Origin of the sequence: Arthrobacter gallicola, from assembly GCF_014836775.1 — a bacterium.
GTDB classification, from domain to species: Bacteria; Actinomycetota; Actinomycetes; order Actinomycetales; family Micrococcaceae; genus Arthrobacter_B; species Arthrobacter_B gallicola.
The window spans coordinates 226,014-282,413 of record NZ_JACSQD010000003.1; the positions used below are offsets into that span (position 1 = coordinate 226,014).

The 56,400-nt window shown below is 66.0% G+C and carries 52 protein-coding genes and 2 pseudogenes (1 of these 54 cut by a window edge); 28 read left to right on the top strand and 26 right to left on the bottom strand.

Annotated elements, in window-relative coordinates:
- Window positions 1-53 precede the first annotated feature (53 nt).
- The 3 genes from galE to dapD are packed head-to-tail and all read right to left on the bottom strand — an operon-like array spanning window position 54 to window position 2,981.
- Entirely contained in the window at window positions 54-1,073 is a 1,020-nt protein-coding gene (galE, locus tag H9639_RS08270) for a UDP-glucose 4-epimerase GalE (protein ID WP_191807612.1), read from the bottom strand.
- 40 nt (window positions 1,074-1,113) lie between these two features.
- Window positions 1,114-1,986, bottom strand: coding sequence for a hypothetical protein (locus tag H9639_RS08275; protein ID WP_318242028.1), 873 nt, complete (start codon window positions 1,984-1,986; stop codon window positions 1,114-1,116).
- A 23-nt stretch (window positions 1,987-2,009) separates the two neighbouring features.
- Entirely contained in the window at window positions 2,010-2,981 is a 972-nt protein-coding gene (gene dapD / locus H9639_RS08280) for a 2,3,4,5-tetrahydropyridine-2,6-dicarboxylate N-succinyltransferase (RefSeq protein WP_191807613.1), read from the bottom strand.
- A 33-nt stretch (window positions 2,982-3,014) separates the two neighbouring features.
- Between dapD and dapE the strand changes: the two genes are divergently transcribed.
- Window positions 3,015-4,106 carry a succinyl-diaminopimelate desuccinylase gene (gene dapE, locus H9639_RS08285; RefSeq protein ID WP_191807614.1) on the top strand — a complete coding sequence of 364 codons (1,092 nt, stop codon included), beginning with the start codon at window positions 3,015-3,017 and terminating at the stop codon, window positions 4,104-4,106.
- A 79-nt stretch (window positions 4,107-4,185) separates the two neighbouring features.
- Here dapE and H9639_RS08290 read toward each other — a convergent pair whose 3' ends face one another.
- From H9639_RS08290 to H9639_RS08305, 4 genes are all read right to left on the bottom strand, one after another.
- A complete protein-coding gene (locus H9639_RS08290) occupies window positions 4,186-5,058 on the bottom strand; it encodes an amino acid ABC transporter permease (protein WP_191807615.1) in 873 nt (290 codons plus the stop codon).
- Window positions 5,055-5,729 (bottom strand): amino acid ABC transporter permease, encoded by a 675-nt coding sequence (locus H9639_RS08295; protein ID WP_191807616.1) that lies wholly within the window; start codon window positions 5,727-5,729, stop codon window positions 5,055-5,057. Before H9639_RS08295 ends, H9639_RS08290 begins: the two co-directional genes overlap by 4 nt.
- 99 nt (window positions 5,730-5,828) lie before the next feature.
- Window positions 5,829-6,668, bottom strand: coding sequence for a glutamate ABC transporter substrate-binding protein (locus H9639_RS08300; RefSeq protein WP_191807617.1), 840 nt, complete (start codon window positions 6,666-6,668; stop codon window positions 5,829-5,831).
- An 88-nt stretch (window positions 6,669-6,756) separates the two neighbouring features.
- A complete protein-coding gene (locus tag H9639_RS08305) occupies window positions 6,757-7,539 on the bottom strand; it encodes an amino acid ABC transporter ATP-binding protein (RefSeq protein WP_191807618.1) in 783 nt (260 codons plus the stop codon).
- Between the two features lie 168 nt (window positions 7,540-7,707).
- On the opposite strand from H9639_RS08305, the gene H9639_RS08310 reads away from it, so the two are divergent.
- From H9639_RS08310 to H9639_RS08330, 5 genes are all read left to right on the top strand, one after another.
- On the top strand, window positions 7,708-8,478 hold the full coding sequence (locus tag H9639_RS08310) for an LOG family protein (RefSeq protein ID WP_191807619.1): 771 nt from the start codon (window positions 7,708-7,710) through the stop codon (window positions 8,476-8,478).
- Between the two features lie 33 nt (window positions 8,479-8,511).
- A complete protein-coding gene (locus H9639_RS08315) occupies window positions 8,512-8,901 on the top strand; it encodes a DivIVA domain-containing protein (protein ID WP_191807620.1) in 390 nt (129 codons plus the stop codon).
- Complete coding sequence (locus H9639_RS08320) at window positions 8,898-9,473, top strand: DNA-3-methyladenine glycosylase I (protein WP_191807621.1); 576 nt, start codon at window positions 8,898-8,900, stop codon at window positions 9,471-9,473. Before H9639_RS08315 ends, H9639_RS08320 begins: the two co-directional genes overlap by 4 nt.
- A 185-nt stretch (window positions 9,474-9,658) precedes the next feature.
- A complete protein-coding gene (locus tag H9639_RS08325; protein ID WP_083521353.1) occupies window positions 9,659-9,826 on the top strand; it encodes a DUF3117 domain-containing protein in 168 nt (55 codons plus the stop codon).
- A 66-nt stretch (window positions 9,827-9,892) separates the two neighbouring features.
- Window positions 9,893-11,491: a leucyl aminopeptidase family protein gene (locus H9639_RS08330; protein ID WP_191807622.1), complete on the top strand. Its 1,599-nt coding sequence runs from the start codon at window positions 9,893-9,895 to the stop codon at window positions 11,489-11,491.
- 37 nt (window positions 11,492-11,528) lie between these two features.
- Here H9639_RS08330 and H9639_RS08335 read toward each other — a convergent pair whose 3' ends face one another.
- Window positions 11,529-12,176, bottom strand: coding sequence for an O-methyltransferase (locus H9639_RS08335; protein ID WP_191807623.1), 648 nt, complete (start codon window positions 12,174-12,176; stop codon window positions 11,529-11,531).
- Window positions 12,177-12,520: 344 nt separating this feature from the next.
- Between H9639_RS08335 and sigE the strand changes: the two genes are divergently transcribed.
- From sigE to H9639_RS08350, 4 genes and pseudogenes are all read left to right on the top strand, one after another.
- Window positions 12,521-13,126: an RNA polymerase sigma factor SigE gene (sigE, locus tag H9639_RS08340; RefSeq protein WP_191807624.1), complete on the top strand. Its 606-nt coding sequence runs from the start codon at window positions 12,521-12,523 to the stop codon at window positions 13,124-13,126.
- Between the two features lie 5 nt (window positions 13,127-13,131).
- Window positions 13,132-13,224 (top strand): annotated as a pseudogene (locus tag H9639_RS17265) (zf-HC2 domain-containing protein); the annotation flags it as partial.
- A gap of 57 nt (window positions 13,225-13,281) precedes the next feature.
- Complete coding sequence (locus H9639_RS08345; protein ID WP_225219444.1) at window positions 13,282-14,055, top strand: hypothetical protein; 774 nt, start codon at window positions 13,282-13,284, stop codon at window positions 14,053-14,055.
- Between the two features lie 50 nt (window positions 14,056-14,105).
- Window positions 14,106-14,555: a Sec-independent protein translocase family protein gene (locus tag H9639_RS08350; protein ID WP_191807626.1), complete on the top strand. Its 450-nt coding sequence runs from the start codon at window positions 14,106-14,108 to the stop codon at window positions 14,553-14,555.
- A 64-nt stretch (window positions 14,556-14,619) separates the two neighbouring features.
- Here H9639_RS08350 and H9639_RS08355 read toward each other — a convergent pair whose 3' ends face one another.
- Genes H9639_RS08355 through H9639_RS08365 form a run of 3 tightly spaced genes read right to left on the bottom strand, consistent with a single transcriptional unit; the run spans window position 14,620 to window position 17,650 of the window.
- On the bottom strand, window positions 14,620-15,774 hold the full coding sequence (locus tag H9639_RS08355; RefSeq protein WP_318242029.1) for a P-loop NTPase: 1,155 nt from the start codon (window positions 15,772-15,774) through the stop codon (window positions 14,620-14,622).
- A gap of 3 nt (window positions 15,775-15,777) precedes the next feature.
- Entirely contained in the window at window positions 15,778-16,371 is a 594-nt protein-coding gene (locus tag H9639_RS08360; RefSeq protein ID WP_191807627.1) for a DUF1003 domain-containing protein, read from the bottom strand.
- Window positions 16,364-17,650 (bottom strand): magnesium transporter MgtE N-terminal domain-containing protein, encoded by a 1,287-nt coding sequence (locus H9639_RS08365; RefSeq protein WP_191807628.1) that lies wholly within the window; start codon window positions 17,648-17,650, stop codon window positions 16,364-16,366. Before H9639_RS08365 ends, H9639_RS08360 begins: the two co-directional genes overlap by 8 nt.
- 119 nt (window positions 17,651-17,769) lie before the next feature.
- Between H9639_RS08365 and H9639_RS08370 the strand changes: the two genes are divergently transcribed.
- On the top strand, window positions 17,770-18,702 hold the full coding sequence (locus H9639_RS08370) for a general stress protein (protein ID WP_191807629.1): 933 nt from the start codon (window positions 17,770-17,772) through the stop codon (window positions 18,700-18,702).
- Between the two features lie 978 nt (window positions 18,703-19,680).
- Here the strand turns inward: H9639_RS08370 and yedF are convergent.
- The 3 genes from yedF to H9639_RS08385 all read right to left on the bottom strand — a co-directional run bounded on the left by yedF (window position 19,681) and on the right by H9639_RS08385 (window position 22,997).
- Complete coding sequence (yedF, locus tag H9639_RS08375) at window positions 19,681-19,992, bottom strand: sulfurtransferase-like selenium metabolism protein YedF (protein ID WP_191807630.1); 312 nt, start codon at window positions 19,990-19,992, stop codon at window positions 19,681-19,683.
- Window positions 19,989-21,224, bottom strand: coding sequence for a selenium metabolism membrane protein YedE/FdhT (gene yedE / locus H9639_RS08380; RefSeq protein WP_191807631.1), 1,236 nt, complete (start codon window positions 21,222-21,224; stop codon window positions 19,989-19,991). The genes yedF and yedE overlap by 4 nt, the downstream gene beginning before the upstream one ends.
- Before the next feature lie 180 nt (window positions 21,225-21,404).
- The gene (locus H9639_RS08385; protein ID WP_404799739.1) at window positions 21,405-22,997 is read right to left on the bottom strand and encodes an aminopeptidase P family protein; all 1,593 of its coding nucleotides are present in this window, start codon (window positions 22,995-22,997) and stop codon (window positions 21,405-21,407) included.
- 101 nt (window positions 22,998-23,098) lie between these two features.
- On the opposite strand from H9639_RS08385, the gene H9639_RS08390 reads away from it, so the two are divergent.
- From H9639_RS08390 to H9639_RS16825, 3 genes are all read left to right on the top strand, one after another.
- Window positions 23,099-23,947, top strand: coding sequence for a PHP domain-containing protein (locus tag H9639_RS08390; RefSeq protein WP_191807632.1), 849 nt, complete (start codon window positions 23,099-23,101; stop codon window positions 23,945-23,947).
- A gap of 583 nt (window positions 23,948-24,530) precedes the next feature.
- On the top strand, window positions 24,531-26,126 hold the full coding sequence (locus H9639_RS08395; protein WP_225219363.1) for a sodium:solute symporter family protein: 1,596 nt from the start codon (window positions 24,531-24,533) through the stop codon (window positions 26,124-26,126).
- 55 nt (window positions 26,127-26,181) lie between these two features.
- Window positions 26,182-26,313 (top strand): putative transporter small subunit, encoded by a 132-nt coding sequence (locus H9639_RS16825; protein ID WP_225217257.1) that lies wholly within the window; start codon window positions 26,182-26,184, stop codon window positions 26,311-26,313.
- Window positions 26,314-26,421: 108 nt separating this feature from the next.
- Here the strand turns inward: H9639_RS16825 and H9639_RS08400 are convergent, their stop codons facing one another.
- Window positions 26,422-27,438, bottom strand: coding sequence for a DNA-methyltransferase (locus H9639_RS08400; RefSeq protein ID WP_191807634.1), 1,017 nt, complete (start codon window positions 27,436-27,438; stop codon window positions 26,422-26,424).
- A gap of 21 nt (window positions 27,439-27,459) precedes the next feature.
- Window positions 27,460-29,127 carry a DEAD/DEAH box helicase gene (locus H9639_RS08405; protein WP_225219364.1) on the bottom strand — a complete coding sequence of 556 codons (1,668 nt, stop codon included), beginning with the start codon at window positions 29,125-29,127 and terminating at the stop codon, window positions 27,460-27,462.
- A gap of 451 nt (window positions 29,128-29,578) precedes the next feature.
- Between H9639_RS08405 and H9639_RS08410 the strand changes: the two genes are divergently transcribed.
- Both H9639_RS08410 and H9639_RS08415 read left to right on the top strand, forming a co-directional pair.
- Window positions 29,579-30,289 carry a ferritin-like fold-containing protein gene (locus H9639_RS08410; RefSeq protein WP_225219365.1) on the top strand — a complete coding sequence of 237 codons (711 nt, stop codon included), beginning with the start codon at window positions 29,579-29,581 and terminating at the stop codon, window positions 30,287-30,289.
- Between the two features lie 20 nt (window positions 30,290-30,309).
- Complete coding sequence (locus H9639_RS08415) at window positions 30,310-31,440, top strand: SGNH/GDSL hydrolase family protein (RefSeq protein ID WP_191807635.1); 1,131 nt, start codon at window positions 30,310-30,312, stop codon at window positions 31,438-31,440.
- 39 nt (window positions 31,441-31,479) lie between these two features.
- On the opposite strand, the gene H9639_RS08420 is transcribed toward H9639_RS08415, so the two are convergent.
- From H9639_RS08420 to H9639_RS08430, 3 genes are read right to left on the bottom strand one after another with little or no spacing between them, the layout of a single operon-like run.
- Complete coding sequence (locus H9639_RS08420; RefSeq protein ID WP_191807636.1) at window positions 31,480-31,782, bottom strand: hypothetical protein; 303 nt, start codon at window positions 31,780-31,782, stop codon at window positions 31,480-31,482.
- Between the two features lie 8 nt (window positions 31,783-31,790).
- The gene (locus tag H9639_RS08425) at window positions 31,791-32,015 is read right to left on the bottom strand and encodes a DUF3107 domain-containing protein (protein ID WP_191807637.1); all 225 of its coding nucleotides are present in this window, start codon (window positions 32,013-32,015) and stop codon (window positions 31,791-31,793) included.
- Window positions 32,016-32,060: 45 nt separating this feature from the next.
- Window positions 32,061-32,675 carry a TetR/AcrR family transcriptional regulator gene (locus H9639_RS08430; protein WP_318242030.1) on the bottom strand — a complete coding sequence of 205 codons (615 nt, stop codon included), beginning with the start codon at window positions 32,673-32,675 and terminating at the stop codon, window positions 32,061-32,063.
- 150 nt (window positions 32,676-32,825) lie between these two features.
- Here H9639_RS08430 and moeB point away from each other — a divergent pair, with 150 nt between their 5' ends.
- Window positions 32,826-33,995 carry a molybdopterin-synthase adenylyltransferase MoeB gene (gene moeB / locus H9639_RS08435; protein ID WP_191807639.1) on the top strand — a complete coding sequence of 390 codons (1,170 nt, stop codon included), beginning with the start codon at window positions 32,826-32,828 and terminating at the stop codon, window positions 33,993-33,995.
- A gap of 67 nt (window positions 33,996-34,062) precedes the next feature.
- Here moeB and H9639_RS08440 read toward each other — a convergent pair whose 3' ends face one another.
- Window positions 34,063-35,466 carry a glutamyl-tRNA reductase gene (locus H9639_RS08440; protein ID WP_191807640.1) on the bottom strand — a complete coding sequence of 468 codons (1,404 nt, stop codon included), beginning with the start codon at window positions 35,464-35,466 and terminating at the stop codon, window positions 34,063-34,065.
- 157 nt (window positions 35,467-35,623) lie between these two features.
- Here H9639_RS08440 and hemE point away from each other — a divergent pair, with 157 nt between their 5' ends.
- From hemE to hemL, 8 genes are all read left to right on the top strand, one after another.
- A complete protein-coding gene (gene hemE / locus H9639_RS08445) occupies window positions 35,624-36,685 on the top strand; it encodes a uroporphyrinogen decarboxylase (protein WP_191807641.1) in 1,062 nt (353 codons plus the stop codon).
- Between the two features lie 2 nt (window positions 36,686-36,687).
- On the top strand, window positions 36,688-38,136 hold the full coding sequence (hemG, locus tag H9639_RS08450) for a protoporphyrinogen oxidase (protein ID WP_191807642.1): 1,449 nt from the start codon (window positions 36,688-36,690) through the stop codon (window positions 38,134-38,136).
- 71 nt (window positions 38,137-38,207) lie between these two features.
- Window positions 38,208-38,912: a hydrogen peroxide-dependent heme synthase gene (gene hemQ, locus H9639_RS08455; RefSeq protein ID WP_191807643.1), complete on the top strand. Its 705-nt coding sequence runs from the start codon at window positions 38,208-38,210 to the stop codon at window positions 38,910-38,912.
- The gene (locus tag H9639_RS08460; protein WP_191807644.1) at window positions 38,909-40,105 is read left to right on the top strand and encodes a ferrochelatase; all 1,197 of its coding nucleotides are present in this window, start codon (window positions 38,909-38,911) and stop codon (window positions 40,103-40,105) included. Before hemQ ends, H9639_RS08460 begins: the two co-directional genes overlap by 4 nt.
- Complete coding sequence (gene hemC / locus H9639_RS08465) at window positions 40,105-41,058, top strand: hydroxymethylbilane synthase (RefSeq protein ID WP_191807645.1); 954 nt, start codon at window positions 40,105-40,107, stop codon at window positions 41,056-41,058. The genes H9639_RS08460 and hemC overlap by 1 nt, the downstream gene beginning before the upstream one ends.
- 21 nt (window positions 41,059-41,079) lie before the next feature.
- On the top strand, window positions 41,080-42,048 hold the full coding sequence (locus H9639_RS08470; RefSeq protein WP_191807646.1) for a uroporphyrinogen-III synthase: 969 nt from the start codon (window positions 41,080-41,082) through the stop codon (window positions 42,046-42,048).
- Window positions 42,045-43,028 carry a porphobilinogen synthase gene (hemB, locus tag H9639_RS08475; RefSeq protein ID WP_191807647.1) on the top strand — a complete coding sequence of 328 codons (984 nt, stop codon included), beginning with the start codon at window positions 42,045-42,047 and terminating at the stop codon, window positions 43,026-43,028. Before H9639_RS08470 ends, hemB begins: the two co-directional genes overlap by 4 nt.
- Window positions 43,028-44,344, top strand: coding sequence for a glutamate-1-semialdehyde 2,1-aminomutase (gene hemL / locus H9639_RS08480; RefSeq protein ID WP_191807648.1), 1,317 nt, complete (start codon window positions 43,028-43,030; stop codon window positions 44,342-44,344). The genes hemB and hemL overlap by 1 nt, the downstream gene beginning before the upstream one ends.
- 118 nt (window positions 44,345-44,462) lie before the next feature.
- On the opposite strand, the gene H9639_RS08485 is transcribed toward hemL, so the two are convergent.
- The 6 genes and pseudogenes from H9639_RS08485 to H9639_RS08510 form a co-directional block, all read right to left on the bottom strand.
- Entirely contained in the window at window positions 44,463-45,227 is a 765-nt protein-coding gene (locus H9639_RS08485) for an ABC transporter permease subunit (protein WP_404799740.1), read from the bottom strand.
- A gap of 50 nt (window positions 45,228-45,277) precedes the next feature.
- Window positions 45,278-46,225 carry an ABC transporter ATP-binding protein gene (locus tag H9639_RS08490; RefSeq protein WP_191807649.1) on the bottom strand — a complete coding sequence of 316 codons (948 nt, stop codon included), beginning with the start codon at window positions 46,223-46,225 and terminating at the stop codon, window positions 45,278-45,280.
- Window positions 46,226-46,368: 143 nt separating this feature from the next.
- Entirely contained in the window at window positions 46,369-47,208 is an 840-nt protein-coding gene (locus tag H9639_RS08495) for a MetQ/NlpA family ABC transporter substrate-binding protein (protein WP_191807650.1), read from the bottom strand.
- 275 nt (window positions 47,209-47,483) lie between these two features.
- A pseudogene (locus H9639_RS08500) lies at window positions 47,484-48,161 on the bottom strand (methionine ABC transporter permease); the annotation flags it as partial.
- Window positions 48,158-49,138, bottom strand: a complete 981-nt coding sequence (locus H9639_RS08505; RefSeq protein WP_191807652.1) for a methionine ABC transporter ATP-binding protein — start codon at window positions 49,136-49,138, stop codon at window positions 48,158-48,160. The pseudogene H9639_RS08500 and the gene H9639_RS08505, both read right to left, overlap by 4 nt.
- Window positions 49,139-49,369: 231 nt before the next feature.
- Window positions 49,370-50,353: a 3'-5' exonuclease gene (locus H9639_RS08510; RefSeq protein WP_191807653.1), complete on the bottom strand. Its 984-nt coding sequence runs from the start codon at window positions 50,351-50,353 to the stop codon at window positions 49,370-49,372.
- 69 nt (window positions 50,354-50,422) lie between these two features.
- Here H9639_RS08510 and H9639_RS08515 point away from each other — a divergent pair, with 69 nt between their 5' ends.
- The 3 genes in view from H9639_RS08515 to H9639_RS08525 are tightly spaced (at most 9 nt apart) and all read left to right on the top strand, a layout consistent with a single transcriptional unit that may run on beyond the window.
- Window positions 50,423-50,914 carry an MGMT family protein gene (locus H9639_RS08515; protein WP_191807654.1) on the top strand — a complete coding sequence of 164 codons (492 nt, stop codon included), beginning with the start codon at window positions 50,423-50,425 and terminating at the stop codon, window positions 50,912-50,914.
- Between the two features lie 9 nt (window positions 50,915-50,923).
- A complete protein-coding gene (locus H9639_RS08520) occupies window positions 50,924-54,157 on the top strand; it encodes an ATP-dependent helicase (protein WP_191807655.1) in 3,234 nt (1,077 codons plus the stop codon).
- On the top strand, window positions 54,154-56,400 hold the 5' portion of the coding sequence (locus H9639_RS08525) for an ATP-dependent helicase (protein ID WP_191807656.1). The gene runs 1,248 nt beyond the window's last position; only the first 2,247 of its 3,495 coding nucleotides appear in the window; its start codon is at window positions 54,154-54,156; its stop codon lies off the right edge, out of view. The genes H9639_RS08520 and H9639_RS08525 overlap by 4 nt, the downstream gene beginning before the upstream one ends.

Here is a 56,400-nt window from a genome sequence, read left to right on the forward strand (position 1 = left end):
CTTCTTCGGAAGGCGGCCCGCCCTTTTTGCCGTGTTACCGGCGGACGGACGGGTCAGGAGCCGGCAGCGTAACCCTGCGGGTTCTGCTTCTGCCAGTTCCAGTGGTCCCGGCACATGTCCTCGAGGGACCGTCCGGCGGACCAGCCCAGCTCGGCGAGGGCGGCTGAAGGATCGGCGTAGCTGACGGCCGCGTCACCGGGCCGGCGCGGCGCGAACTCGTACGGGACGTCCTTGCCCGCTGCCTTCGAGAACGCTGCCAGCACCTCCAGGACGGAGGACCCGTTGCCGGTGCCCAGGTTCCATCGTTTGACGCCCTTGCGGGCTGCAATGTAATCCAGTGCGGCCAGATGACCGGCGGCGAGGTCCATCACATGGATGTAGTCGCGCACTCCGGTTCCGTCCGGGGTGGGGTAGTCGTTGCCGAAGACCAGAACCTTTTCCCGGCGGCCAACGGCAACCTGGGCCACGAACGGCAGCAGGTTGTTCGGCACACCCGTGGGGTCCTCGCCGATGCGGCCCGATTCGTGCGCGCCCACCGGGTTGAAGTAGCGCAGCAGGGCAATGCTCCAGCGCTCGTCGGAGGCACCCAGATCGGCCAGGATGTCCTCGATCTGCTCCTTGGTCCGGCCGTAGGGGTTCACGGCGTCCATGGGCATCTTCTCCACCAGCGGCACTTCTTCGGAGGCGCCGTAAACGGTGGCTGAGGAGCTGAACACAATGGTGCGCACATCATGCCGGTCCATAACATCCAGCAGGTTCAGGGTGCCGGCAACGTTGTTCCGGTAGTAGTACAGCGGTTTCGCAACCGACTCGCCGACGGCCTTCAGCCCGGCGAAATGGATGACAGCTTCCGGGGAGTACTTGGTGAAAACGTCCTCCAGCGCCTGCGGATCCAGCAGGTCAGCCTGCACAAACTCAGCGGTGCGCCCGGACAGTTCCTGGACCCGGGTAAGGGATTCGGTGCTGGAATTTGCCAGGTTGTCCAGCACCACGACGTCGTGGCCAGCCTGCAGCAGTTCCAGTGTGGTGTGGGATCCGATGTAGCCGGTTCCTCCGGTGACTAGTATTCGCATGCTCCCAGCCTACTGGGTGCAGCCTGCTGGTCCTGAAGGACTATCCGGCGCCCACGGGCGCAACATGCACGGCGACCTGGGAAGCAGAGGCATCAGAGCCGGCCCATTCGCCGGTTCCGCGGCTCCAGGTCCTGGAGTCATAAGAGACCTCATTGATGCCCAAAGCGCGGGCATTGGCCACCGCCCAGTGCGCCAGCGACCAGCCGTACTCGCCGGAGGCACCAACCAGGAGCACATCACCGAGCACCACGGCCTGCTGCGTGCCGTAGAGCGTGGAGAGTGCGGCGAGGACGCTTTCCGCATTGCCCGCGCTCGTGGCGGGATTCAGCACACAGGTCAGGGCGGCCGGCGACTGGCCGGTCAGGGCTGAGGCAAACGCCCGGCCCTCGGGTTCATGGTCTGCATAAGCATCCGGGTAGGCACTGCGCTGGACGGTCTGGGCAGCGGCCGTGATCGGCAGCTCCTGATATCCCGGCACCTTCACCAGGACGTCATAAAAGGCATTGGCGGCGTAGACCGGATCCATGATCTGTTCCTCGGTGCCCCACCCCTGGGAGGGACGCTGCTGGAACAATCCCCGGGAATCGGGACCGGCCTCGTCACCGTAATCGATATTGCGCAGACCCGACTCCTGGACGGCCGTTGCCAGCGCAATCGACGCCGCCCGCGGGGGGAGCCCGCGGGTGACGGCGACGGCGGCGATTGTGGCGGCGTTGGCGGTTTGTTCCGGGGTGAGCTGCCAGGAGCTGTCATTCACCGCTGCCGTGCAGTGTTCGCGCAGCGGGCGGTCCTCGCCGGAAGTACCGGCGAGGACCAGGAGATAGAGTGCCGTGGCGGCCGCAGCGGCCCCCGCCGTGAGGATCACCGTTACCCGCCGCCTGCGGGTAAGCAGCTGCGGGCTGCGGGGGTTCACTGCCAGTTCTCCGGTTGCGCGGCCTAGTTGGCGTGCAGTGCCGCGTTCAGTTCCACGGTGCGGGCCAGCCGGGGGAGGACCTCGACGGCGCCGGTCACGGAGTTGCGGCGGAACAGCAGGCCCGGAACGCCGGAGAGCTCGGCGGCCTTCAGCGTGCGTGCCTCACCGGATTCCGGTTCCACCACGCTGACCCGGGTTCCGGCCGTGATGTAGAGGCCGGCTTCGACGACGCTGTCGTCCCCGATGCTGATGCCAACTCCGGAGTTCGCCCCCAGGAGTACCCGTTCTCCGACGGTGATCCGTTCCTTGCCGCCGCCGGAGAGGGTGCCCATGATCGAGGCTCCGCCGCCGACGTCGCTGCCGTCGCCAACCACCACGCCTGCGGAGATGCGGCCCTCAACCATGGACGTGCCCAGGGTGCCGGCGTTGAAGTTTACGAAGCCCTCGTGCATCACCGTGGTGCCTTCGGCCAGGTGCGCGCCGAGGCGGACCCGGTCGGCGTCGGCAATGCGCACTCCGGAGGGCAGGACGTAGTCCACCATCCGCGGGAACTTGTCCACGCCGTACACGGTAACCGCTCCGCGGGCACGCAGGCCCACGCGGACCTGGTCGAAGCCGGCAACCTGGCAGGGACCGAAGTTGGTCCAGACGACGTTGGGGAGGACACCGAAGACGCCATCGAGGTTGATGGTGTTCGGTGCCGCGAGCCGGGCGGAAAGCACATGCAGGCGGAGGTAGGCATCGGCTGTGTTCTCCGGAGCCGCGTCCAGGTCGATCTGTGCCTCGATGACCTCGCCGCGGGTGCCGCGGACCTCGTCCGTCATGGCAGCGGCGGCCTTGGCCAGTTCGGCGGCCAGTGCGGTATCGGCTTCAAAAGGAGTCAGCTGCGGCTTCGGGTACCAGACGTCAAGAACGGTGCCGTCTGCGGCTACGGTAGCCAGTCCAAGGCCGGAGGCGGGGCGGGCGGTCAGGGCTGAAGGGGTGCTGGAAGTCATGGGATCCACTCTACCGAGCGGTAGTCTGGTCCGGTGACTGTATTACCTGTGAACCGCCTGGACCTGGAGGGCGACGTTGCTGCCCTCACCGCCGCCCTGCTGGACATCGAAAGTGTCTCCGGCAACGAGGCTTCCATCGCCGACGCGGTGGAGTCCGCCCTCCGTGCGCTGGGCCGGCTGGAGGTGGTGCGCGACGGCGATACGGTCATGGCGCGCACGAACCTGGGCCGGTCCGAGCGGGTCATCCTGGCCGGCCACCTCGACACCGTGCCCCTGCCCTCCGTGCCGGGGTCCCGCGGTACCGTGCCCTCGAGCTGGGAAGGGGAGGTGCTGTACGGCCGCGGAGCCACGGACATGAAGGGCGGCGTCGCGGTTCAGCTGGCGCTCGCAGCCCAGCTGGCCGAGCCCACCCGGGACGTCACCTATATCTTTTACGACCACGAGGAAGTTGACGCCGCCCTCAGCGGACTGGGCCGGGTGGCCAGGAGCTACCCGGAGTGGCTGAAGGCGGATTTTGCAATCCTGCTTGAACCCACCGACGGAACGGTCGAAGGCGGCTGCAACGGAACCATGCGCTTCCAGGCCCGGACCACCGGCAAAGCCGCGCACTCGGCCCGCGCCTGGATGGGGGAGAACGCCATCCACGGCGCCGCAGAGATCCTGGTCCGGCTGCGCGACCATGAACCGGCGACCGTCCGGGTCGAAGGCCTGGACTACCGCGAGTCGCTCAACGCCGTCCGCATCAGCGGAGGAACTGCTGGAAACGTCATCCCTGACGCGGCCATGGTGGAAATCAACTACCGGTTCGCTCCGGACAAGGATCTGGCCCAGGCCGAAGCCTATGTCCGGAACCTGCTGGAGGGCTTTGACCTGGTGGTTACGGACGCGTCCGCCGGGGCCCGGCCCGGGCTGGACCGGCCGGCTGCGGCCAGTTTTGTGGCAGCCGTGGGCGCGGAACCGAAACCCAAGTACGGATGGACCGACGTCGCCCGCTTCAGTGCCCTGGGCGTTCCGGCGGTGAACTTCGGGCCGGGCGATGCCCTGCTGGCGCACTCCGACAATGAGCATGTGGAGGCGGAGGCCATCCGCGGGTGCCTGCGGGCCCTGCGGACCTGGCTGGACTAGTTTCCAGCCGGCCCGCAACGTGAAAGGTTCCCTCCCGGTGATCCGGAAGGGAACCTTTCACGTTGGCGGGGTGTCCCGGCTAGCGTGCCGGGGCGGGAACCCCTTCAGGTTCCACATTGTCCTCGGTCCGCAGGAGCTGACCGGACCGTGCGCCGAGACGCCGGGAAAGGCGCTGCGCGGCGAACGTCAGGATCATGTTCAGGACAATGAAGATCGCGGCGGTGACCAGCAGGGCCGGAAGGATATTTCCCTCGCCGGAAGCCAGGCGGCGGGCGTAGGCCAGCAGCTCGGTGTAGCCGATGAAGGTACCCAGGGCGGAGTCCTTCAGGATCACGACAAACTGGCTCAGCAGCGCCGGGAGCATGGCAACCAGCGCCTGCGGAACCTCGATGGCGCGCAGTGACTGGCTCCGGGTCAGGCCGATTGCCAGCCCGGCTTCCCGCTGTCCCTTGGGAAGGCCGAACACACCGGAACGCACCAGCTCTGCAATGACCGAGCCGTTGTAGAGGGTCAGGGCCAGCACAACCGCCACAAACGGTACGTCGGCCGACGGCACCGGAGTTGACTTGGACAGGAACTGATAAAAGAAAATCATCATCAGCAGCACCGGGACGGCGCGGAAGAACTCCACGATCACGCCGGAGGTCCAGCTGATGGCCTTAATGGAGGAAAGGCGTCCGAGGCCGAAGATGAGGCCGAACAGGATCGAGGTGACGATCGCGACTCCGGCAGCGCGCAGGGTGGCAAGCAGGCCCGGCAGCATAAAGTACTGCCAGGTGCGTCCCTCGAGGAACGGAAGCCATTTTGCCGGTTCGAACTGGCCCTTCTCTGCCAGTCCGTTCACGATCAGGGCGATCAGGCCCAGGATCAAAAGGATCCCGAGGATGTTCCCGATCATGATCCGGCGCCGGGCCTTGGGGCCGGGCGCGTCGAAAAGGACACTCTGGCTCATCGGGCCACCGCCAGTTTCTTCGAGGCCCAGGTTGTCAGCAGGCCGATCGGGATCACGATGAGCACGAAGCCCAGTGCGAAGGTCAGGAAGATCTGAGTCATCAGGTCCGGCCGGAACTCAATCATGGTCTTCATCAGGCCGGACGCTTCCGCCACGGATGCCGTGGCGGCCACCGTGGTGTTCTTGGCCAGCGCGATCAGGACGTTGCCCAGCGGGGCAATGGCGCCGCGGAAAGCCTGCGGCAGGATGATCAGCCAGGCGGCGGGCAGGAAGGAAAGGCCGATGGAACGTGCTGCCTCGGCCTGGCCCAGGGGAACGGTGTTCACTCCACTGCGGATTGCCTCACAGACGAATGCTGCGTGGTAGACCGACAGGGACAGGATGGCGATCCGGAAGAAGTTGAGGTTGAAGTCGCTGGACAGGCTGACCTGGAGCTGGGACCACAGGGCCAGGGCACCGAAAACCATGATGATCGTCAGCGGAGTGTTCCTGAAAATGTTCACATACGCTGTGCCGAACCAGCGCAGGCTGGCTATGGGGGAGATGCGCATAATGGCCAGCACGGTGCCAATCACCAGAGACCAGATGCCGGCCCAGAACGTCAGTTGGATGTTGACCCAGAAGGCCCCGATGACGTCGTATTCGCCGAAGAGCTCGAGGAAACCTTCCATATGTCACCTCTTCCATAAAAAATAATGTGCGGAGTTCAGGGCAGGGCCGCAGCCCTGCCCTGAACTGTGCCGCCGAAAACCCGGCGGGGGTTGGTGAGGTTAGGCGCAGTCAGCCGGCGTGGGCGGGTTCAGCGAAGCATTGAAGGTGTAATCGGCACCCTCGGTGTTCGCCTTGATGGCCTCTTCCCAGGCGCCGTCGTCGATCATCTTCTGGATAGCGGCGTTGATGTCTTCACACTTGTCGCTGCCCTTCTGGATGCCGACGCCGTACTGCTCTTCGGAGAAGGTGTTGCCGACAACCTTGAACTGGCCCTTGTTCGCTTCGGTGGAGGCGAGGCCGGCAAGGATGATGTCATCGGTGGTAACTGCGTCAATCGAGCCGCCCTGCATGGCGGTGACGCACTCGGCGTAGCTCGGCTGTTCCATCAGGTTCACCTCGGACGCCAGGGTGTCCTTGATCTTCTGGGCGGAGGTGGAACCGGTGACGGAGCACAGGTTCTTGCCGTTGAGGTCCTCGGGGCCCTTGATATCGGTGTTGTCGGAGCGGACCAGCAGATCCTGGCCGGCCACGAAGTACGGGCCGGCGAAGCCGACCTTTTCCTTGCGGGTATCGGTGATGGAGTAGGTCGCGAAGATCATGTCGACCTGATCGTTCTCGAGCATGTTCTCGCGCTGGGCGGAGGGCGTCTCGATCCATTCGATCTGGTCTTCGCTGTAGCCGAGCTCGCCGGCGACGTACTTGGCCACATCGACGTCGAAGCCGCTGTAGGAGCCGCCTTCGTCAAAGCCGAGGCCCGGCTGGTCGAACTTGATGCCGACGCGGATCTGCTCGGCGTCGCCGGAGCCGGCGCTGTCGCTGCCGGAGTCCCCGCCGCAGGCGGAAAGGGTCAGTGCAGCTGCGGCAGCCATGGCGGCTGCGGCGTAGCGGGTCTTGCGCATTTTTTCTCCTTGCATTGCGGCAGGGTCCAGGCGGATCCTGCCTTGCCTCAAAGGGTTGGTGAAAAACTATTGCGGTGCGGTGGGAGCTCTAGTGGGCCAGGATCTTGCCGAGGAAGTCCTTGGCACGGTCGCTCTTCGGGTTGGTGAAGAATTCCTCGGGGGTTGCCTGCTCGACGATCTGGCCGTCGGCCATAAAGATCACGCGGTCCGCGGCCTTGCGGGCGAAGCCCATTTCGTGGGTCACCACGATCATGGTCATCCCCTCCTGGGCCAGCTCAACCATGGTGTCCAGGACCTCGTTGATCATTTCCGGGTCCAGAGCTGACGTCGGCTCGTCGAAGAGCATCACCTTCGGCTTCATGGCCAGCGCACGGGCGATTGCCACACGCTGCTGCTGCCCGCCGGAAAGCTGGGCCGGCAGCTTGTTTGCCTGGTTGTCGACGCCGACCCGCTTGAGCAGGGCCATGGCGTTCTCCTTGGCCTCAGCGGACTTGGTCTTCTTGACCTTGACCGGGCCCAGTGCCACGTTGTCCAGGATCGATTTGTGGGCAAAGAGGTTGAACGACTGAAAAACCATGCCGACATCGGCACGCAGCTTCGCCAGGGCCTTGCCCTCGGCGGGCAGGAGTTTTCCATCAATGGTGATCTCGCCGTCGTCAATGGTTTCCAGACGGTTAATCGCCCGGCAGAGCGTCGATTTCCCCGAACCGGACGGGCCAATCACCACAACCACTTCGCCGCGTGAAACGTCTAGGTTGATATCCCGCAGCACGTGGAGGTCCCCGAAATGCTTGTTAACGTTTTTCAGCGAAACGAGGGGTGCCGCGGCTTTTTCAGGTACAGGCTGCCCTGGTGTTGTGTCACTGGTCATACGTAGAAGATAGCGAACAAATCAAGGCGCTGTGCCCCGCATCACTCCGCGGCGCATAAATCGTGACTCAAGAGAAACAAACAACAACGGAGAAACCGGCCGGCGCCGGGGTGTTTGCGGAAGGGCCGGAGTGGGAGCCGGGACACACCTTGCCGTTAGCCTAGGAGGATGGCAATCAGCGACGAGCAAGACCTCTCCAGTCCGGTATCACCGAAACGCCGCGGACCGGTGGAACTCCGCAGGGGGCAGGCGCGGGTGCAGCAATCGGACCGGTTCCTCCTGGATACCCAGGATGGAACGCACTTCACCCACACTGATCCCTGGCGGGTACTGCGGATCCAGAGCGAGTTCGTCGAGGGGTTCGGAACGCTCTCCGAACTGGGGCCGGCGGTCAGCGTTTTCGGGTCCGCGCGGAGTGTGCCGGGCTCACGCTGGTACAAGACCGCGGAGCAGGTGGGCAGGCTGCTGTCCGAAGCTGGCCTGGCCGTTATCACCGGAGGCGGGCCCGGGTCGATGGAAGCAGCTAACAAGGGCGCTGTCGAAGCCAAGGGTGTATCCGTAGGGCTGGGAATCGAGCTGCCGTTCGAAACCGGGCTCAACGACTGGGTCGACCTCGGAATAAACTTCCGCTATTTCTTTGTCCGCAAGACCATGTTCGTCAAGTATGCGCAGGGCTTTATTGTCCTGCCCGGAGGCTTCGGCACCCTGGATGAACTGTTCGAAGCGATGACCCTGGTCCAGACCCAGAAGGTGACCTCGTTCCCGATTGTGCTGATCGGTACTGATTTCTGGAGCCCGCTCCTGGAATGGGTCCGCGGCAGCCTGCTGGAGGAAGGCATGATCTCGGAAAAGGATCTGAAACTGCTTCACCTGGTTGATGATCCCGCGGAGGCGGTCCGACTGGTTGTGGCAGACAGTGCCGGCCATGTTTCGCTCTAACTGCCGGGCAGGACAACCGGGGTCGATGAAGCAATGATGATCCTGCTCGCGTTCCTTGCCATCGCCGTGGTTGGCGCGGTGGCTGTGTTCGTGGCTGGCCGGAGTGGTCCCGGCGGGTGGCGGCGTGCTGCCGCCCCGGAGGCACCGGAGCGGCATGATGCCCGGCGTTTCCCGGCCACTGCCGGGCTCGCTGAACCCGACCCGCGGCTGCCTCCGGTACTTCTGCCGGAACGGCCGGTCGCTGCGGACGTTGCCGATCTGCGGTTCTCGGTCGCACTGCGCGGCTACCGGATGGACGAGGTGGATGAAGTCCTGGAACGCCTGGCCGCAGCCCTGCTGGAACGAGATGCCGCCCTTGCCGAACTGCGGGCAGCAGACCGCATGCAGGTTTCCGGCGAAGTCCGCCCGGAGCAGCCCGAATGACGCCGCAGCCGGGGCCGGACGGGCAGCTGCGCTGCCCGTGGGCACTCGCCAGCCCGGATTACCTTGTCTACCACGACGAGGAATGGGGCCGCCCGGTAGCCGGTGAGGCAGCACTGTTCGAGCGGCTCAGCCTGGAGGGTTTCCAGGCCGGCCTGAGCTGGATCACGATTCTGCGCAAGCGGGAGGCCTTCCGCGACGCGTTCCGCGGTTTCGACCCAGCCGTCGTCGCCCGGTTCGGCGACGCGGAAACGGAGGAACTCATGGCCACCCCGGGGATAGTGCGCAACCGCGCCAAAATCCAGGCCACGATTTCCAACGCCCGCGCCTTGCTGGCACTCCCGGCGGGAGAATCCCTGGAGATCCTGCTGGAGGCACACCGGCCGCAGCCCGGGCCGGCTCCCCGGACGACAGCGGATGTTCCGGCATCCACCCCCGAATCCATCAGCCTGTCCCGCGTACTCCGCGCCAGGGGATTTCGTTTTGTTGGCCCGGTCACCGCCTATGCCATGCTCCAGGCCACCGGGTATGTAAACGACCATTTGGCCGCCTGCAGTGCCCGCGGAAGCTGCTGATTTACCGCCCGCTAATCACCCGATTGTGGTGTCAGACACACCGGAATTTCGCCTGCTTAGCACTTGTACGGAATAATGATCAAAAATGCAGCTTGGTGCCCTAAGCAACGGCACTGATCGGCAGCAGTACAGGTGACTACTCGGGGAATAACCCCGCAGTGCACTTTTGAAAGGGGAACTTCAAGATGGCTGCGATGAAACCGCGTACGGGTGATGGACCCATGGAGGTCACCAAGGAAGGGCGCAGCCTGATCTTGCGGGTGCCGATCGACGGCGGCGGACGCCTGGTTGTGGAGTTGAACGCAGAGGAAGCCGGCAAGCTCAAGGAATGCCTCCTCGGCGTCACCGGCTAGGCTGGGTGCATGCGTCCTTCCAGGCAAGTTTCCAAGCCTGCGGGTTCCGTTCAGGCTCCCCGCAGGATGTCCCTCACTGCTGTTTCCGCGCTTCCGCCGTATCCGGGTGAGCCCGGCGCGGAGCGGGTTTTGGAACCTCAGCCCGGCGAAGGTGTGGACGTCCTGGTTGTGGGCATCGCCCCGGGGCCGGCGGCGGAATCTTCCCAGGAAGGCGCACCTGCAGGTGCCAAACCGGTTCCGGAACCGCGCAGCGGTGCTGTCGAGGCCGCTGTCCGCTACGGCGTCGACGTCGCCGCGCGTGCCGATGCTGCCGGAGTTACCGGCCGGGCAGGGGAGCGCCTGGTGGTGGAACCGCCGCGCGGGTCCACCGGCCTGCCTGGAAAACTGATCTGCCTGGGTGTCGGCGACGAGTCCCACCAGAGTCTTCGGCGGGCCGGCGCCGCATTGGCACGTGCCACCTTCGGAGCGCAGAAAATACGCACCAGCGTGGTGGACGGACTGACACCCCAGGCACAGCAGGCCTTCCTGGAGGGATACTTCCTGGGCGGCTACCGTGCCCCGAAAACCGGCCTCTCCGACTCAGCCAAACCCATGGCCGTGCAGATGGAGGTCACCGGCCTGAACCCCCAGGCGCTGGCCCTGGCTGAAATCAGTGCGCGGGCCGCCTGGCTTGCCCGTGACCTGACAAACACACCGCCGGACATTGCGACGCCGGAGTGGATGGCCGCGCAGAGCCGCTCGGTCGCCCAGGCTGCCGGACTTGAATTCGAAGAATGGGATCCTAAGCGGCTGGCTGCTGAAGGCTTCGGCGGTCTCACCGCTGTGGGATCCGGGTCCGCAAACGGCCCGCGGCTGGTGCGGGTCACGTACCGGCCAACCGGGTCAAAGGACACGGAATCCGGCGGCGTAGTCCTGGTGGGAAAGGGCATAACCTTCGATTCAGGCGGCATCTCACTGAAGCCGCGCGAATCCATGCCCGCCATGAAAATGGACATGGCCGGCGCAGCCGTTGTCCTCTCGGCCGTACAGGCCGCAGCAGAGCTTGAGCTTCCGTTCGAGGTGACCGCGCTGCTGGCCCTGGCGGAAAACGCGATCGGCGCGGCATCCTACCGGCCCGGGGATGTGGTCAGGACCTGGAACGGCACCACCGTGGAAATCGGCAACACCGACGCCGAGGGCCGGATGGTCCTCGCCGATGCCCTCGCGTATGCAGCAGGCCGGCTGAAGCCGGAGGCCTTGATCGATGTTGCCACCCTGACGGGCGCTGCGGCGCTGGGGCTGGGCAAGCGCCACGCAGCGCTGTTCGGCAACGATCCCGGGCTGCTGACCGCGTTCGAGGCTGCTGCCAGCAGTTCCGGCGAGCCGCTCTGGCAGCTGCCGCTGGTGCCGGACTACGACTACCTGCTGGAGTCCGATACAGCCGACCTGGCGCATGTGGCTCCGGTGGGCGCCAAAGCTGGAGCAGGCGCTATCCTCGGGGCGCTGTTCCTGGAGAAGTTCGTTGACGGCAGACCGTGGATCCACCTTGACATAGCCGGGCCCATGGAAGCCGCGGGCGACAGCCACGAGTACGCCAAGGGTGCCACCGGATTCGGTGCCCGGCTGCTCATCGCTTTCCTGCGCGCCCGTGCCGCCCGCACACTGGCGGGATTCAGCGCCTCCTAGGGCGCTGACCTGCCGCTGCCCATGGGGTGGGCTGCCGCTACCGGCGCGCGGGCTGAACCTTGACCGCGAGCAGGAGGCCGTCGCCGGTGGGCAGGAGTGCGGAGACCAGGGAATCGTTGTCCCGGATGGCTTTGCCCACCTGACGCATCGTGTTGGTCAGCGGTTCCCGCGCGGCCGGGTCCGCGACCCGGCCGTTGTCGAGGGCCCCGTTGACAATGAGCAGCCCTCCGGGCTTCAGCAGCCGGACGGCCTGTTCGGTATACACGGGGAAGGACGCTTTGTCCGCATCAATAAAAACCAGGTCATAGGCGTTGTCGGTGAGCCGCGGCAGCACTTCAGCAGCGCGCCCGGAAATGGTCCGGGTGCGGTTTCCCGGAATACCCGCTTCCGAATAGGCCAGCCGGGCAGCCCGCAGATGGTCGACGTCGGAATCAATGGTCGTCAGGACGGAGTGGGGTCCCAGTCCGCGAAGCAGGCAGACTCCTGAAACACCGGCACCCGTTCCAACCTCCACAACCGTCTGCGCCTTGGCGGAAGCAGCCAGAACTGTTAGGGCTGCACCCACCCCCGTGCTGACCGGATGGACACCGAGTTCGTGGGAACGCTCGCGTGCGCGGAGCAGCACTTCATCCTCGAAGGGCAGGGCCTCCGTATAGGACCAGTTGGTCTGCTTGTCGGCGCTCATCGGTGTACGTCACTTTCGATTGGGGGAGGCAGGGAGAAGCTGGGAACAGAGGTAGGAAAATCAGCAGGGATGCAGCAGTGGCAGCCGGGTGGGATGGACGGCACTGGACTGCTTTACCAGCTTAAGGCCAGCGGTGCTGCAAACCCTGCTGGCGCGGCCGTGCCGCGGATCCTGTCGTCGGGAATCACGGGTCAGGGAGCCGTCACTTGTGTGCCGAACCACGGCATGCTAACAGCGAACTCCCAGAATCATGCGCGAACATTGATGCTGAAGCTGGCGATCAGAGCCTGCCCGGACCGCTGACGGTTCCGGCAGCTGACTTGCGCTTTGAAGGGAGGAAGACCATGACCGGGACACTTGACGTTTCAGCGGACGCAGCCGCAGATTGGGTGCGTCCGACCTGGGAAGAAGTGGTGCAGGCGCACTCCGCGAAGGTCTACCGCCTGGCGTACCGCCTGACCGGCAACAAACACGATGCAGAGGATCTGACCCAGGAAGTGTTTGTCCGGGTCTTCCGGTCGCTGGCGAACTTCCAGCCCGGCACTCTGGACGGCTGGCTCCACCGGATCACCACCAACCTCTTCCTGGACCAGGCGCGGCGCAGAAGCCGGATCCGGTTCGACGGCATGAGCGAGGAAGCTGAAAGCCGGCTTCCCAGCCCGGGACCGGGGCCGGAGCGGAGCTTCGAATTTAACAACCTCGACGTCGACATCCAGCAGGCATTGGAAGAGCTTCCCCCGGATTTCCGCGCAGCCGTTGTGCTCTGTGACCTGGAGGGACTCTCCTACGACGAAGTGGCCCGTGCCCTGGGCGTCAAGCTTGGCACCGTCCGGTCACGGATCCACCGGGGCCGCACCATGCTGAAGGAAAAGCTGGCCCACCGGGATCCCACCCAGCGGCGAAGCCCCGCCGTCAGCCTGAAAATTCCCCGCGTGGTTGGAGCCGGATAGAACATATGCGCCATCCACGACGCCATATCCGTGAATTCCTTGATGCGGAACTGTCCCAGCGCAAAAGGGCAGCAGTCCAGGCCCACTTGGAGCGCTGTGCACCGTGCCGTTCACTGCTTGAAGAGGAACGGCGTTTGCGCAGCCGGCTGCGGTCCATGAGCATCCCCCGGCCGGAGGAGGACCTGGCGCGGCGCATCATGGCCGGCGGCGCGTCCCTGCCCGCCGCAGAGGAGACGAAACCGCCGCGGACCCGCGCCCGTTACGCCGTCGCCGTCGGCAGTATCCTGACCCTCGTCTCGGGCTTTGTCCTGGCCGGCGCCTATGTGCTGGGTACTTTGGCCGAGGAGCCCCTCTCCGCTCCGCAGCAGGCCCACCTGCTGGCCGGGTGGAGCCAGGTGGCGGAGAACGAGCCTGCCGAGCTTTCCAGGGAGCAGCTGCAGAAACTGCGTGAAGCCGGCTGGTCATGCCCGGAGCTCAAGGAACTCGGATTCACCCTCGAGGAAGCCACCGCCACGCATGTGGCGGGCCAGCCCGCGGTCGCCCTGGTGCTGGCCCGTAACGGGGAGAAGATTACGCTCTATGAGCAGCGCCCGGGTGACGGTGAAACGAATGCCGGTGTGGTCCTGCACGCCGTCACCGAGCGGCCAGTCACGGAGGAGGGCTTCACGCTGCAAACCGGCAATCCCACCACGTCACCGAGGGTCTGGCAGGATCCAGCGAAACCCGGCCAGGCCGTGCTGTCCACCGGAAACGTTACGTACACCCTGGCGTCATCTGCACCCAGGGAAGTGGTTGCCGGTGCGGTCAGCGAATTGTCGCTGACCGAGTCTGCCCGCCTGCTGGTGCCGTCCAAAGGCCGGGATTCCGGACCAATGGACACGGTGATGCGCGGGTTCTCCCTGCTGGCCGGCGCCGGACGTTCACTTTGAGTCCACTCTGGAAGTCGCTTGAACCGAGCAGGAAAAGGTAACCTTCAGAAGTGTTCGGAATTAATGGCTATGAGCTGATCGTCCTGGCAATCCTTGCCGTGGCCGTTCTCGGTCCCGAGCGGCTGCCCGAATACGCCTCCCAGCTTGCCCGGCTGGTCCGCGAACTTCGACGGATGGCCACCGGAGCACGTGAGCAGCTGCGCGAAGAAGTGGGACCGGAAATTGATGAGGTGGACTGGCGCAAGCTGGATCCACGCCAGTACGACCCGCGGCGGATCATCAAGGAAGCCCTGCTGGACGACATTGAAGAAGCCGTCCGCCCGGCTCCCCGGCAGGGGACCTCCGGGCATCCCGTGCGCACTCCCGCTGCGGCCGGACCAGCGGCCGCTGCCGTGGCTACGGGAGCGGCAGCAGCCGTACAAACTTCCCCGCCGCCCGTACAGCGCATCGAGCGGCTCGCCGCAGGGGAGACAGCTCCCTTTGATGTGGAAGCAACCTGACCGTCTTTCCGAACACAGAGCCCTGAACACAGAGCCCTGAACGCCTGGCCGAAACCGCGCGCGGTCAGCCGCGCGGGGTGACCCCGAGGCTCTTTCCGGCGAGTCCCCGCGGACGGCGGGCCAGGCCCTGGGCGATGCGCCGAAGCTCCCCGCCGGCTGTGCCGTCCTGCACTGCGGATTCCGTCAGCACAACCGGAAGTCCTGCGTCCCCGCCCTCGCGCAGGCGGACGTCGAGGGGGATGCTGCCGAGCAGCGGAACCTCGTAGCCGAGCACACTGCCCAGCCGCTCGGAGACGATCGCACCGCCGCCGGAACCGAAGAGCTCCATCCGTTCCCCGTTCGGCAGGCTCAGCCAGGACATGTTCTCGATGACTCCGGTGACTTTCTGTCCTGTCTGCGCGGCCACGGTGCCGGCGCGTTCGGCAACGTCTGCGGCCGCAGCCTGCGGGGTGGTGACCACCAGGATTTCGGCCGAGGGCAGCAGCTGTCCCACGGAGATGGCGATGTCCCCTGTGCCCGGGGGCAGGTCCAGCAGCAGCACGTCGAGGTCACCGAAGTACACATCGGTGAGGAACTGCTCCAGGGCCCGGTGCAGCATCGGCCCGCGCCAGGCCACCGGCTGGTTGCTGTCCAGGAACATACCGATGGAAATCGTCTTGATGCCGTGGGCCACCGGCGGCAGGATCATCTCATCCACCCGGGTGGGGGATGCGGTGATGCCCAGAAGGCCGGGGACGGAGAATCCGTGGACATCGGCGTCGACCACACCCACCCGCAGCCCGGAGACAGCCATTGCTGCCGCGAGGTTGACCGTGACGGTGGACTTGCCCACGCCGCCTTTGCCGCTGGCCACCGCATAGACGCGGGTCAGGGAATCCGGGCGGCTGAAGGGAATTCCGCGGGCTCCGCCCGGTCCGCGGAGCAGGGTCTTGAGCTCTTCGCGCTGCTCCGGGCTCATCACGTCCAGGTCAACGTCCACGGAGGTGATGCCGGGGACGGCGGCCAGCTCGCGTTCGACGTCGCCGGTGATGGTTCCGCGCAGCGGGCAGCCCGCGATGGTCAGGAGGACGGAGACGCGGGCGGCTCCGGCGTCGTCGACTTCCACACTGCGCAGCATGCCGAGTTCGGTAATGGGACGCCGGAGCTCCGGGTCGATCACCCGGTCAAGGGCGGTCCGGGCCTGCTGCTCCAGAGTTTTGCCCAGGTTGTTCACGGGCACTGCTTATTCCTCTTTCATGCCGGGCGTGATTCTGGGAAGCGACGCCGTTGCGTCCGGCCCCCGGCGTCGCTGGTTGCGGCGGCCGGAGTCATCCCGGCCGTCATTCGCCTCCAGGAGTTCCTCCAGGAGGCCGCGGATCTCGGAACGGACGTAGTCGCGGGTCGCTACCTCACGCAGCGCGATGCGCAGCTCGGCGATCTCCCGCGTGAGGTATTCGGTGTCCATGAGGTTGCGTTCGGCGCGTTCGCGGTCCTGGCGCATGGAAACCCGGTCCCGGTCGTCCTGCCGGTTCTGGGCCAGGAGCAGCAGGGGAGCGGCGTAGGAGGCCTGGAGGGAAAGCATCAGGGTCAGCAGCGTGAAGCCGAGTGCCACGCTGTCAAAGCGCAGGGAAACCGGCCCCCAGGTGTTCCAGCCCAGCCAAACCACGCAGAAGACGGTCATGTACAGCAGGAACTGCGGGGTACCCATAAACCGGGCAAAATTCTCGGTGGCGTGGCCAAACGCATCGGGGTTGGGAGACAGCCGCGGCAGCCACCGGGTGCGGGCGGTCCGCGGGGTGTCCAGGCCATCGGTACGGGGGCGGTTTTTCTCAGCCATTCTTCCTTCCCTGCCACATGATGGGGCCGGTGTCGTCGGAGGCACGCCAGTCGTCGGGGAGGAGGTGGTCCAGCACATCGTCCACCGTTACGGCTCCCACCAGCCGGCCGCCGTCGTTCACTACCGGCAATGAGTTCAGGTTGTACGTCGCGAGCATGCGGGAGATCTCGCTGATGTCCGCGTAGTCACGGACCGGTTCAAGGTCAGTGTCCAGGATGTTTCCCAGCGCCTCCGGGGGAGCGGCCCGCAGCAGCTTCTGGATGTGCACCACCCCGAGGTACCGTCCGGTGGGGGTTTCCAGCGGCGGACGGCAGACATAAATGGAAGAAGCCAGGGCGGGGGTGAGCTCTTCCTTACGGACGTGAGCCAGGGCCTCAGCGACGGTTGCCTCCGGCGGAAGGATGACGGGCACCGGAGTCATCACCGAGCCGGCGGTGTCCTCTTCGTACTCCATCAGTCGGCGCACATCGCGGGCGTCTTCGGGCTCCATGAGCTGCAGGAGTTCTTCTTTCTGTTCCTCCGGCAGCTCGTTCAGCAGGTCGGCGGCGTCGTCCGGATCCATTTCTTCCAGGACATCGGCTGCGCGCTCCAGGTCCAGGGACTGCAGGATCTGGACCTGATCGTCGTCGGGGAGTTCCTGCAGGACGTCGGCTAGGCGTTCATCCTGGAGTTCGCTGGCCACTTCGATGCGCCGCTTGCCGCTCATCTCATGGAGCGCCTCGGCGAAGTCGGCTGCCTTCAGGTCATCGTGCTGGGCAACGAACTGAGTGGCGGCCTGGGGGCCGGAGATGTCCCAGCGGTAGATCTCAGCCCAGTCCACGATCAGCAGTTCGCCGCGCCGGCGCAGTCCGCGAAGCCGTGAGGTCTGTCCGCCGCGGCGGACGAAGAGGCTCGAGACATGCCAGTCTCCGGCCCGGTTCTGCTCAATGGCAATGTCCTCGACAGTGGCTTCTCCGCCGCCGTCGGCCAGAATCACCTTGCTGTCGAAGAGCTCGGCGACAACCAGCATTTCCGCGCCGCGCTGCTGGAAGCGGCGCAGGTTGACCAGTCCGGTGCAGATGATCTGGCTCGGATCCATGGACGTGATCCTGGTGATCGGCACGAAAACCCGTTTCTTGCCCGGGACCTCCACCACGATTCCGACCGCCTGCGGGGGTCGGCCGGCGCCGCGGTCCAGGACGACGGCGTCTCGAAGGCGGCCCAGACGGTCCCCGAGCGGATCGAAGACATCCAGGCCGAGCAGCCGTGCGATGAAGACGCGGGTAGGATTTGTGCTCACCCTTCTTAGGCTACTTGGCAGCGGCAGGATCGGCGTATTGCGGCGCTGCCAACCGGGCAGACGTTCACTGCGAGCGATACATCGACCCACAACCGGCCCACGTGCGAAAGAATGGTGGAATGTCGAACCTATTTGGTGGATCACCGCAGCGGGACCCGGGACGCAACCTGCCCCGCGGGGAACTCGTGGGCCGTTACACCGCGTACCTGGATGCACAGAAGGCGGTGGACTATCTTGCTGATTCCAAGTTCCCCGTCCAGCTCGTCTCCATCGTCGGCAACGAACTGAAGTCTGTGGAGCGGGTGACCGGCCGGCTCTCCTATCCCCGGGTAGCGTTGTCCAGTGCGGCCACCGGCGCCTGGTTCGGCCTCTTTGTAGGGCTGGCCTTGATGCTGTTCGGCGGGGGAGACTCCTATATCTCGCTGATTCCGTCCATGGCGCTCGGCGCTGTGTTCTGGCTGCTGTTCGGAGTGCTGGCATATGCGTTCCAGCGTGGACGGCGGGATTTCACTTCCACCAGCCAGGTCATAGCGACCAGTTACGACGTCGTAGTGGCGCCTGAAGCGGCCAACGAAGCACGGCGTCTGCTGCAGCAGCTGCCCATGGTGGGGCAGAGCGGGCATCCCGCGTCTTCGGCGGGTCAGCCGCCGTACCAGCCGCCGCAGGATCAGCCGCCCCACCAGAACCCCCAGGGCCCTCAGCAGGGGCAGGCGCCGCAGCGCCCGTCCACGTGGGCGGATCCTTACGGCGCCCGCAGCGCGGGGAACCCCGGCGAAACAGTGTCCAGCGGGGCAGGTGCCCACGCTGCCGGAACTCAGGGGCAGCCCGCCGATCAGCAGCAGGCGGCTGCCGGGCAGGCACCGCCCCGGGGACAGTTCCCCGACCTGCCTGACGGCCGGCCACGGTACGGTGTCCGGCTTCCGGATGCTGTCCCCCCGGGCCAGAACGACACCGGAGCTGCTCCCGCCCCCGCTGTCCCGCAGGATGATGCTCAGCCACCCGCGGCCCCGTCGGATGGTGCGGAGCCGGACCAAAAGAACGAGAACCGCTGACCTTTCTGTTCTTGTGAACAGCTGGGGCAAGTGCCCGTGTGGGGGATCCCGGGTTGTGATGGCGGGCAGGTCCTAGCGTCGTCGGTGCAGACTTTTCGGCGGGATGTGCTCCGTTTTGGGACAAATCGACCGCGGCGGGACTTTCCTGCCGTGGCGCCGCGCAGGAAAGTCCCAAACTGGCGGGTATGTCCCTAACCGGAGGGTTTTCCTGGCGCGTGGTGTCCCGAACTGGCGGGTATGTCCCTAACCGGAGGGAATTCATGGGGCGTGGTGTCCCGAACTGGCGGGTATGTCCCTAACCGGAGGGTTTTCCTGTGGCGTGCTGTCCCAAACTGGCGGGTATGTCCCTAACCGGAGGGAAATCCTGGCTTGCTGACTGGTTCCGCCGGGGCATGTGCGGATGTGCTCCGTTTGGGGACAAATCGGCCGCGGCGGGCCTTTCCTGCCGTGGCGCCGCGCAGGAAAGTCCCAAACTGGCGGGGAAGTCCCTAACCGGAGGGTTTTCCTGCGGCGTGGTGTCCCAAACTGGCGGGCAAGTCCCTAACCGGAGGGTTTTCCTGTGGCGTGGTGTCCCAAACTGGCGGGCATGTCCCTAACCGGAGGGAAATCCTGGCTTGCTGACCGGTTCCGCCGGGGCACGTGCGGATGTGCTCCGTTTGGGGACAAATCGACCGCGGCGGGACTTTCCTGCCGTGGCGCGGCGCAGGAAAGTCCCAAACTGGCGGGTATGTCCCTAACAGGAGGGAAATCCTGTGGCGTGGTGTCCCGAACTGGCGGGTATGTCCCTCATCGGAGGGTTTTCCTGTGGCGTGCTGTCCCAAACTGGCGGGTATGTCCCTAACCGGAGGGTTTTCCTGCGGGGTGGTGTCCCAAAGTGGCAGGGAAGTCCGCAGCGTGGGGGGGGGGGTGAACGGGCGGTGACCGGTTCACCGTCTGGGTGTTTGGGGGATTTGCTCAGTTATCTCCGCGCAGACACGCTCAGCTGGTGGTTCCGAACCGGCGAAACCAGGGTCGGCGTGGTTTGTCCTGGGTGAGGTGTGTACCCAGGACTTTCTCGCCGCGGCGGAACAAGAACGTCATGACGGCGCCTTCGCGCGAGGGGTCTGCCATCAGCTCATGTCCGGCAGCGGTGGCATCATCAGGGATGTTCCGGTAGGCCTGGGGGCAGTCGGTTTGGACCTGCAGGATCTCTCCGGGCATGAGTCCGTGCAGCGCCTCCAAGGTGTGAATCACCGGGTAGGGGCATGATTCACCCCGTAGGTCCAGGGCGTAGTAATCCGGGGTGGTCATGGCACCAGCTCCGTTTCTGTGCTCGTGCGTACCCGCTCCTGCCGGCTTCGCCGCAGCGGCCGGACGGCCCCCGCCCAGATCCCGAGCAGCACGAGGGAGATGATCAGGGCCGGCCAGGGTCCCCACGCCTGGTAGAAGTTGAAGGACGGAGACGGGGCCACCAGCGTGGCATAAATGCCCCAGGTGTCCCAGCCGTAGGCCAGCACCGTGGCGCCGATGATATTGCCTACGAAGGCCACCACCGCGGCGGTCTGACCTTCCATCGCCCGGTACATCATGCCGGTTTCGCAGGCCCCGGCCATGATGATGCCGAGTCCGAACAGCAGGCCGCCGATGACGGTGCCGATGCCGGCCGGCTTGGTGAGCGGGTCCATGCCGCCGATCTGCAAGACCAGCCATGTCGTGATCACGGCCGCGGCCAAGCCCAGAATCAGTGCATCATTGAGCTTGGTCTTTCGCGTCACCCACAGATCGCGGAAGGCGGCTGTGAAGCAGATCTGCCCGCGCTGGATCAGGATCCCGAAAACCGCGCCGAACACGATCGCCACGGACAGCATGCCCCGGCCCGTGGCGGCATACGCCAATGCTGCGGCAACGAGGCCCAGGATCACGATGGACGCAACCGAGCGGTGTGCTGCCTTCTTTTTTGGGTTCCCGGCTGCCGAACCCGGCGCGCCCAGGTACACCGGTACCGGGCGAGTGGGCCCGCGCCACCACCGCTGTTTGATGAGCTTCACGCCCGCCAGCGTGCCCAGTGCGGTTGCGGCGGTGAAGATCCAGGCGTGCAGGGAGAACTGCGGAATGCCCGTGAACATGGCGGCCAGATTGCATCCGTAGGCCAGGCGGGCACCGAAACCGGCAATGATGCCACCCGCCAGCGCCTGGGCGAACCGGCGTTTCTGTGGGGGAAGCCGCAGCCGGAAGTCTCCCGCATACAGGGCCGCGATCAACGAACCGGCCAGCATCGCAATCACGATCCACCCATCCGTACGGTCGATGGGTGCACCGTTCAGAGTGGTGACCTCTTGGTAGTACTGCCACGCATGCACGTCCGCCCCGAGCCCCTCGACGACGTGCCCGCCCAAGCGGGTGAACTCACCGGTGACCGCCCACACCGTGCCCGTGATGGCAAAATAGACCGCAGACAGGACGCCCAACAGGGCGAATACCGGGCCGGGAGCCAGCCCAACCCGGGTCCGGTACATGGTGTCGTAGGACTGAAACTGGCTCACGCGTTCTGATGGTAGCACCGGGCACCCGGGGTCCCTCCTGCAGGACGCAGCCCTGAAGGGGCCCTTGCCAGCCCGGAAGATTTAGAACCCGTCGCCGCGGCAGCTCCAGGGGCGCCGACGGAAAACGCCCGGCGGGGAAATCCCCGCCGGGCGTTTTCTGGATCTAAAAGAGCTGGCCGGCTATGAGGCGTAGATGCCCGCCATCCAGTCCTCGACGTCGTCAGGGTTGCGGGGCAGCGCGTCGCTGAGGTTCACCGGTCCGTCGGCAGTGATCAGGACATCGTCCTCAATCCGCACGCCAATGCCCCGGTATTCCTCGGGAACCGTGAGGTCTTCCTTCTTGAAGTACAGGCCGGGCTCGATCGTGAAGACCATACCTTCTTCGATCACGCCGTCCAGGTACAGCTCGCGGCGGGCCTGGGCACAGTCGTGAACATCCAGGCCGAGGTGGTGGCTGGTGCCGTGCGGCATCCAGCGGCGGTGCTGCTGGCCGTCCTCGGACAGTGCTTCCTCCAGCGGTACCGGGAGCAGGCCCCAGTCCTGAAGGCGTTCGGCGAGGACCCGCACTGCGGCAGCATGGACATCGCGGAACTTGTTGCCGGGTTTGGCGGCGGCGAAACCCGCGTCCGCAGCATCCAGGACCGCCTGGTAAACGCGGCGCTGGACCTCGGTGAACGTCCCGTTCACCGGGAGCGTGCGGGTGACGTCGGCAGTGTAGAGGCTCTCTGCCTCGACGCCGGCGTCAAGGAGCAGCAGGTCCCCGGCCTGCACAGCACCGTTGTTGCGGATCCAGTGCAGCACGGTGGCGTTGTTGCCGGCGGCAGCAATGGTGTCATAGCCGAGCTCGTTGCCTTCTTCACGTGCCCGGGCAAAGAACGCGCCTTCCACGACGCGTTCACCCCGCGGGTGGGAGATGGCACGCGGAAGCGCCTTGACGACGTCGGTGAAACCGTTGACGGTAGCGGCCACGGCCTCGCGCATCTGGGCGATTTCCCAGTCGTCCTTGATCAGGCGCAGCTCGGAGAGCGCCTCGCTGACCTCGTCGTCCAGCGCATCCAAAGCCGAGAGGTCGACGTTGTCCGGGTCCTGGGCAGTGTTATAGCGAACGGTGTCGACCAGTGCATCGATCATTTCGTCGACCTTGCGAAGGAGGCGGACCTGCACGCCGCCGAACTGCGGGTCGCCCACATTGGCGGTGATCGCAGTTTCAGCTTCTGACAGGTCGCGGGTCGGCAGGCCAACCAGGGCACTCACCTGAGCCAGGTTCAGCCGTGAACCGATCCAGAACGCTCCGTACCGGGCGTTGGAGTAGAACTCTTCGCTGTCGGTTCCCGCCAGCGGACGGAAGTACAAGGTGGCGGTGTGGTGACCGCCGTCGTCGCCCGTTCCTTCTTCCACCGGCTCCAGGACCAGCACTGCATCGGGCTCATGGTCCAGGCCCAGTCCCGTGAGATGGGCAAAGCCGGAATGGGGCCGGAAACGGTAATCGGTGTCATTGGAGCGGACCTTCAGCGGGCCGGCCGGGATCACCAGACGCAGGCCCTTGAACCGCTCGGAGAGTGCCCGGCGCCGGGCTGCAGCATAGGGGGCTACCTCAGACTGTGCGGGCAGCTCGTCCGATTCAGCGGCCCAGCCGGAGGACATGAAGTCCTTGAACGCCTGTGACGTGGGGCGCTGAGAGCGGTTGTTCACCCGGTCATCAAGGGGCTGTCCTTCGGACAGCTCGTCGAGGCCGGCGTCGGCGGGGTCTGGGAAATTGGCTTCAGTACTCACCTGTCTATGCTCTCACCGCCTCAGAACTGGGCCAAACATTCCCGTGGAAAGCCGGGACGGTCCTGCAGGACCCGGTGCGGGTGAACGCGTAGATTGGTGGGGTGAGAATCGACCTGCACACCCACTCCAACGTTTCAGACGGCACGGAACCACCCGGTGCTGTTATGGCGGCGGCCAGTGCGGCCGGCCTGGACGCAGTTGCGCTGACGGACCACGACTCCACGGCCGGCTGGGCAGAAGCGGCGGAAGCTGCACGTGGACTGGGGCTGGTGTTCATTCCGGGCATGGAGGTTTCCTGCCGGACGGCAGACGGCATCAGCGTCCATCTGCTCTCCTACCTGCACGATCCGGCCCATCCCGGCCTGCTGGCGGAGATCGCCAAATCAAGATCAGCACGGCTGACCCGGGCCGAGCGGATGGTGGAACGGCTGGCGGAGGATTATCCGATCAGCTGGCAGGACGTCCAGGAGCAGGTGGCCCCCGGGGCAACCATTGGCCGGCCGCACATTGCCGACGCATTGGTCGCCGCCGGAGTGGTTCCCACCCGGTCGGCCGCCTTTGCGGGCATCCTGACGGCGCGCTCGCGCTACTTCGTGGCGCACTATGCCCCCGAACCGGCCCTGGCGGTGGAACTGATCCGCGCAGCCGGCGGAGTGCCGGTGTTTGCCCATCCCGAGGCGTCTTCACGGGGCAGGGTAGTGGGTGAAAAGACGTACCTCGAGATGATCGACGCCGGCCTGGCTGGACTCGAGATTGATCACCGGGACAATCCGGAGCCCGGACGGGAGTACCTGCGGAGTCTGGCACACAGGCATTCCCTGCTGATCACGGGGTCCAGCGACTATCACGGCACCGGCAAACCCAACCGGTTGGGAGAGAACACCACCGCCCCGGCCGCGTTGGAGAAGATCGCCGAGCTGGCCACGGGAACCGGTCTGGTCATGCCCTAGGACCGTGCGTGCAGCGCGCGTCCTGCCCGGGTTCCGGCCGGTGCCCAGGACTCCGCAGTGCCCACTTAGCGCATTCCTGTGATTTTGCCAAAAAATGCACCGGATCCTTCCGGGAAAGCGCATCTGCACACTTCGAAACAGAACTGTGACATTTCATTATTCATATCTGTGAATTGAAATATGTTAGGTTGTAGAAAGTCCGCGGATGCCATGGGGTGGCATTCGTGGAATGGAGACCTGTGCCCTGAAGCCACAGGGGCTCCTCGCGGCAGCGAACGGCTGCCGGTCGCGGTTTGAGTGAACTCACCGCTGTTTGGGCGGCGCCTGGAGTGCCGCTTCCCCGATGAGCAGGCGGCACCTTATGGGTTTATCTGCGGAGAAATACTTTTCCGCGCACTGTGCCTGCCATCTTTCGTAGGGCCCGCCGGAATGCGGTTCGTGGCCTTTTCGCATGGATGACCCGCGGCGCCTGACTGGCCGTGGAGGAGAGGAAAATGTGGTTGACGACGGAGTGGAGTTTTATCAACTGGGGGCGTGGACAGTAGTTGCGCTGTTTGTCCTGTTTTATGGCGGGACATTCTTAATGTCGGCGTTCATTGGTAAAAAGAATGAAAATGCTGATGGTTATATGACCGCTGGAAACAAAATTGGTTTCGGCGTGTCGGCTGCCAGCATGACAGCCACCTGGATCTGGGCGTCCTCCATGTACGCCTCGGCAACCTCCGGCTACACCTACGGCATCTCCGGCCCCATTCACTATGGTCTGTGGGGCGCCCTGATGATCCTGTTCATTTATCCGTTCGGGCGGCGTATCCGGAAAGTGGCGCCCAAGGCGCACACCTTGGCGGAGGTGATGCGGGCCAGGCACGGGAAGTCCAGCCAGCTGATGCTCGCTGGTTCCAACGTAGTGGGCAGCGTTATCTCACTGACCTCGAACTTCATTGCCGGTGGTGCATTGGTTGCCCTGCTGTCCCCGTTCAATTTCCAGCAGGGCATAGTCGCTGTGGCTGCCGGGGTGCTCCTTTATACGCTGTGGTCAGGTTTTAGAGCCTCCGTTCTGACCGATTTTGCCCAGGTCGTCGCGATGCTCGGAGCTGTGGTCATCATTATTCCCGTGGTGTTCTTTGCCGCCGGGGGACCGGGCATGTTTGAATCCGGTGCGGCCAACCTTTCGGCGGAACAGTCAAACTTTTTCTCTTCCGAGGCCTTCCTGAATCAGGGTGCGCCCTATATTGCCGCCGTCCTGGCTTATGCGATCGGGAACCAGACCATTGCCCAGCGGCTGTTCGCGGTCAGGGAAGACCTGATCAAAAAGACGTTCGTCACGGCCACCATCGGATACGGTGCCACGGTCATCGGGATCGGCATGCTGGGTGTGATGGCCCTGTACCTGGGCATCAACCCTGCCGAGGGTGACCTGAACAACCTCATCCCGCAGATGGCCTCCACCTATCTGGGGCCGATCCTCCTGGGCGTTTTCTTCATCATGATTCTGGGTTCACTCTCCTCCACCGCTGACTCGGACCTGTCTGCACTTTCGGCCATCATGATGGCCGATGTCTACGGCCAGAACGTCGCCCGGAAGGGCAAAGCCAGTCCCAAGACCATGCTGCTGATTGGCCGGATCTCCATGGTGGTGGCCACCGCCGCCGGGCTCTACTTCGCCAGCGGACGCATGAATATCCTGGACCTGCTGGTGTTCGTCGGGGCGCTCTGGGGAGCCCTGGTGTTCCCGGTGCTGGCCAGCTTCTACTGGAAGAAGGTCACCAACAAGGCCTTCACCGTTTCGGTCCTGGCCGCGCTGGCAGTTTTCATTCCGGTCCGGTTCGGCTGGATCTCCATGGACGGAGCTACCGGGTACGTCTTCGATGCCATTTCCGTGGTGGGAATCGGTGTGGTCCTGGGCCTGATGGCCTTCGGCTTCTTCGGCCTCCGGCCGGCGCTGGGCGTTGGGCTGGCCGGCGCAGTGCTTTCCGCTCCGTTCGTTATGGGTTTCCTGCATGACTACGAGGTTCTGACCGGATCCCTGGTGGCGTATGCAATCAGCACGGTGCTCTGCTACCTGATGTCGTTCCGCAATAAGGAAGAGTTCGATTTCGCGCTGATTCAGCAGCGGATCGGTGACTATGACCAGCGCTCCATGCAGCCGGCAGAAGCCGCTGCCGCAGCCCGGTCCTGACCGGTCAACCGACACCCGCACCGTTTACGCATCGTTTACAAGGAGTGAATCACCCATGACAGTCTTCTGGCTTACCGTTTATGTCCTGATTTGGCCGGTCATTGTGGCCGGCACCCTGGCCGTTATCTGCCGCGGATTCTTCCGGGACTGGGCCGAAGCCCGCCGGGAGGGACGCCGCATTATCTAAGCCGGTGCCGCCCCGGGGCGGAGGCTCGAACCGCGCGAAAAGGCGCCGCAGTGCCAGGACGACATCCTGGGGCTGCGGCGCCTTTGGCACTGAATTCGCCGGGTCAGGCTAGCCGGCGTCGACGCTGCCTACATCCATCACGTCCACATCCACCACGTCCACGTCCAGCGCGGCCGCGGGGCTTGCGGCAGCAGCTTTTGGCGGCGGAGCGGGTTTGACCCGGGCGCGGACGGGCCGGGGTTTCCTCACGGGCTTGGGCTTCGCCGGAACGACGACGGCGGCAGCGTGTCCCAGTCTCTGCTCCATCACCTCGATCGCCTGCGGGTTGGCGTCCACGCAGACGAATTTCCGGTTGAGCTTCGCGGCGACGGCGCCCAGGGTTCCGGAACCCGCGAAGAAGTCCAGGACCCAGTCACCCTCCCGGCTGCTGGCGGCGACGGCACGCCGCAGCAGGCCTTCCGGTTTCTGCGTGGGGTAGCCGGTTTTCTCCCGGCCTGTGGGGGAAACGATGGTGTGCCACCAAACGTCCGTGGGCAGTTTCCCCAGCGCCACCTTCTCCGGGGTCACCAGTCCAGGAGCCATGTACGGCTCCCGGTCCACTTCCGCGTTGTCAAAGTGGTACGTATTCGGGTTCTTGACATAGACAAGGATGTTGTCGTGTTTGGCCGGCCAGCGGCTCTTGGCGCGGCCACCGTAGTCGTAGGCCCAGATGATTTCGTTCAGGAAGCAGTCGCGGCCGAACAGGGCGTCCAGCATTACCTTCACATAGTGCACCTCACGGTAATCCAGGTGCACGTAGAGGGTCCCGTCGTCCGCGAGCAGGCGCCACGCTTCTGCCAGCCTGGGTTCCAGGAACGCCCAGTAGTCCTCGAACGCGTCGTCATAGCTGGAGAGCAGGCCTTTGACCGTGGTGTAGCTGCGGCCCTTGAACCCGGTCCTGTCGCCGCTGCCGTCAACGCTGCGGACCATGGTGGTCTGCTGACGGCGTTGTGCCCGGCCGGTGTTGAACGGCGGGTCAACGTAGATCATGGTGAAGGCGCCGTCCGGCAGGGTCGGCAGGTAGTCCGCATTGTCTGCGTGGACCACCAGCGACCCGCCGTCCGGCGTCCAGTTAGGTGTGCTCATCCGTGCCGCAAAAGTCCCGCCCTATTCGGCTGCGGGAGCCTTGCTGACCACTTCGCCGTTACGGCGGCGGGTGCGGCTGCGGTTACGGCGCGGCCGGTCAGCCTTGGGAGCCTCGCTGCCTGCTGCCGCTGCTGTCTCGCCGGTTGAGGCAGGCGCCTTGTCCGTGCTGCTGCTGCGGCGGGCTCCGTCACGGGGAGCACGGGTCCGCTCGCCCCCGCGGCCGGCGCTGGAGCTGCGTCCACCGCGCGACCGGGAATCGGATCCGGCGTCGGAGCGGGCGGGCCGGCGTCCGCCGGACTTGCCGGTTTCCCCCAGGTCTTCCAGCTGTTCCGCGTCGATACCGGCCAGCACGCGCTTGTTGCGCGGCAGGCGGCCCTTGGTGCCTTCAGGAATATCAAGGTCGGTGTACAGGTGCGGGGAGGAGGAGTAGGTTTCCACCGGTTCCGCCTGGTCCATGCCCAGGGCCTTGTTGATCAGGCCCCAGCGGGGGACATCGTCCCAGTCCACGAACGTGACCGCGGTGCCCTTGTTACCCGCACGGCCGGTACGGCCAACGCGGTGCAGGTAGGTCTTTTCATCCTCGGGGCACTGGTAGTTGATCACGTGGGTGACGTCGTCAACGTCGATGCCGCGGGCGGCGACATCGGTGGCAACCAGAACGTCCACCTTCTCATTGCGGAAGGCACGCATGGCCTGTTCGCGGGCACCCTGACCCAGGTCGCCGTGCATGGCGGCCACGGCGAACCCGCGGTCCACGAGTTCCTCAGAGAGCTTCGCGGCGGTCCGCTTGGTCTTGGTGAAAATGATGGTGCGGCCGCGGCCCTTGGCCTGCAGGATGCGGGCCACCACCTCACTCTTGTCGAGGTTGTGCGCGCGGTAGACAACCTGCCGGATGTCCTTCTTCGTCAAACCTTCATCATCCGGATCTGCTGCCCGGATGTGGGTGGGCTTGGTCATGTAGCGGCGGGCCATGGAAACGACGGCGCCGGGCATGGTGGCGGAGAAGAGCAGCGTCTGGCGTACGGCCGGGGTGGCAGCCATGAGGGTTTCGACGTCGGGGAGGAAGCCGAGGTCCAGCATCTCGTCGGCCTCGTCGAGGACAACAATCCGCACGTTCTTCAGCGAGAGCTGCTTCTTGTTGTAGAGGTCGATTAGGCGGCCGGGGGTTCCGACGACGATTTCGACGCCGGCGGCCAGGGCCTCAATCTGCGGTTCGTAGGCACGTCCGCCGTAGATGGTGACGATGCGCGCGCCGCGCCGGCGGGCAGCAGTGGTGAGGTCTCCCGCTACCTGTACTGCCAGCTCGCGGGTGGGAACCACGATCAGGGCCTGCGGGGCGCCGGGCACGGCGAGGTCCGCGTAGCCCTCATCCGCGGGGGCAATGACACGCTGCAGCGCGGGGATACCGAAGCCGAGGGTCTTGCCGGTGCCGGTTTTGGCCTGCCCGATGATGTCGTGCCCGCCGAGTGCGACCGGAAGGGTCATCGACTGGATGGGGAAGGGGTGGGTGATTCCGGCGTCGGCCAGGGACTCCACGATGTCGGAGCGCACGCCAAAATCTGCGAACGTCAGTTCACGGATTTCCGCCGCAGCTTCGGTGGTCGCGAGGCTCTCGGCTACATCGAGTTCTTCGTTGCTGTCATCGGCGGTCAAATGTGCATCGCCGACCTGTGAAAGTTCAGTGTTCAATTACATACCGTTCAGTTAGGCATCCCTGCCGGCCGCGCTCGACGAGAGGGCGTAAAGCCCGTCCCGGAGCGGACGGCGCGCAGGTGATGCGTCCAGCGGAAGCCGATCGCGGGCTAACAACTGCTGGCCACTCCGACTGCATTCGGCAAAGGCAGTGGCCGGGAAATATCAAGATCGCGTAGGTACTGCGGGTCTCACAACCAGAAAGGTGCGTTTATATACAACTGCATACAACTGGCTCTTCAAGATGATGGGAACGACCGGGCATCCATTTACTACCATTCCAGTCTACCCGGTGCAGCCATGGTGGGGCGCATTTAGGGATCCGGGGGTGTTACGCTCCCGCGGCTGCCGGCCGCGGAGTTTGAGGGATGGTCAGGCAGGCAGAGCGGGTATGACGGGCCGGGAGTGGCTGCGGACCCAGCGCAGACCACACCGGTAGGCTGGGTATATGAGCGAGAATATGCCGCCGGCCGTTAGCGGGCAGGATCCGGCCGCCGGGAGCGCACCGGTCTACCAGCAGTTCCTGACCGACCTGTTTGGTGTTATTGCCTACGGTGAGCTTTCGGCCTTCGAACGGATGTCCTCGGACGCGCGGTTCTCTCCCACCCTGCATGACCGGGCCACCCTGGGCCGGCTGGCCGTGCGGGAATATGCGCATTTTGAACGCGTGAGCCGGCATCTTGAAGAACTGGGCGCGGATCCGGAAACCGCGATGGCCCCGTTCCAGCAATCCGTGGATGCTTTCCATGACCGGACGCGGCCGGGGGATTGGTATGAGTCCCTCATGAAGTTCTATGTCACGGATGCCATTTCCGATGACTTTTATGCCGCTCTCGGTTCCCGGCTGGATCCGGAAAGCAGTGCTTTGATCTCCTCTCTCCATGGCAGCCGGGAAGCTCCGGGCGAAGTGCTTTTTGATCGGCTGCAGCGCTCCCTTAAGGACGATCCGCGCCTCGCGTCCCGGTTGGCTCTGTGGGGCCGGCGCCTGGTGGGTGAAGCCCTGACTCAGGCCCAGCGTGTGGTGATCGAGCGGGCCTTCCCCAAGGGCCTGGCAGACGCGCTGAGCGGAGAGGAGTACGATGCCCAGGTCCGGGATCTGTTCAGCCAGCTCACACGCAATCATTCGCGGCGCATGTCACTGCTGGGCCTGACCGCCTAAGCGCTTGCCGGGGGGCAAAGATGAGAACAAGATCGATCCGCACGTTCCACCGCGCCCTCTCGGCTGCGGTGGCTCTGGCGTTTGCTGCGAGTGTGGCCGGGTGCGGCATCGCTGGTCCGGCAGCGCCCGCCAACGCCGTCCGGCTCGATTCCCCGGCTGCTGAGCAACCCGCCGCAGAGGTGCCGGCCAGGGAAGCGGTACAACTGACGGCCAAGCCGGTGGAAACGGATGCCGGTCCGGTCCCGCCGCCAGCCGGCGTTCCTGCCCCCGCGTGGGGCGCCATGCTGCGCTTCGAGGAGCTGCGTCAGGACTCGGGACGTCCGCTGGCGGAGGCAACCTCCGACCCGGATTGTTCCCTGCCCGGTCCGGGCTGCATCTGGGCGCGCGGGGCGGAAACCATCGTGTGGTCAGCGGCTTCGGGCACACGTGCCCTGCGGACGGAAGTCTTCACCAGATGGCAGGCGCTGGGCCGCAGTCAGCTTGGCTGGCCCACTTCGTCCGAATACCGTTTCGGCGGTGATTACCGCACTGACTTCCAAAAAGGGTCGTTAATGTACGTTCCCCGCCTCGGCCGGGTCATGGCCTTTGACCCCGGCGTGGACACATCCGCCGTCGTCATCGGTGACTCACAGGCGGGCAAGGACACGTGGGTGGGCAAAGGGCTCGCCTCGCTTGGTTTCAAGCCGGTGATTCTTGGCGCCGGCGGAACAGGCTATACCCGGGGCAACGGGACGGTGGACAGCTACCCGGAGGCACTCGAGGGTGAGGAATGGCTGCTGCCGTGGGGCAAGCCCGCGCTGGTGATCCTTCAGGGCGGGGGCAACGATGCCTATGGTCCCAGCAACCAGGCAATCCGGCACAACGCCATCCAGTTAATCCGGGAGATCCGGCGCACGTACCCCGGGTCCCGGATCGTTGTTGTGGGCGTCATTGGCAGCGGCAACGGGCGCCGCGCCGAAATTGACGACCTTCTGGGCCGGGTAGCCGCTGAACAGCAGCTGGAATTCCTGAGCGTCAAAGACTGGTGGACCAGATACTCGCTCAGCTCGAAACTCGACGACGGAATGCACCTGGGGAAGGCCGGGCATGACGCCGCGGCACCGGTTTTCGCGCGTGAGCTGAAGGCGCTGTTGGAGCGCCCGCGGCCCTAGTCCAGCCTGAAGCATTGAGAGCTAGTCCAGCCTGAGGCTTCAGAGCTTGAGGATGCGCTCCAGCTCAGCGTTGTCCCGGGCACTGCGCGGGGGAACAATCAGCAGGGCGGCCGCAACCGCCGCCGCCGGACCCAGAATCACCGGGAGGGCCCATGTCAGCCAGGCATACTCCAAACTGGTGCTTACTCCGGAGAACTGCAGGATGATCCAGGCCAGGAGCCCTGCCGCCAGGGAAATCCCCGGCAGCAGGAGAATGCCGTACCGCCGCCGGCGGCGGTCAGCACCCCAGACAATAAAGCCGGCGGCAGCAGTGCCGGCGGCGGCAAGCAGCAGCTCCAGCATCAGTGGCCTTAGAGCGCACCGAATCCGACGCGGCGGACTTCCTCCGCGCCGATCTCGACGTAGCCGATAACACCCGCCGGAACGATAATGAGGCGTCCCTTTTCGTCTGTGAGGCGCAGTTCCTTCGGGCCGTTGATGGCCTCTGCGACGGTGTCGGCGACCTGGTCGGCGCTCTGCCCGGACTCGAACACGATCTCGCGTCCGACGTTCTGGATACCGATCTTAACTTCCACCGTGGTGCCTCCTGTTTAAATGAACTCAGTGGAATGAAATCTACTCTAAATCTCCTTGGGAAAACGGCTGATTCCGCGCCAAGCTAAACGGTAAACCAGCTCGCTGGCAGCATCGATGTCCAGATCGCCGCCGGTCTCCAGCCAGTAGCGGGCGCTGACCTGCGCCATTCCCGCCAGGGCCCGCCCCAGCAGAGTGGCCTCGATATGCGAGAGCTTGGTGTCCTCAGCGATCACATCGGCGATGTCGCTGGCGAACCGCGCATTGAATTCTTCAATCCGCGAACTGACTTCCTGGTCGCTGGTCAGATCGGACTCAAAGATGAGCCGGTGGGCCTGACTGTCCTGCGCCACAAAACGGAAGTAGGCCCGCATGGTTTCGCGGACCCGGAGCTTGTTATCGGTTGTGGAGGTCAGCGCGGTCTGCAGGAACCTGGTGAGCGTACCCAGGTGGTCCTCCAGCAGGGCCAGATAGAGTTCCCGTTTCCCGGGAAAATGCTGGTAGAGCACCGGCTTGCTGACCTGGGCCGTCTCCGCGATCTCATCCATGGCGGCGCCATGGAAACCGTGGCTGACAAAAACCTCCTGTGCGGCCTGCATCAGCTGCCGGCGGCGTTCTTCCCGGGGGAGGCGGGTGGACTTGCCGGCGGGCTGGTTGCTCACGTGTGTTGGGCCTTTCAGAATGGTTCCGGATTCCGCACCCGGTGTGACGGAACACAGTTTACCCGCGGGTAACCGTGTGGGTAGGAAACCAGGCGGCTCCTGTGGTGCACCTCTCGAATTCCCATCGCCGGGGGGCATAGATTGGAAGACATGAGCATTGCTGAACTGCCGCCGTTGGTGCACCCGGCCCAGGAATTGACCCGTGACGAGGCGGAACGCTATTCGCGGCACCTCATCCTCCCCGGCTTCGGTGTTACGGCGCAGCTCAGGTTGAAAAACGCCAGGGTGCTGGTGATCGGTGCCGGGGGACTGGGGTCACCGGCGCTGCTATATCTGGCCGCGGCAGGGATCGGGACACTGGGCATTGTGGACGAGGACACCGTTGAAGCCTCCAACCTCCAGCGCCAGGTAATCCATACGGCGGCGGACGTGGGAAAATCCAAGGCGGAGTCCGCCCGGGCCGCCGTACTGGCACTGAATCCGCTGGTTGAGGTGGTGCTGCATGAGGAGCACCTTGATGCTGAGAATGTCCTGGCGATTTTCTCCGGATATGACCTCATCCTCGACGGCACGGATAATTTTGCGACCCGCTATCTGGTTAACGACGCCGCGGAAATCCTGGGAAAGCCGTATGTCTGGGGGTCCATCCTCCGCTTCGACGGCCAGGTCAGCGTCTTTTGGGGAGCTTACGGCCCGACTTACCGGGACCTTTACCCCGAGCCGCCGGAACCCGGAGCGGTGCCTTCCTGCGCGGAGGGCGGTGTCCTGGGGGTGCTCTGTGCCCAGATCGGATCAGTGATGGTCAACGAAGCCATCAAGCTCATTACTGGAACAGGGTGCACCCTGCTGGGCCGCCTCCTGGTGTTCAACTCCTTGGATATGAGCTGGCGGGAGGTTGGACTACGGCCCGGCCCAGAGCGTGTGCCGGTGACGGAACTGATTGACTACCAGTCCTTTTGCGGGCTTACTCCGGCCGCGGAAACCACCGCTGTTCCCAGCATCGGTGTCGCGGAACTGGCGCGGCTGCTGGCCGACCGCCGGGCAGGGCGGGCCGACTTTGACCTGCTGGACGTCCGGGAACCCGGCGAGCACGACATCGTGAGCATCGACGGTGCGGACCTCGTACCGCGGGCAGGGATTCTCTCCGGATCCGTGGTTCCGGATCCGCTGCGCACCGTTTACGTGCACTGCAAGTCCGGAGGCCGGTCGGCGGAGGTTACGGCGTTCCTGCGGAGCAGGGGACACGAACACACCTATAACGTCAGCGGTGGGGTGCTGGACTGGGTACACGAGGTGGAACCGCACAAGCCTGTCTACTGACGGCGGCGGCCCGGGGAATGCGGGGAAAAGGGAACGCAGGGAAAAGGGAACGCGGGAAAAGCTGCAGTTAGGCGGACCGGCTGCGGCCGGACTCCCCGATACCCGTCTCCCCGGCACCGGCTTCACCGGGAGCCGCGCCGTGCGCTTTGAACGGTTCAGTGTTGTCATTAGTGTTGCCATCTGCGGTGTGCGCGCCGGCAGCGTGTCCGTCCGAGGCCTTGTCAACGGTGATCCCGTAGACGGCTTCGAGCCCGCGGACATACTCGTCCTGCTGCCCGCTGGCTGCCAGTTCGCGGGCGCGGACGGCCGGAACGTGGAGCAGTGCCTTGACCATCCGGCGCATGGCAAATTCGACTTCCGCCGCGGCACCGGTGCAGCCGTGCTGGGCGCGTACCTTTTCCAGTTCCTTGTCCAGCACGCCGAGGGTGTGGCGGCGCAGGGCGACGATGGCGGAATCGAGTTCGCGGCTCAGCTGGGCTTCGGAGAACGCCTGGGCTGCGTCGGTCACGATCCGGTTGGCCTGCTGCAGGGATTCGGCCTGTTCGGCCGGCGCCGCGAGCCGGACGGATTCCAGCGTGATGAGGTCAACGCCGTCGATTTCCCGGACGTCGGGATCGAAGTCGTGGGTCAGGGCAAGATCGATGATGATCAGCGGTTTCCCGGACTCTGCGCGGACCCGGCGGATGTCGTCGGCGCTGACCTGGTTTTCGGAGCCGGAACAGCCGATGACGACGTCGGCACGGGCCACGGCGGGGGCCAGGGAAGCGCTGTCCAGGGCGGTTCCGCCGCGTGAAGCGGTGAAGGACTCGGCGCGGCCGGAGGAAGAATAGACGGATATGTCGGTGCAGCCGCGCTCCTTGAGCAGGGCCATGGTGGCTCCGGCGTAGGCTCCGGTGCCGAAGACGACGACGGCCTTGTTCCGCCAGTCAACGTCCTCCGACAGATCGGTGGCGAGTTCCAAAGCCACCGAGACGATGGAGAGGCCCCGCTTGCCCAGTGCCGTCAGCGCCCCCACATCCTTGGCCGTGCGGGAAGCGGTCTGGAAGAGCCGGGTGAGGGTGCCGCTGGCGGTTCCCTTTTCCTGCGCCTCGATCAGGGCACGGCGGACCTGGCCTGCGATTTCCCGTTCTCCCACGACGGCGGAGTCCAGTCCGGCGCCCACGGCAAACAGGTGCTTGGCCACGTCCTGGCCTGTGTTGGTGGTGAAGGACCGGGACACAAGGTCCTCGTCCAGCCCGGAGTGCCGGCTGATTTCGGCGATGGCAGCCGAACGCGCTGCCTCCACATCCGCTTCGGAGCGGGCTTCGCAGTACACCTCGAACCGGTTGCAGGTGGCAAGGACCACCGCACCGGAAACCGCAGGGCCACTTTCCAGCAGGGAGGAAGGGACCTCGGGCGCGCCGGCACTTAGCCGGGCAACGGTTTCCAGGTCAACGTCAGAGTGTGTCGCAATAAGGGAAAGAAGTACCACAGTGGCTTAATAGTAGCCACCCAAACCTGAATCGGTGGCATCGGAGACCGCGGCGGCGGGTAAATGACAGGTGATTTAGGACGCACCCGGCAGGGCCGCGCGGGCTCTGGCCGTGCCCGGTTATCCTTCCGCGCGAAATTTGGGGAGAATCAAAAGCATGACTCTCAGCGCCACTCATCCGCTCATGGATGGCCGCACGGCCGATTCCCCGCTCATCACCGCCTACCGCGGCGGAACTCCGTCCCGGAGGCCGGTCTGGTTCATGCGCCAGGCCGGGCGGTCGCTTCCTGAATACCGGAAGCTGCGCGAAGGCACGGGCATGCTGGAATCCTGCCTGCTGCCGGAGATGGCCTCCGAAATCACGCTCCAGCCGGTGCGCCGGCACGACGTCGACGCCGGCATTTTCTTCTCCGACATCGTGATTCCGCTGAAACTGGCCGGGGTGGACGTGGACATCGTCCCCGGCGTCGGTCCCGTGCTGGGATCCCCGATCCGCAGCGCCGCCGATGTTGCCGCCCTGCCGGAGCTCACCGAGGCAGCCCTGGAACCGATCCGGGACGCGGTGCGCCTGACCGTGGACCAGCTCGGCACGACGCCGCTGATCGGCTTCGCGGGTGCGCCGTTCACCTTGGCCGCCTACATGGTGGAAGGCCGGCCGTCCCGGGATCATCTGGGCCCGCGCACCATGATGCACGGTGACCCGCAGACGTGGAAGGCGCTGACCGACTGGGCAGCGGATGCGTCCGGTCTGTTCCTGCGCGCACAGCTGGAAGCGGGCGCCAGCGCCGGCCAGCTGTTCGATTCCTGGGCCGGTTCGCTGAGCCTCGCCGACTACACCAACCACGTTGCGCCGGCCTCCGGCCGCGCCCTGGATCACGTCCGGGACCTCGGAGCCCCGCTGGTGCACTTTGGTACCGGAACCTCGGAGCTGCTGGCCGCCATGCGGGATGTCGGCGTCGACGTCGTGGGTGTGGACTACCGCCTGCCCCTGGATGAAGCCAACCGCCGTCTTGGCGGCACCGTCCCGCTGCAGGGGAACATCGATCCTGCACTGCTTTCCGCGCCGTGGGAGGTCCTGGAAGCGCATGTCAGGGACGTGCTCGCAGCCGGAGCCGCAGCGCCGGGCCACGTCGTGAACCTGGGACACGGCGTGCCGCCGGAAACCGACCCGGAGGTGCTGACCCGGGTCGTGGAACTCATTCATTCGGTGGAGCCGTAACCATGTCCGGTGACGCACCCACGCCTCGGTCCGCCGTCGTCATCGGCGGTGGAATCTCGGGACTCATCGCCGCCCGTGACCTCTCCCGCGAAGGGCTGGAGGTCACCGTGCTCGAAGCCGGGGACGGCTTCGGCGGCTGCGTCGGCAGCCACCAGGTGGCCGGGCTGACCCTGGACAGCGGCGCTGAGTCATACGCCACCCGCTCTACGGCAGTGCCCACCCTGATTGCGGAGTTGGGACTGGCGGGGAACATTGTCCAGCCGCACCCGGGCGGCGCCTGGCTGCAGCTGGGCGGAGCCGACCTGGCGCAGTCTGCACAGCGGATGCCCCAGTCGGGTCTGCTGGGCATCCCGGCCGATCCGCGCGCCGATGAAATCGTTCGGGCCATCGGGAAGGTGGGCGTGGCCCGTGCAGTAATGGACCGGGTGCTGCCCGTCGCGCCGCTGCTGCGCAGGGAGAAGATAAGCCTGGGCGAGGTGGTGCGGACCCGGATGGGCGAGGCTGTGCTGAAACGGCTGGTCGCGCCGGTGGTCGGCGGGGTCTACTCCGCGGACCCGGATGTGCTCGACGTCGACTCGGTGGCACCCGGGCTGCGGCAGGCCATGGCCGAGCACGGCTCGCTGTCCGCCGCCGTCGGAGCAATGCGTAAGGCTGCTCCGGCGGGATCCACTGTCGCCTCACTGCGCGGCGGCATGGGCACCCTGACCGAGGCGCTGACCGCCGATCTCGCCGCCCGCGGAGTCCAGCTGCTGACAGGCACACCCGCGGAAGGCCTCGAGCACGCGGGAACAGGTTTCCGGATCGCTGCCGGGGATCACTTCCTGCACGCGGACGCCGTGGTTGTTGCCACGGACGGGCCGGCGGCCGTTGATCTGCTGGCCAAGGTGGTACCTGACCTGGCGGCCTACCGCCCCGGCCCAGGACCGGGGGTGGCGCTGGTGACCCTGGTTGTCGACCAGCCGGAACTGGATGCGATGCCGCGCGGCACCGGTGTGCTCGTGGCACGCGACGCCGATTCGGTGCAGGCCAAGGCCCTGACCCATGCGACAGCCAAGTGGCAGTGGCTCGCGGATTCCACCGGGCCCGGCACCCATGTGCTGCGCCTGTCCTACGGGCGGGGCCTCGGTGCGGGCGAGGAAACCGACACCACGGCCCTGCGGCCCGATGCGGAACTCTTTGCGGCTGCCCTCGCGGACGCGTCTGCGCTTCTGCAGACGCCGGTGTCCGAAGCCGACGTCATCGGCTGGGACGTGGTCCGCTGGGTGGGTGCGCTGCCTTCCGCCGCCGTCGGGCACGCGGAGCGTGTAGCTGCCGTCCGCTCAGCCATTGCCGAAGTCGACGGGCTGGAAGTGGTCGGAGCCTGGCTCGCCGGAACGGGCCTGGCTGCTGTCACCGCCGATACCCGGGAGCGGTGCGTCCGGCTCGCGGAGGCCGTCCGGACCGTGGAATAATCGTTGTTGTTCTACGACATGTAGAAGTTCGTATTTCGCCTAAGTCTGCACTACGCGGCAGACTGTTAGACATGAGTGAGCCCATGGGTCAGACCGCATCTGTTACAGCCGAAACACAAGAACAGTTCTTTACTCTCTGGACCGTTTTCAAGCGGTCTGAACTTCCGCGCGAGACAACGGAGAATGCGCTCAGCGAATTCGAAGCCCTCGAACAGGGCCTGGCCGCGGAAAACGTCACCCTGCGCGGCATCTACGATGTCTCCGCGATGCGTGCCGACGCCGACGTGATGATCTGGCTGCACGGCAGCCAGCCCGAAGCGCTGCAGGCAGCGGTGCGCCGGATCCGCCGCACGGACCTGTTCTCCGGCACCGAAATCGCCTGGTCCGCCATGGGTGTGCACCGCGACGCGGAGTTCTCCAAGAACCACTGGCCCTCCTTCGCCCGCGGAATCGCTCCGGAAGCCTGGGTCTGCGTGTACCCGTTCGTCCGCTCCTACGAGTGGTACCTCCTGCCGGCCGAAGAGCGCGGCGCCATGCTGCGCGACCACGGCATGCTGGGCCGCGAATTCCCGCAGGTCCTGGCCAACACCGTTGCCTCCTTTGCCCTGGGCGACTGGGAGTGGCTCCTGGCGCTGGAAGCGCCGGAGCTGGTGGACCTCGTGGACATGATGCGCCGCCTGCGTTCGACCGAAGCCCGCAATCACGTGCGCGAAGAAGTTCCGTTCTACACCGGCCGGCGCATTGCTGCCGCTGAAGTTTCCGAGGTGCTCAAATGACGTCCCCTTCCCCCGAACCCCAGACCAGCGTCAACCCGTTTGAGGGTGTCGACGAGGAAGGCCGTATGGCCCCCGCCGCCTACGACGCCATCCTGCTCGCGTCCTTCGGCGGTCCCGAAGGCCAGGAAGACGTTATTCCGTTCCTGCGGAACGTCACCCGTGGCCGCGGTATCCCTGATGAGCGGCTTGAAGAGGTAGCAACCCACTACCGCGCCAACGGCGGCATCAGCCCGATCAATGAGCAGAACCGTGCGCTGAAGGCAGCGCTGGAAGCCGAGCTTGAGCGCCGCGGCATCAACCTGCCGGTGCTGTGGGGCAACCGGAACTGGGCTCCGTACATCAAGGACGTCCTGCAGGACGCCTATGACACCGGATACCGGCGCCTGCTGATGGTCACCACCAGCGTCTACTCGAGCTACTCCAGCTGCCGCCAGTACCGCGAAGACCTGGGTATGAACCTCCTTGCCACGGGGCTGGACAAGAAGCTGCAGGTGGATAAGGTCCGCCAGTACTTCGACCACCCCGGCTTCGTGGAACCCTTCGTTGAAGGACTGCAGGACTCGCTTGCCAAGGTCCGCGAACAGCTGGCCGCCGCGGACAAGGCAGACGGGAAGATCGAAGTCCTCTTCGCGACGCACTCAATCCCCACGGCCGATGCCGAGGCATCCGGCCCCCGTGACCGCGAATTTGAAGAGGGCAGCGCCTACGTTGCCCAGCACCTGGCCAACGCCCGGGCCATCATGGACCGTGTCCCCGAAGCAGCCGGGCTCGAGTGGCAGCTTGTCTACCAGTCCCGCTCCGGCTCTCCGCACACCCCGTGGCTGGAACCCGACATCAACGACGCAATCGCTGAACTGCCCGCCAAGGGTGTTGACGGCGTCGTCATCGTTCCGCTGGGCTTCGTCAGCGACCATATGGAAGTGATCTGGGACCTCGACACCGAGGCCATGGAGACCTGCTCCGAACTCGGCCTCGCCGCGCACCGCGCACCGACTCCGGGCATCCACGAGAAGTTCGTGGCCGGCCTCGTTGACCTGGTCTGCGAACGCACGGTGGAGAACACCATCACCGACCGGCCGGCCCTGACCAAGCTGGGCCCCTGGTACGACGTCTGCCGTCCGGGCTGCTGCGCAAACCTGCGCGGCGAAAAACCGACCATCGCAGGCGCTGATTCCACGGTGGGTGTGCAGTAGTGGCGCATTCGCCTGTCCTGATCGGCACGCGCGGTTCAGCGCTGGCCGTCACCCAGACGACCACGGTCGCCGAGACGCTGTCCGAACTGGGCGGCTTCGACGTCGAACTTGTCCGGGTAAAAACCGAAGGTGACATTAACCGGGCAGCTCTTTCGCAGATCGGCGGCACAGGCGTGTTCGTTGCAGCACTGCGCGAATCCCTGCTGTCCGGGGACTGCGACGTTGCCGTGCACTCGCTCAAGGATCTGCCCACGGCAGACGCCAGCGGCCTGACCATCGGCGCCGTTCCCACCCGTGTGGACGTCCGCGACGCGCTGTGCGCACGCGACGGACTGACGCTGGGGCAGCTGCCGTCCGGTGCCAGAATCGGCACCGGATCACCGCGCCGGGCGGCCCAGCTGCGCGCCGCACGGCCGGACCTGGACATCGTTGACATCCGCGGCAACGTGGACACCCGGCTGGCCCGCGTGGCCGGTCTGGTGGAAGGCGGTCCCGGAGACCTCGACGCCGTGGTGCTGGCTGCCGCCGGACTGTCCCGGCTGGGCCGCCTGGACATGGTCTCCGAGTTCCTGGACCCGTCCGTGATGCTTCCGGCACCGGGACAAGGTGCCCTGGCGGTTGAATGCCGTACCGCCGACGCCGCTGAGGGTCCCCTGAGCCGTGCACTGGCAGCGTACGACGACACCGCGAGCCGGCTGACGGTAACCGCCGAGCGCGCGCTCCTGGCACGGCTCGAAGCCGGCTGCACGGCGCCGATCGGGGCACTGGCACGCGTTACCGAACAGGGGCTCGCCCTCGAAGCCGTGGTGTGCAGCGACGACGGCAGCCAAACGCTGCGGCGTTATTCCTCCACCTCGCAGGCCGACGAGGACGGTGCCCGGGCCCTGGGCATCCGCATGGCCGAGGAACTGCTGGCCGCCGGCGCTGCGGAGCTGACGGAACTCGCGTCCTGATGCAGAGCTGAGCTGGCCCCGATGACCACCGACCGTGCCAGGCCGGCACCGACCCCCGCCGGAGGAACCCTCTCCGGCGCGGATGTGGTGCTGCTCCGGAGCCCTGACCGCGCGGGACCCATGGCGGCCGAACTGCGGGCCCGTGGCGCACAGGTCCAGCTGCTCCCGCTGATCGACTTCCAGCTGCCGGCAGACACCTCCCCGGTGTCTGCCGGACTGCAGGAGCTGGGGGAGGGGAGTTTTGACTGGATCATCTTTACCTCAGCAACAACTGTCCGGGCGCTGCACCGGTTCGCCGCAGGCTCCGGCCGCACGCTGTCCCAGCTGACATCCGGGACCCGGGTTGCCGCCGTCGGCGCGGGTACCAGGCAGGCGCTGTCCGCTCAGGGGATCAACGCGGACCTGGTACCGGAAGCAGACCAGTCCGCGCGCGGCCTCGCAGCTGCCTGGCCCGAACCCGGAACCGGCCGGAACCGGCTGCTGCTGCCGCAGGCGGACATCGCGGACCCCTTCCTGCGCACCGCACTGGCCGACACCGGCTGGGAGGTTTCCGCGGTTACCGCCTACCAAACCGTTGACTACCCGGCGCCGGCAGGCCTACGGCTGGAACCGGATCCTGCGGTCTCCGGGCCAGGCAGCAGCCCCGCTTCTGGTGAATCAGCCCAGCTGACCCCGGCCCAGCTGACACCGGCACAGTACCGGCGCTTCGCTGCGGCGTCCGGTGCTGGAGCGGACCGGGCGCCGCACGCCGTCGTCGTGACGTCGCCCAGTACCGCCCGGCGGTTCGTCCGGGACGCCCTGGTGCCGGGCGCGGCTGTACTGGTCGCCATCGGCGAGCCAACCGCCCATCAGCTCCGGGCGCTGGACCACGCGCCGGAGGCCACCGCGTCCGCGCCGACGCCGGCCGGAATAGCCGACGCCGTCGAAGCAGCGCTCGCCGCACACCGGATTTCCCACTACCCCCGACCGGAAGGCAATACGTCCTCATGAGCTTCCCCCAGCACCGCCCCCGCCGGCTGCGGACCACTGCGGCCATGCGCCGGATGACCGCCGAATACCGTCTTGACCCCGCTGAACTGGTACTGCCGGCGTTTATCCGTGAAGGCCTGACCGAGCCGAACCCCATCAGCTCCATGCCCGGCGTTCTCCAGCACACCACCGAAACGCTCAAGCGTGCCGCTGCGGAGGCGGTGGAGCTCGGCGTCGGCGGCATCATGCTCTTTGGCATTCCGGAATCCCGGGACGCCACGGGCAGCGCCGGAACCGATCCGGACGGCGTCCTGAACAAGGCGATCGCCGATGTCCGCGCCGAAGTGGGCGATGACCTGGTGATCATGAGCGACGTTTGCCTGGACGAATTCACCGACCACGGGCACTGCGGAGTCCTGGACGCCAACGGTGTGGTGGACAATGACACCACCCTGGAAATCTACGGACGCATGGCCGTTGAGCAGGCCCGCGCGGGCGCCCACGTCCTGGGCCCGTCCGGCATGATGGACGGCCAGGTCGCCGTCATCCGGCAGGCCCTGGACGACGCCGGATTCCAGGACGTCTCGATTGTCGCCTACGCCGCCAAGTACGCCTCGGCGTTCTACGGTCCGTTCCGCGAAGCCGTGGATTCCCAGCTCCAGGGTGACCGCCGCACCTACCAGATGGATGCAGCCAACCGCCGTGAGGCGCTGCTCGAGGTCGAGCTGGACCTTGAAGAGGGCGCTGACATGGTCATGGTGAAGCCTGCCATGAGCTACCTGGACATCCTGGCCGATGTGGCTGCGATGTCCCCGGTCCCGGTGGCGGCTTACCAGATCTCCGGTGAATACGCGATGATCGAAGCTGCGGCTGCCAACGACTGGATTGACCGGCGCCGTGCCATTGAAGAATCCGTCCTCGGCATTAAGCGTGCCGGCGCCAACATCATTCTCACGTACTGGGCCGCCGAACTGGCTGCCTGGCTGAAGGAAAGCAAGTAATGACCCAGACAGTCTCCTCCGAAGAGCTTTACGACCGCGCCCGTGCCCTGATGCCCGGCGGAGTTAACTCACCCGTGCGTGCCTTTGGATCCGTAGGCGGTACGCCGCGCTTCCTGGTCTCGGCCAAGGGCCCGTACGTCACGGACTCCGAGGGATGCGAATACGTTGACCTGGTCTGCTCCTGGGGACCGGCGCTGGTCGGCCACGCCCACCCAGAGGTTCTGGCCGCCGTCCATTCTGCCGTGGACCGGGGCCTGTCCTTCGGCGCCTCGACCCCCGCCGAAGCGGACCTGGCCGCCCTGGTCATGGACCGGGTAAAGCCGGTGGAACGGCTTCGTATGGTCTCCACCGGCACCGAAGCGACCATGACGGCCGTGCGCCTGGCCCGCGGCTTCACCGGCCGCAACCTGGTCATCAAGTTCGCTGGCTGCTACCACGGACACCTCGACGGCCTGCTGGCCTCGGCCGGGTCCGGCGTCGCCACCCTGGCCCTGCCCGGTTCTGCCGGCGTCACCGAAGCCACCGCCGCGGAAACCCTGGTCCTGCCGTATAACGACATCGCTGCGGTCGAAGCCGCCTTCGCCGAACACGGCGCAAACATCGCCGCCGTCATCACCGAGGCAGCCCCGGCCAACATGGGCGTCGTCACCCCCGCGGACGGCTTCAACGCCGCCCTTTCCCGGATCACCACAGCCCACGGCGCGCTGCTGATCCTGGACGAGGTCCTCACCGGCTTCCGCACCTCGCCGGCCGGGTACTGGGGCCTGACCGGTGCCAACGAAGGCTGGGCACCTGACCTGTACACCTTCGGCAAGGTCATCGGCGGCGGTATGCCGGTGGCAGCCCTGGGTGGCCGGGCCGAGGTCATGGACTATCTGGCGCCGCTCGGCCCGGTGTACCAGGCCGGCACCCTCTCCGGTAACCCGATCGCCATGGCCGCCGGCGTCGCCACGCTCAAGGCCGCGACCGCCGAGGTATACGCGAACATCGATGCCCGTTCGGCCCAGCTGTCCCAGGCCGTCTCCGATGCACTCGCTGCGGAAGGCGTGAACCACAGCATCCAGCGGGCAGGGAACCTGTTCAGCATCGCCTTCGGCACCGCAGAACACGGTGTGCACAATTACGCTGATGCCCTGGCGCAGGACACGTTCCGGTTCAAGCCGTTCTTCCATTCCATGCTCGATTCCGGGGTCTACCTGCCGCCGTCGGTCTTCGAGGCGTGGTTCCTTTCCGGCGCGCACGACGACGCCGCGATGGACCGGATCCTGGCCGCGCTGCCGGCAGCTGCCAAGGCTGCGGCTGCGGCGAAGCCCTAGGGGCCCCGGCGAAGCCCTAGGAGCCCGCACAGTTCGACACCACGGCCATGGCCAGGCACCTTCGCGTGCCTGGCCATGGCCGTATCTGCGCTGTACTGGTGCCCGCGGGAGCCACGGACTAGCCCAGGATGTCCCGCCGGCGCAGGGCGAGAGCAGCAACGGTTGTGAATACCGCACCTGCAGCGGCCACGAGAGCCAGACCCGGAACGTCGATTCCCTCCGTGAGGGGTGCATTCCGGTAGGCCCAGGAATAGGGAGAGATGTCCCGGAGCCAGGCAAGGTCGGTGTCCTGATTGGCCAGGGCATTGAGCACGTACCCATATGCCGCCCCTGCCGCTCCGGCGCCCACGGCCAGCGAACGGCGGCCCGTCAATGCGCCAACGGTCAGGGAGAGGCTGCCGCTGAGATAACCCAGACCCAGCCAGGCTGCTTCGCCTGCCATGAGTTTTCCCGGTTCCAGGCCGAGTTCGGAAGGCCTATTGAGGATCGTGATGAGCCCCGTGGTGAAGACCGCAAACCACAGCAGGCGGGTGAACAGGCCGAGGGCCGACTCCAGGACCAACTGCACCCGGCCCACCCCGTGCGACAGGACCAGTTCCAGCTGCCCGGATTCCTCGGCGCCGGCTACCGCCGTCGATCCCCAGGACACGGCAGCGACGGTGATGAAGACAAATCCGAGGAGCCCGAAGAACGTTGCCTGGACATAACCCGGCCCGGAGAACATCTCGGCGTACCCGAGGGCCTGGACCAGCTCCGGCGGAAGCCCTTCGATCAGGTTGCGCATGTCAGCGCTGTTCATGGACGGGTACAGCGGCAGGTACAGCAGCAGCGCTGCGGTCAGCGCCAGGGTCCAGACGAGCGTGGCACGCCAGGTATCTGCCACGGAACGCCGAAAGACCGGCAGAGGACGCGGAGCTAAGCCAGTACCCGTGTTCACGTCCCAGGCTCCGGTTCCTCGGTCTGCGGGGCCTCCCAGGGCCTGCCGTAGAGGCTGAGTACGGATTCCTCCAGATCAGGTTCTTCCACTGCGAGGTCCAGGACCTGGTAGCGGGCCAGCACCTTGATGAAGGGATCCACACCGCCCGCGAGAGTGCCCCGAAGGTGGACGGCATTTCCTTCCCTGGCCGTGACAGTGCCCGTGAAGTGCGCGGAACGTTCAAGCTGGCCCTGCAGCGTGTCCGGTTCTGTTCCGGCAACGGCGGCGCGGACGTGCCGCAGGTTGTTCAGCCGCAGCGAGGCCACATCGCCCTGCGCGACGACCCGCCCCTGGGAGAGCACCGCCACCATATCCGCGGCCTGCTGGATTTCGCTGAGGACGTGTGAACTGAGCAGCACAGTGCGGCCGGCAGCGCGGGCTTCGTGCACCATTTCAAGGAACTCCCGCTGCACCAGCGGATCGAGGCCGCTGGTGGGCTCGTCCAGAATCAGCAGGTCCGGATTGTGCATAAAAGCCTGGACCAGGCCGAGTTTTTGGCGGTTGCCTTTGGAGAGTGTGCCCACCGGCCGCGAAAGATCGAGGCCGAGACGCTCCGCGAGCGAGTCGATGCTTCCGGGCGGCACCGGTGAGCTGAGGTCAGCGAGGTGGTGCAGCAGGGTCCGGCCGCGGATGCGTCCGCCCAGCCGGAGGTCTCCGGGGATGTAGCCTATCCGCCGGCGCAGGGCGGGGCCGCCTGAGCGCGGGGATGCTCCGAGGACGGATGCGGTGCCCGCAGTCGGGCGGATAATGTCCAGCAGCATGCGCAGGGTGGTGGTTTTGCCCGACCCGTTCGGTCCGATCAAACCGAACACGCTGCCGGGCTCGACGGTGAGGTCCAGCGACGCTACGGCAGTGGTGGCCCCGTAGCGCTTGGACAGGGCATGGGTCTGGATGGCAGCCGGCATGCGGATCCCTTCGCGAGGTGCAGGACCGCCATGCTACCGGTGCCGGGGATGTCCCGCGGGCGTCAGCGGGCCCAGGATGCTTCCGGACGCAAAAAAACCATGCCCCGCCACGAGGGCGGGGCATGGTTTTTTACTGGTCAGGCTTAGAAAGCGGCGGTGACGTCGCCGTTCGGCCACTTCTGCTCAATGAAGGCCTTGACCTCCGCAGAATGCAGCAGTTCGTCGAGCTTCTCGATCCGTGCGTCCTTGCTGCCGGACTTCCAGACAAGCAGGTTCGCGTACGGGTTGGCATCGAGCGATTCCACCAGAAGCGCGTCATCGGTGTTCAGGCCGGCATCCAGGATGTAGTTGCCGTTGATGATTGCCAGGTCCACGGTGGGATCCGAAAGATCGTTCACCAGCAGTTCAGCCTGGTTCTCGGAGAAGTCCAGGTTCTTCGGGTTCTGCTCGTCGGTCAGTGCGATGACCGAGGCATCCTCACCGATGTCCGTCAGCAGGCCGGCGTCCTCGAGCAGCTTGAGCGCGCGGGCCTGGTTGGACGGGTCATTGGTGATGGCAACGCGGGCGCCCTCAGCGACGTCGGAAATGTCCTTGTGCTTCTCGCTGAAGATGGCGTACGGCTCGATGTGGATGCCTTCGCCGTGCTCAAAGTCGTAACCCTGGCTTTCGGTCTGGGCCTCGAGGTAGGACAGGTGCTGGAAGTAATTGGCGTCGATCGAACCGTCGTCCAGCGCAATATTCGGAGTCACGTAGTCATCGAACGGAACAACTTCGAGTTCCAGGCCAGCGTCCGCAGCGAGGTTCTCCGCCACGTACTCCAGGATGACTGCATGCGGCTGCGGGCTGGCGCCCACAGTCAGTGTGACCGGGTTGGCGGGATCGAGGCTCTCCACAGCGCTGGAGGAGGATTCAGAACCCCCGCAAGCCGTCAGCGCCAGAGCCGCGGCCACGCCGGTGGCCACGAGTGAAAATGCTTTCCGCATCGGATGCGTTTCCTTTCGAGTGTCCGGCTGGGGCGAACCCCGGCCGGCTGTTATGCAGCTAGCGGCTACTGGCTGCAGTCCCTTGGTCCGCGCCGGGCACGGAACAAGGAAGAATCAGGCGGCAGGACGGGTCAGACCCGGGACCGGGCGCCGCCGGTGTCTGAAACGCCGTCTGGGACGGCAGCGGGATCCGTGGCGGCGGGCGGCTGAGGCGCAGCGGCCGGAGCAGCGGGAGCAGCCCCCGGGCGGCGACGGCGCCGGTTGCCTGCCGCGGACCGGTGATCCACCCGCCGGGCGGCGAAGTCGCCGGCCAGCTGGATGATCTGGACGATGGCCACAATGATCACGATCGTTACGACCATGACGGCGGTGTCGAAACGCTGGACACCGTAGTTGTAGGCGAGCCGGCCCAGCCCGCCGCCGCCGATAATGCCCGCCATCGCCGAGTACCCGACCAGGGTCACCAGAGTTGTCGTCAGGGCGGCGACCAGACCGGGCAGGGATTCCGGCATCAGGACCTTGCGGATGACCTGCATCCGGGTAGACCCCATCACCAGGGCGGCGTCGATCTTGCCGCCGGAGACATCGCGCAGCGCGGTTTCCACCAGCCGGGCGAAGAACGGAATAGTGCCGATGCTCAGCGGAACACAGGCGGCGAGCGGACCGATCGAGGAACCGGTGACCATCCGCGAGAACGGAATGAGGATAACCATCAGGATCGCGAACGGGATGGAACGGGTGATGTTCACGATGATGTCGGACAGGATGCGGTTGGTCACCGGCATCGGCCGGAGCCCGCCCGGGGCACTGGTGTGCAGGAAAATGCCCAGCGGCAGCCCGATCAGCAGGGTGAAGAAACCCGAGACGCCGACCATCAGGAGCGTGTCAGCCACTGCCTCGGGAAGCGCTTTGGTGATGCCGGGGTTAGCGGCTAGTTCTTCGAAGAAATTCATGCCGCGACCTCCACTGTGACTCCCTGGGACGCCAGGTAGGTTTTGACCGCTTCCATGTCCGTGCTCGCATCCAGCTGGACCCGCAGACGGCCGAAGCGCTGACCGGCCAGGGTTTCCACGCTGCCGGCCAGAACGTTGACATCGGTATCAAAGCGACGGGTCAGACCGGAGAGGACGGGTTCGGTGGCGTGTTCGCCGACCATCAGCAGATCCACGACCGGGCCGCCGGATACCGGGGGAGTCGGGGGGAGCGGGATGAGGGCCTTGGCGAGACGGCCGCCCAGGTGGGACGCAACCTCCTGCAGCGGGCCGTGCTCGACGACGCGCCCGGCTTCCAGCAGGGACACCGAGTCACAGATCCGCTTCACGACATTCATCTCGTGCGTGATGATCAGCACGGTCAGTCCGAGCCGGTTGGACAGCTCCGAAATAAGATCCAGGATCTCGTCCGTGGTACGTGGATCGAGTGCAGACGTGGGCTCGTCGCAGAGCAGCACGTCCGGGTTGGCAGCCAGTGCGCGGGCAATTCCCACACGCTGCTTCTGGCCGCCGGAGAGCTGGGCGGGGTAGGCGCCGGCGAACTGGTCCAGACCCACCAGGGCCAGCAGTTCCGCAACCCGTGCCTCAATGTCCTGCTTCGACGTCCCGGTCAGTTCGAGCGGGTGCGCGATGTTGGCGGCGGCGGTCCGCGAGTCCATCAGGTTGGCGTGCTGGAAAACCATCCCGATCCTGCGGCGGGCCAGCCGGATCTCAGAGTCCTTGACGTTCGTCAGCTCCCGGCCATCGATCGTGACAGTTCCCGACGTCGGGCGGTCAAGCAGCGTGAGGCAGCGGACCAAAGTAGATTTCCCGGCACCTGAATGTCCGATGATGCCGTGAATCGAGCCCTTGGGGACGCTCATGCTGACGCCATCCAGGGCAATCACTTCCCGGGCACCCTGGCGGTAGACCTTGCGCAGGTCGGTAACTGTGATCATTCATCCTCGTGTCTGCGTCGTATGGGACATGCGGGGCAGGCGCAGAGTCTCGCGGCGGCACGCCGCCGGCCGAACCCTGTGGAGAAGTGCCTGCCATTCGCGTGACACGGGGCGCGCCACCGGCTCTGGAGTCAGTCCGGCCGCGTCCGGGCGCCATCAGCGCCTGGCACTGCGTCAATCATCTAATGTTACGCGGGTACGTCCCATAGCCGGAAATCCGCTTCGGCCCGGTCAGGCAGGGGCGAAGGTGTCCAGGTCAAGCGCAAGCTGTCCGTCCGGTTCCTCTGCCAGCTGCACTCCGGCAGGAACCGCGGGGCTCTCCGCGGGCAGCGCAAAGAGCGCAGGCTCCGCGAATTCAGCGGCGGGTGCTGCGGCTGGGGGAGCGGCCTCCGGATCAGGCTGGGCGGACAGAACGGCCGGCACCGCAGTGCTGCCGCCCGGGGTGCCGTCGCTTGGAGCGCTGCCGCCAGAAGCCGGGACGGGGGCGGGCATCGGGACTGCCGGCGCGGGAGTGAGGATCGAAGCTGCCGGGGCCGGCTTGACGGGCCAGGTGCCGTCAATCACCGCTTCCGGATCGCGCCGGCGCAGGTAGGACTGGAAGCTGGCGGCCTGCTCCGCTGCCCACCCGGTCTGGAGGCGGTGCAGGGAAGCGGCATCCTGGGCCAGCACCGGGTAGGTTCCTGCCATGGCTGCGCCGACGGCAAGGGTGGCCATCACATCCGCGGCGGAAGTGTGGGCATTCTCGAAGGCCACGCCGTAGTGCTCGGCCATGGCTGTGAGTGTGCGTTTCCCACGCCGGTAGCGGTCCGTCTGCTTGTCCATGATGAAGGGATCGATGACGGGGAAGGGCTCCGGTGCCGCGAGCCCGAAGCGCTCCGCCTCCCGCGCCAGCACCGTGAAATCGTAGGCTGCGTTGAAGGCGAGTACCGGCACCCCGGACGCGAAGGTGTCCTGCAGCACCCGGATAATTTCGGCGATGCCCACCTGGGCGGCAATACCGTCTGCCCGAGCGCGTTCGGTGCTGATGCCGTGAATGGCGGCAGCCTCTTCCGGAATATCGACCCCGGGGTCGACCAGCCATTCGTGATGCTTGAGTATCGCTCCGCCGGCGTCCACCAGGATGATCGAGGCCGTGACGATCCGTGCCTCATGCGGATCCCGTCCGGTGGTTTCCAGGTCGAAGGACGCCCGGGGAAGTTCATGCCAGCTCAACATGTAATCAAACGTACCGGCGGGCACCGACAATTCCGGATTCAGCGCGCCGGGCGTCGCTAGGCTGGGCATATGCGGGAGGACTATCAGGAAGCCGTGCTGGCGGCAGTGGAGCTTATAGCACCGGGCAAGGTGCTTGCCTACGGAGACATTGCCGAGCTGCTCGGCACCGGCGGACCGCGCCAAGTTGGCGCCGTGCTTGCGCGCAGCGGTTCCGCCGTGCCCTGGTGGCGGGTCATCCGGGCCTCCGGGGAACCTCCCGCCTGTCACGGCCGGAGCGCCTGGGCACACTATGCAGCCGAAAATACGCCGGTCCGCGGCACGCCCGGCGACGACGGAACGGGCTACCGGGTCCGAATTGCCGAAGCCCGCTGGCAGCCGTCCGCTGCCGACTGGGAGATCCTTGACGGGCTGCGCCACGGGCTGGAGTCCGGCGGTGCAGTGCAAGCATCCAGCGGTGCCCCGGCCGGGGACCGGGACCGCGATCTTTCCGGCGGCCGTTCGGATGCGCAGGGCCGGGGGCGCGGCAGCACCGGATCGGGCAATGTCGGTGCGGCATGGTGAAGTGGAAGCATGAGCATTAATCTGCAGCTTGTTCCACCTGCGGCCGCGGGCCGGGCTGCTCCGCGGCTGAGTCCCGACCAGCAGGACGCAGTGGACCGGCGTACCGGCAGCGGTCCGCTGCTGGTGCTGGGAGCGCCGGGCACCGGTAAATCCACCGTGCTCGTGGAGACCGCCGTTGCCCGCATCCAGCGTGACGGGCTGGACCCGGCAGGCGTCCTGCTCCTCGCGCCGTCGCGGCTGGCCGCAGCGTCCCTGCGCGATGCCCTGTCCGCCCGGCTGGAACGGACCATCAGTGCCGCGCCCGCGCGGACCTGGGCTTCCTACGCGTTCGACCTCATCCGGCGGGCAAAGGCGGAGGGCCGGCTTCCCTACGTGACGCGTGCTCCCAAACTGCTTTCCGGCGCCGAACAGGACGTCATCATCAAGGAGCTGCTCTCCGGCCACGGTCAGAACGGGGTTCCGCGCCTGCCCTGGCCGGAATCGCTTGAGCTGGCCCTGGGAACCCGGGGTTTCCGGCAGGAAGTGCGGCTGCTGTTTGACCGTGTGATTGAGCTGGGCCTGGTTCCGGAGGACCTCACCGCCCTGGGCCGCCGCTACGGCCGGCAGGACTGGGTGGCTGCCGCCGGACTCTACGCTGAGTACCGCGATGTCCTGGACATCCGGATGCCGGAAGCCTTCGATCCGGCAGGAATTATCACCACGGCGCTGGACATCCTGGAATCGGATCCGGAGTTCCTGGCTGCCGAACACGGGCGGCTGCAGCTGATCCTGGTGGATGATCTGCAGGAAGCTAACCCGGCCATTCACCAGCTGCTGGGGCTGCTGGCCGCCGGGCGGGATGCGGTGGTGACGGCCAGCCCGGACACCGTGGTCCAGGGCTTCCGCGGAGCCCGGCCGGACCTCCTGGGTTCTCTGACCAAGACCCTTGGTCCGGGGCTGGAGACAGTGGTGCTCGATACCCAGCACCGGCTCGGCGAACCCGTGGCTGCCGCATGGCACCGGGTTGCCTCCCGCATCTCGGTGGTCCCGGGGCTGCCCTCCTGCCGCACCGCGTCCGGGCGTCCGGCCGGGCAGGCTGCACCGTCCGGGGAGAACCAGCCCTCGGCTACCGCCCACGTGGTGGACTCTCCCATGCATGAGCAGCGCTATGTCGCCCAGCGGATCCTCGAAGCCCAGCTGCTGGAGGGCCGCCGGCTGGAGGATATCGCCGTCATTGTCCGCACCGGCGGGCAGCTGGCCCGGATCCAGCGGTACCTCACTAGCCAGGGGATCGAGGTCAAGGTTCCGGTGGCGGAGAAAGCCGTCCGCGATGAAGCAGCGGTCCGGCCCCTGCTGGATGCTTTCGCCGTTGTCCTGGATCCCTCCCTGCTGACGCCCGAAACTGCCGTGTCGCTGCTGACCTCGCGGATCGGCGGGGCCGGTTCCCTGGACCTGCGCAGGCTGCGGCAGGCACTGCGGCGCGAGGAACTGCGCGCCGGCGGCGGCCGCAGCAGCGACGCACTGTTGGTTGAGGCCCTGCTCGACCCGCTTTCGGATGCCGGGCTGGCGCTCGCCGGTCTTGGCTGGGAAGCCGGTGCAGCCAAACGCCTGGCTGCAATGCTGAGGGCAGGAAAGGAAGCGGCGGGCCAGGCCGGCGCCACCGCCGAGACTGTGCTTTGGGCGCTCTGGGCTGCTTCAGGCTGGTCGAAAAAGTGGGCTGAGACTGCCCTGGCCGGCGGATCCACCGGGCTCCGCGCCGACCGGGACCTGGATGCCATCATGGCCCTGTTCCAGACGGCGGAACGTTATGTGGACCAGCTGCCCGGATCCACCCCGGCCCAGTTCCTGGACTATCTCACCAGTTCGGAACTGCCCATGGACACCCTCGCCGCCAGGGCCCAGAAGCGCGACGCGGTGGAACTGCTCACACCGGCCAGCGCCGCCGGACGGGAATGGCCGGTGGTGATTGTGGCCGGAATCCAGGAAGGGGTCTGGCCGAACCTGCGGCTGCGCGGAGAGCTGCTGGGCAGCGGAGACCTGGTATCCGCCGTCGAATTTGGAGATGATTACCGCCGCTACCGCAACCCGCAGACGCTTATGCACGGAATCCGCCACGATGAGCTGCGTAGCTTTTCCACTGCGGTGTCCCGGGCGCGCGAGACCCTGATCTGCACGGCGGTCGCCTCGGAAGACGAACAACCCTCACAGTTCCTGGACCTGGTGGATCCGCTGCCCGACGGCGTGATGGCCCGGCCGCGGACCGAGGTCCTGCGCCCGCTGACTCTGCGTTCCCTCGTCGCGGAGCTGCGGGCCTACGCACAGCAGGCCGAGACCGAGCCGGCTCTGGCAAAGGAAGCGGCCGAGCACCTGGGCCGGATGCTGCGCCACCCGGTTCGGGTACCGGGCGCGGCACCCGCGCAGTGGTGGGGCCTGCTTCCGCTCTCCAGCACTGAGCCCATCCTTCCGGCGGACGCGGCCATCCCGGTGTCACCCTCGAAAGTGGACGCGGTCACCAAGTCTCCGCTCAGCTGGTTCGTATCCGCCGCCGGAGGCGAGCAGGCGACAGACTTTGCCCGTTCCCTGGGAACCCTGGTCCATCAGATCGCACAGGACATGCCGGACGCCTCCGGAACTGAGTACGCGGCGGAACTGCAGCGGCGCTGGCCATCCCTTGGGATGAAGGACACCTGGGAAGGCAAACTGGACTTCAAGCGCGCCGAAACCATGGTCCGCAAACTGGCCGACTACGTGATCCAGATGCGGAAGAGCGGGCGGAGCCTGAAGGCCGTCGAGAAGGATTTTGAAGCCGAGATTCCAGTGGAGGTCCGGGGTGCCGTCCGCACCGCGCTGCTCCGCGGCCAGATCGACCGGCTGGAAGCCGACGCCGAGGGGCGTCTCTTTATCGTCGACCTCAAGACCGGCAAATCCGCACCAAAAAAGGCGGACCTGGAGGGCCACCCACAGCTTGCGGCGTACCAGGAAGCGGTCCGTTCCGGGGCCCTCGAAGAGGGCCCGCCGGTCCCCGGAGGAGCCGCACTGGTCCAGCTGGGGACGACAGCCAAGGGAGTCTCGGTTCAGGAACAGCCGCCGCTGGGTGCCGGGGACACCAGTGCGCTGGAGATGATCCAGGAAGCGGCGGCACTGATGTCCGGTGCCACCTTCGAAACGATCCACGATCCCGCCAGAAGCGGATTCGGTGGGCACGGCTGCCGCCTGCCGGAAATCTGCCCGCTGTGCACCGAAGGAAAGCAGGTCACTGAGTGAGCGTCCACGTGAGCGAAGATGTGCGGGACAGCCAGCGCCCCAGCCACCGGTTCTCCGCCCGGCAGCTGGCCGAACTGCTGCACGGCGACTCTTCCGAGCCCGTGCAGTACCCCACACCGGCGCAGGAAGAAATTATCGAGGCGCCCCTGCAGCCGCTGCTGGTGGTTGCCGGTGCCGGGTCTGGCAAAACCAAGACCATGGCCGACCGGGTGGTGTGGCTGGTGGCGAACGGGCTGGTGGCACCCGAACAGATTCTGGGCGTGACGTTCACCCGCAAGGCCGCAGGAGAGCTTGCCACCCGTATCCGGCAGCAGCTCCGGCTGCTGTTCCGTATGTTGGGCGAGGGGTCCGGGGGAGCGGAGGCAGACCAGCTGGAGGCGGCTGTTTCCACGTACCATTCCTACGCCAACGGCATCGTGAACGACTACGGGCTGCGCATCGGCGTCGAACGGGACTCGGTGATGCTGGGCGGTGCCCAGTCCTGGCAGCTGGCCAACGAGGTTGTTGAAGCCTATTCGGGGGATTACGAGCATTTCACAGCCGCCAAATCCACCCTGGTGAATGCCGTCCTGCAGATGGCATCTGAATGCTCCGAGCACCTGCAGACCCCGGCGGACGTACGCGCCGAGCTGGAGCAGCAGGTCGCCGAGGTGCAGGATTTGCCCTACCAGGCCGGGAAAACCAAGGAACCGGCACAGGCGGCGAAGACCCTGCTGGGGAAACTGCGCACCCGTATTTCGGTCACTGAACTGGTGGAGGCCTACCAGCGGGCCAAAGCGGAACGGCGGCAGCTGGACTTCGGCGACCTCGTGGCGCTTGCGGCCCGCATCGCGGAGGAAATTCCCGAAGCCGCCGCGATGGAACGGGCCAAATACAAGGTGGTGCTGCTGGACGAATTCCAGGACACGTCCCACGCCCAGATGGTGCTCTTCTCAAAGCTGTTCGGCGACGGAACGCCGGTTACGGCGGTGGGGGATCCGCACCAGTCAATCTATGGCTTCCGCGGCGCGTCTGCGGGGCAGCTGGGCACCTTCCGCACCCACTTTCCGCTGGTCCTGCCCGACGGAAGCAGAACGCCGGCGCCTGTCGCCAATCTCTCGGTGGCCTGGCGGAACTCCACCGCCATTCTGGCCACCGCCAATGCCGTCTCCGGTCCGCTGAACCAGACCGTGCCGTGGCTGAAGCACAACCGTCCCCTGGACGTCCCCGAACTGCAGGCGAAGCCGCAGGCACCGGTGGGGGAGGTCTATCTGGGCAGGTACCTCTCGGAGAAAACTGTTGCGCTTCCCGATGGAACGTTCAGCCTGGGTGAAGCGGAAGCGCTCGCCGCAGAGATCGCCAAGCTGCGGGCCCAGTGGTGGAAACGTCCGCACGAGACTGATGCCCGGGGCAACCTGCTGCCTCCCACAGTCGCTGTGCTGTGCCGGGGAAAAAAGCAGTTCGATCCCATCCGCCGCGCGCTGCAGGCCGAGGGCATCCCGGTGCAGATCGTCGGGCTCGGGGGCCTGCTCTCCACTCCGGAGATCGTGGACCTGCTGGCTGTGCTCCGCGTCCTCGGAGACCCGGGCCGCTCGGACTCCATGCTGCGCATCCTGGCCGGTGCCCGCTGGCGGATCGGCCCGGCGGACCTGATGGCGCTCGCTGACTGGTCCCGCCACCTGGTGCGGGTCCGCGAGCGGGCCGTCCGGGTCCAGGACCTCGCCGATGTCGACGGACCGGACGAAGCCGGTGCCGCCGTCGTCGAGACAGACCTGTCCGAGGCAGGCAGCCTGGTGGAGGCTGTGGACCACCTGCCCAAGCCGGGCTGGACGTCGCACGCCGGCCGTTCCCTGACTCCGCAGGCGCTCTCGCGGCTGGCCTCACTCCGTGACGAACTGCGGGAACTGCGCGGCTATGTTGGGGAGGACCTGACAACCCTGATCGGAGAGGTGGAGCGGCGCATCCTGCTCGACATCGAAGTTGCAGCCAAACCAGGGATCAGCATCCACGAATCCCGGCGGAACCTTGACGCCTTTGTTGACGCTGCGGCGACGTTCAGCGCCTCCGCTGACCGGGTGGACCTGGCCGCTTTCCTGGCCTGGCTCGAAGTTGCCGATGAGGAGGAGAACGGGCTGCCGGTAACCCAGCTGGAGACCAGCCGGGAAGCCGTCCAGCTGCTGACGGTCCACGCGTCCAAAGGACTGGAATGGGATGTGGTTGCCGTTCCCGGTCTCAGCGAGGGCCAGTTCCCCAACGACAAAGAC

Bases quoted from the DNA above. Each gene is read 5' to 3' on its own strand.
- H9639_RS08515 (WP_191807654.1), top strand. From the start codon at position 50,423: ATGCGGGAGGACTATCAGGAAGCCGTGCTGGCGGCAGTGGAGCTTATA.
- H9639_RS08335 (WP_191807623.1), bottom strand. From the start codon at position 12,176: ATGAGCGCCGACAAGCAGACCAACTGGTCCTATACGGAGGCCCTGCCC.
- hemL (WP_191807648.1), top strand. From the start codon at position 43,028: ATGACCCAGACAGTCTCCTCCGAAGAGCTTTACGACCGCGCCCGTGCC.
- H9639_RS16825 (WP_225217257.1), top strand. From the start codon at position 26,182: ATGACAGTCTTCTGGCTTACCGTTTATGTCCTGATTTGGCCGGTCATT.
- dapD (WP_191807613.1), bottom strand. From the start codon at position 2,981: ATGACTTCCAGCACCCCTTCAGCCCTGACCGCCCGCCCCGCCTCCGGC.
- H9639_RS08490 (WP_191807649.1), bottom strand. From the start codon at position 46,225: ATGCCGGCTGCCATCCAGACCCATGCCCTGTCCAAGCGCTACGGGGCC.
- H9639_RS08505 (WP_191807652.1), bottom strand. From the start codon at position 49,138: ATGATCACAGTTACCGACCTGCGCAAGGTCTACCGCCAGGGTGCCCGG.
- H9639_RS08400 (WP_191807634.1), bottom strand. From the start codon at position 27,438: ATGAGCACACCTAACTGGACGCCGGACGGCGGGTCGCTGGTGGTCCAC.
- hemB (WP_191807647.1), top strand. From the start codon at position 42,045: ATGAGCTTCCCCCAGCACCGCCCCCGCCGGCTGCGGACCACTGCGGCC.
- sigE (WP_191807624.1), top strand. From the start codon at position 12,521: ATGACCGGGACACTTGACGTTTCAGCGGACGCAGCCGCAGATTGGGTG.
- hemE (WP_191807641.1), top strand. From the start codon at position 35,624: ATGACTCTCAGCGCCACTCATCCGCTCATGGATGGCCGCACGGCCGAT.
- H9639_RS08330 (WP_191807622.1), top strand. From the start codon at position 9,893: ATGTCCCTCACTGCTGTTTCCGCGCTTCCGCCGTATCCGGGTGAGCCC.
- H9639_RS08460 (WP_191807644.1), top strand. From the start codon at position 38,909: ATGACGTCCCCTTCCCCCGAACCCCAGACCAGCGTCAACCCGTTTGAG.
- H9639_RS08310 (WP_191807619.1), top strand. From the start codon at position 7,708: ATGGCAATCAGCGACGAGCAAGACCTCTCCAGTCCGGTATCACCGAAA.
- H9639_RS08395 (WP_225219363.1), top strand. From the start codon at position 24,531: ATGTCGGCGTTCATTGGTAAAAAGAATGAAAATGCTGATGGTTATATG.
- yedF (WP_191807630.1), bottom strand. From the start codon at position 19,992: ATGACCACCCCGGATTACTACGCCCTGGACCTACGGGGTGAATCATGC.
- H9639_RS08370 (WP_191807629.1), top strand. From the start codon at position 17,770: ATGTCGAACCTATTTGGTGGATCACCGCAGCGGGACCCGGGACGCAAC.
- H9639_RS08305 (WP_191807618.1), bottom strand. From the start codon at position 7,539: ATGACCAGTGACACAACACCAGGGCAGCCTGTACCTGAAAAAGCCGCG.
- H9639_RS08315 (WP_191807620.1), top strand. From the start codon at position 8,512: ATGATGATCCTGCTCGCGTTCCTTGCCATCGCCGTGGTTGGCGCGGTG.
- H9639_RS08320 (WP_191807621.1), top strand. From the start codon at position 8,898: ATGACGCCGCAGCCGGGGCCGGACGGGCAGCTGCGCTGCCCGTGGGCA.
- hemG (WP_191807642.1), top strand. From the start codon at position 36,688: ATGTCCGGTGACGCACCCACGCCTCGGTCCGCCGTCGTCATCGGCGGT.
- H9639_RS08410 (WP_225219365.1), top strand. From the start codon at position 29,579: ATGAGCGAGAATATGCCGCCGGCCGTTAGCGGGCAGGATCCGGCCGCC.
- H9639_RS08325 (WP_083521353.1), top strand. From the start codon at position 9,659: ATGGCTGCGATGAAACCGCGTACGGGTGATGGACCCATGGAGGTCACC.
- moeB (WP_191807639.1), top strand. From the start codon at position 32,826: ATGAGCATTGCTGAACTGCCGCCGTTGGTGCACCCGGCCCAGGAATTG.
- galE (WP_191807612.1), bottom strand. From the start codon at position 1,073: ATGCGAATACTAGTCACCGGAGGAACCGGCTACATCGGATCCCACACC.
- H9639_RS08300 (WP_191807617.1), bottom strand. From the start codon at position 6,668: ATGCGCAAGACCCGCTACGCCGCAGCCGCCATGGCTGCCGCAGCTGCA.
- H9639_RS08470 (WP_191807646.1), top strand. From the start codon at position 41,080: ATGACCACCGACCGTGCCAGGCCGGCACCGACCCCCGCCGGAGGAACC.
- H9639_RS08520 (WP_191807655.1), top strand. From the start codon at position 50,924: ATGAGCATTAATCTGCAGCTTGTTCCACCTGCGGCCGCGGGCCGGGCT.
- H9639_RS08360 (WP_191807627.1), bottom strand. From the start codon at position 16,371: ATGGCTGAGAAAAACCGCCCCCGTACCGATGGCCTGGACACCCCGCGG.
- H9639_RS08510 (WP_191807653.1), bottom strand. From the start codon at position 50,353: ATGTTGAGCTGGCATGAACTTCCCCGGGCGTCCTTCGACCTGGAAACC.
- H9639_RS08295 (WP_191807616.1), bottom strand. From the start codon at position 5,729: ATGGAAGGTTTCCTCGAGCTCTTCGGCGAATACGACGTCATCGGGGCC.
- hemQ (WP_191807643.1), top strand. From the start codon at position 38,208: ATGAGTGAGCCCATGGGTCAGACCGCATCTGTTACAGCCGAAACACAA.
- H9639_RS08345 (WP_225219444.1), top strand. From the start codon at position 13,282: ATGAGCATCCCCCGGCCGGAGGAGGACCTGGCGCGGCGCATCATGGCC.
- H9639_RS08415 (WP_191807635.1), top strand. From the start codon at position 30,310: ATGAGAACAAGATCGATCCGCACGTTCCACCGCGCCCTCTCGGCTGCG.
- H9639_RS08495 (WP_191807650.1), bottom strand. From the start codon at position 47,208: ATGCGGAAAGCATTTTCACTCGTGGCCACCGGCGTGGCCGCGGCTCTG.
- H9639_RS08290 (WP_191807615.1), bottom strand. From the start codon at position 5,058: ATGAGCCAGAGTGTCCTTTTCGACGCGCCCGGCCCCAAGGCCCGGCGC.
- H9639_RS08420 (WP_191807636.1), bottom strand. From the start codon at position 31,782: ATGCTGGAGCTGCTGCTTGCCGCCGCCGGCACTGCTGCCGCCGGCTTT.